Origin of the sequence: Pseudonocardia sp. (assembly GCF_050246655.1) — a bacterium.
Lineage (GTDB): Bacteria > Actinomycetota > Actinomycetes > Mycobacteriales > Pseudonocardiaceae > Pseudonocardia.
Window position 1 is genome coordinate 1 of the sequence record NZ_JBFWVQ010000035.1, and the last position, 50,923, is coordinate 50,923.

General features: G+C 74.7%; 45 protein-coding genes. 18 read left to right on the top strand and 27 right to left on the bottom strand.

Going from position 1 to position 50,923, the window contains the following annotated elements; translation table 11 throughout:
• The 5 genes from AB7J25_RS13625 to AB7J25_RS13645 all read left to right on the top strand — a co-directional run.
• Positions 1-541: chloride channel protein (locus AB7J25_RS13625; RefSeq protein WP_428508817.1), on the top strand; the 541-nt coding region annotated here is incomplete at its 5' end.
• Positions 542-662: 121 nt separating this feature from the next.
• Positions 663-1,250 carry a hypothetical protein gene (locus AB7J25_RS13630; RefSeq protein WP_428508819.1) on the top strand — a complete coding sequence of 196 codons (588 nt, stop codon included), beginning with the start codon at positions 663-665 and terminating at the stop codon, positions 1,248-1,250.
• 491 nt (positions 1,251-1,741) lie between these two features.
• Positions 1,742-3,316 carry an FAD-dependent oxidoreductase gene (locus AB7J25_RS13635; protein WP_428508821.1) on the top strand — a complete coding sequence of 525 codons (1,575 nt, stop codon included), beginning with the start codon at positions 1,742-1,744 and terminating at the stop codon, positions 3,314-3,316.
• Positions 3,317-3,388: 72 nt separating this feature from the next.
• Complete coding sequence (locus AB7J25_RS13640) at positions 3,389-5,533, top strand: helix-turn-helix domain-containing protein (protein ID WP_428508823.1); 2,145 nt, start codon at positions 3,389-3,391, stop codon at positions 5,531-5,533.
• Positions 5,534-5,592: 59 nt separating this feature from the next.
• The gene (locus AB7J25_RS13645; protein WP_428508825.1) at positions 5,593-7,884 is read left to right on the top strand and encodes a molybdopterin-dependent oxidoreductase; all 2,292 of its coding nucleotides are present in this window, start codon (positions 5,593-5,595) and stop codon (positions 7,882-7,884) included.
• Positions 7,885-8,056: 172 nt separating this feature from the next.
• On the opposite strand, the gene AB7J25_RS13650 is transcribed toward AB7J25_RS13645, so the two are convergent.
• The 3 genes from AB7J25_RS13650 to AB7J25_RS13660 form a co-directional block, all read right to left on the bottom strand.
• Positions 8,057-9,229 (bottom strand): extracellular catalytic domain type 1 short-chain-length polyhydroxyalkanoate depolymerase, encoded by a 1,173-nt coding sequence (locus AB7J25_RS13650; protein ID WP_428508827.1) that lies wholly within the window; start codon positions 9,227-9,229, stop codon positions 8,057-8,059.
• A gap of 272 nt (positions 9,230-9,501) precedes the next feature.
• A complete protein-coding gene (locus AB7J25_RS13655) occupies positions 9,502-11,871 on the bottom strand; it encodes a xanthine dehydrogenase family protein molybdopterin-binding subunit (protein ID WP_428508898.1) in 2,370 nt (789 codons plus the stop codon).
• A 58-nt stretch (positions 11,872-11,929) separates the two neighbouring features.
• Entirely contained in the window at positions 11,930-13,039 is a 1,110-nt protein-coding gene (locus AB7J25_RS13660; RefSeq protein WP_428508899.1) for a metallophosphoesterase, read from the bottom strand.
• Between the two features lie 201 nt (positions 13,040-13,240).
• Here AB7J25_RS13660 and AB7J25_RS13665 point away from each other — a divergent pair, with 201 nt between their 5' ends.
• Complete coding sequence (locus AB7J25_RS13665; protein ID WP_428508829.1) at positions 13,241-13,726, top strand: pyridoxamine 5'-phosphate oxidase family protein; 486 nt, start codon at positions 13,241-13,243, stop codon at positions 13,724-13,726.
• Between the two features lie 16 nt (positions 13,727-13,742).
• Here AB7J25_RS13665 and AB7J25_RS13670 read toward each other — a convergent pair whose 3' ends face one another.
• Complete coding sequence (locus AB7J25_RS13670) at positions 13,743-14,381, bottom strand: hypothetical protein (protein WP_428508831.1); 639 nt, start codon at positions 14,379-14,381, stop codon at positions 13,743-13,745.
• 160 nt (positions 14,382-14,541) lie between these two features.
• Between AB7J25_RS13670 and AB7J25_RS13675 the strand changes: the two genes are divergently transcribed.
• From AB7J25_RS13675 to AB7J25_RS13685, 3 genes are all read left to right on the top strand, one after another.
• Entirely contained in the window at positions 14,542-14,811 is a 270-nt protein-coding gene (locus AB7J25_RS13675; RefSeq protein WP_428508901.1) for a GlsB/YeaQ/YmgE family stress response membrane protein, read from the top strand.
• Positions 14,812-15,308: 497 nt separating this feature from the next.
• Entirely contained in the window at positions 15,309-15,968 is a 660-nt protein-coding gene (locus tag AB7J25_RS13680; protein WP_428508832.1) for an HAD family hydrolase, read from the top strand.
• 95 nt (positions 15,969-16,063) lie between these two features.
• Positions 16,064-16,900 (top strand): alpha/beta hydrolase, encoded by an 837-nt coding sequence (locus tag AB7J25_RS13685; protein WP_428508834.1) that lies wholly within the window; start codon positions 16,064-16,066, stop codon positions 16,898-16,900.
• Between the two features lie 25 nt (positions 16,901-16,925).
• Here the strand turns inward: AB7J25_RS13685 and AB7J25_RS13690 are convergent, their stop codons facing one another.
• Positions 16,926-17,750 (bottom strand): hypothetical protein, encoded by an 825-nt coding sequence (locus tag AB7J25_RS13690; RefSeq protein WP_428508836.1) that lies wholly within the window; start codon positions 17,748-17,750, stop codon positions 16,926-16,928.
• Positions 17,751-17,899: 149 nt separating this feature from the next.
• Positions 17,900-18,655 (bottom strand): DUF4389 domain-containing protein, encoded by a 756-nt coding sequence (locus AB7J25_RS13695; protein WP_428508838.1) that lies wholly within the window; start codon positions 18,653-18,655, stop codon positions 17,900-17,902.
• A gap of 284 nt (positions 18,656-18,939) precedes the next feature.
• Here AB7J25_RS13695 and AB7J25_RS13700 point away from each other — a divergent pair, with 284 nt between their 5' ends.
• From AB7J25_RS13700 to AB7J25_RS13710, 3 genes are all read left to right on the top strand, one after another.
• Positions 18,940-19,356, top strand: coding sequence for a CBS domain-containing protein (locus AB7J25_RS13700; RefSeq protein ID WP_428508840.1), 417 nt, complete (start codon positions 18,940-18,942; stop codon positions 19,354-19,356).
• Positions 19,357-19,376: 20 nt separating this feature from the next.
• On the top strand, positions 19,377-19,862 hold the full coding sequence (locus AB7J25_RS13705) for a pyridoxamine 5'-phosphate oxidase family protein (protein ID WP_428508842.1): 486 nt from the start codon (positions 19,377-19,379) through the stop codon (positions 19,860-19,862).
• A gap of 122 nt (positions 19,863-19,984) precedes the next feature.
• Entirely contained in the window at positions 19,985-23,212 is a 3,228-nt protein-coding gene (locus tag AB7J25_RS13710; RefSeq protein ID WP_428508844.1) for a bifunctional cytochrome P450/NADPH--P450 reductase, read from the top strand.
• Between the two features lie 12 nt (positions 23,213-23,224).
• Here the strand turns inward: AB7J25_RS13710 and AB7J25_RS13715 are convergent, their stop codons facing one another.
• Together AB7J25_RS13715 and AB7J25_RS13720 are read right to left on the bottom strand one after the other, a co-directional pair.
• Positions 23,225-23,431 (bottom strand): hypothetical protein, encoded by a 207-nt coding sequence (locus AB7J25_RS13715; RefSeq protein ID WP_428508846.1) that lies wholly within the window; start codon positions 23,429-23,431, stop codon positions 23,225-23,227.
• A gap of 22 nt (positions 23,432-23,453) precedes the next feature.
• Positions 23,454-24,296, bottom strand: a complete 843-nt coding sequence (locus AB7J25_RS13720; RefSeq protein ID WP_428508848.1) for an LLM class flavin-dependent oxidoreductase — start codon at positions 24,294-24,296, stop codon at positions 23,454-23,456.
• A 187-nt stretch (positions 24,297-24,483) separates the two neighbouring features.
• Between AB7J25_RS13720 and AB7J25_RS13725 the strand changes: the two genes are divergently transcribed.
• Positions 24,484-24,966: a hypothetical protein gene (locus AB7J25_RS13725; RefSeq protein ID WP_428508850.1), complete on the top strand. Its 483-nt coding sequence runs from the start codon at positions 24,484-24,486 to the stop codon at positions 24,964-24,966.
• Positions 24,967-24,996: 30 nt separating this feature from the next.
• Here the strand turns inward: AB7J25_RS13725 and AB7J25_RS13730 are convergent, their stop codons facing one another.
• From AB7J25_RS13730 to AB7J25_RS13740, 3 genes are all read right to left on the bottom strand, one after another.
• Complete coding sequence (locus AB7J25_RS13730) at positions 24,997-26,418, bottom strand: selenium-binding protein SBP56-related protein (protein WP_428508852.1); 1,422 nt, start codon at positions 26,416-26,418, stop codon at positions 24,997-24,999.
• A gap of 151 nt (positions 26,419-26,569) precedes the next feature.
• Entirely contained in the window at positions 26,570-27,334 is a 765-nt protein-coding gene (locus AB7J25_RS13735) for an SDR family NAD(P)-dependent oxidoreductase (protein WP_428508854.1), read from the bottom strand.
• Positions 27,335-27,456: 122 nt separating this feature from the next.
• The gene (locus AB7J25_RS13740; protein WP_428508856.1) at positions 27,457-27,852 is read right to left on the bottom strand and encodes a nuclear transport factor 2 family protein; all 396 of its coding nucleotides are present in this window, start codon (positions 27,850-27,852) and stop codon (positions 27,457-27,459) included.
• A gap of 136 nt (positions 27,853-27,988) precedes the next feature.
• Between AB7J25_RS13740 and AB7J25_RS13745 the strand changes: the two genes are divergently transcribed.
• Complete coding sequence (locus AB7J25_RS13745) at positions 27,989-30,184, top strand: helix-turn-helix domain-containing protein (RefSeq protein ID WP_428508858.1); 2,196 nt, start codon at positions 27,989-27,991, stop codon at positions 30,182-30,184.
• A 14-nt stretch (positions 30,185-30,198) separates the two neighbouring features.
• Here AB7J25_RS13745 and AB7J25_RS13750 read toward each other — a convergent pair whose 3' ends face one another.
• Both AB7J25_RS13750 and AB7J25_RS13755 read right to left on the bottom strand, forming a co-directional pair.
• Positions 30,199-31,323: a cobalamin-independent methionine synthase II family protein gene (locus tag AB7J25_RS13750; protein ID WP_428508903.1), complete on the bottom strand. Its 1,125-nt coding sequence runs from the start codon at positions 31,321-31,323 to the stop codon at positions 30,199-30,201.
• A gap of 186 nt (positions 31,324-31,509) precedes the next feature.
• Positions 31,510-32,388 carry a phytanoyl-CoA dioxygenase family protein gene (locus tag AB7J25_RS13755; protein WP_428508860.1) on the bottom strand — a complete coding sequence of 293 codons (879 nt, stop codon included), beginning with the start codon at positions 32,386-32,388 and terminating at the stop codon, positions 31,510-31,512.
• Between the two features lie 192 nt (positions 32,389-32,580).
• Between AB7J25_RS13755 and AB7J25_RS13760 the strand changes: the two genes are divergently transcribed.
• Positions 32,581-34,098, top strand: a complete 1,518-nt coding sequence (locus AB7J25_RS13760) for a class I adenylate-forming enzyme family protein (RefSeq protein WP_428508862.1) — start codon at positions 32,581-32,583, stop codon at positions 34,096-34,098.
• A gap of 122 nt (positions 34,099-34,220) precedes the next feature.
• Here the strand turns inward: AB7J25_RS13760 and cobF are convergent, their stop codons facing one another.
• From cobF to AB7J25_RS13785, 5 genes are all read right to left on the bottom strand, one after another.
• Entirely contained in the window at positions 34,221-35,024 is an 804-nt protein-coding gene (gene cobF / locus AB7J25_RS13765) for a precorrin-6A synthase (deacetylating) (protein WP_428508864.1), read from the bottom strand.
• A complete protein-coding gene (locus tag AB7J25_RS13770) occupies positions 35,017-35,799 on the bottom strand; it encodes a GntR family transcriptional regulator (RefSeq protein ID WP_428508866.1) in 783 nt (260 codons plus the stop codon). The genes cobF and AB7J25_RS13770 overlap by 8 nt, the downstream gene beginning before the upstream one ends.
• Before the next feature lie 48 nt (positions 35,800-35,847).
• A complete protein-coding gene (gene trxA, locus AB7J25_RS13775; RefSeq protein WP_428508868.1) occupies positions 35,848-36,327 on the bottom strand; it encodes a thioredoxin in 480 nt (159 codons plus the stop codon).
• 46 nt (positions 36,328-36,373) lie between these two features.
• Positions 36,374-37,768: an MBL fold metallo-hydrolase gene (locus tag AB7J25_RS13780; protein WP_428508870.1), complete on the bottom strand. Its 1,395-nt coding sequence runs from the start codon at positions 37,766-37,768 to the stop codon at positions 36,374-36,376.
• 203 nt (positions 37,769-37,971) lie between these two features.
• Positions 37,972-38,814 (bottom strand): zf-HC2 domain-containing protein, encoded by an 843-nt coding sequence (locus tag AB7J25_RS13785; RefSeq protein ID WP_428508872.1) that lies wholly within the window; start codon positions 38,812-38,814, stop codon positions 37,972-37,974.
• A gap of 64 nt (positions 38,815-38,878) precedes the next feature.
• Here AB7J25_RS13785 and AB7J25_RS13790 point away from each other — a divergent pair, with 64 nt between their 5' ends.
• The gene (locus AB7J25_RS13790) at positions 38,879-39,448 is read left to right on the top strand and encodes a sigma-70 family RNA polymerase sigma factor (RefSeq protein ID WP_428508874.1); all 570 of its coding nucleotides are present in this window, start codon (positions 38,879-38,881) and stop codon (positions 39,446-39,448) included.
• A gap of 16 nt (positions 39,449-39,464) precedes the next feature.
• Entirely contained in the window at positions 39,465-41,129 is a 1,665-nt protein-coding gene (locus AB7J25_RS13795) for a phytoene desaturase family protein (protein ID WP_428508876.1), read from the top strand.
• Between the two features lie 56 nt (positions 41,130-41,185).
• Here AB7J25_RS13795 and AB7J25_RS13800 read toward each other — a convergent pair whose 3' ends face one another.
• The 9 genes from AB7J25_RS13800 to AB7J25_RS13840 all read right to left on the bottom strand — a co-directional run bounded on the left by AB7J25_RS13800 (position 41,186) and on the right by AB7J25_RS13840 (position 49,397).
• On the bottom strand, positions 41,186-41,725 hold the full coding sequence (locus AB7J25_RS13800) for a DUF6328 family protein (protein ID WP_428508878.1): 540 nt from the start codon (positions 41,723-41,725) through the stop codon (positions 41,186-41,188).
• Positions 41,726-41,848: 123 nt separating this feature from the next.
• Positions 41,849-42,469: an N-acetyltransferase family protein gene (locus AB7J25_RS13805; protein WP_428508880.1), complete on the bottom strand. Its 621-nt coding sequence runs from the start codon at positions 42,467-42,469 to the stop codon at positions 41,849-41,851.
• Entirely contained in the window at positions 42,466-43,329 is an 864-nt protein-coding gene (locus AB7J25_RS13810; RefSeq protein ID WP_428508882.1) for a sugar phosphate isomerase/epimerase family protein, read from the bottom strand. The genes AB7J25_RS13805 and AB7J25_RS13810 overlap by 4 nt, the downstream gene beginning before the upstream one ends.
• On the bottom strand, positions 43,322-43,708 hold the full coding sequence (locus AB7J25_RS13815) for a RidA family protein (RefSeq protein ID WP_428508884.1): 387 nt from the start codon (positions 43,706-43,708) through the stop codon (positions 43,322-43,324). The genes AB7J25_RS13810 and AB7J25_RS13815 overlap by 8 nt, the downstream gene beginning before the upstream one ends.
• Positions 43,705-44,013, bottom strand: a complete 309-nt coding sequence (locus tag AB7J25_RS13820; RefSeq protein ID WP_428508886.1) for a DUF2218 domain-containing protein — start codon at positions 44,011-44,013, stop codon at positions 43,705-43,707. The genes AB7J25_RS13815 and AB7J25_RS13820 overlap by 4 nt, the downstream gene beginning before the upstream one ends.
• Complete coding sequence (locus tag AB7J25_RS13825; RefSeq protein ID WP_428508888.1) at positions 44,010-44,786, bottom strand: 2-keto-4-pentenoate hydratase; 777 nt, start codon at positions 44,784-44,786, stop codon at positions 44,010-44,012. The genes AB7J25_RS13820 and AB7J25_RS13825 overlap by 4 nt, the downstream gene beginning before the upstream one ends.
• Positions 44,783-45,583, bottom strand: a complete 801-nt coding sequence (locus tag AB7J25_RS13830) for a 2-keto-4-pentenoate hydratase (protein ID WP_428508890.1) — start codon at positions 45,581-45,583, stop codon at positions 44,783-44,785. Before AB7J25_RS13830 ends, AB7J25_RS13825 begins: the two co-directional genes overlap by 4 nt.
• 84 nt (positions 45,584-45,667) lie before the next feature.
• The gene (locus tag AB7J25_RS13835) at positions 45,668-48,412 is read right to left on the bottom strand and encodes an ATP-binding protein (RefSeq protein ID WP_428508892.1); all 2,745 of its coding nucleotides are present in this window, start codon (positions 48,410-48,412) and stop codon (positions 45,668-45,670) included.
• Positions 48,413-48,485: 73 nt separating this feature from the next.
• Positions 48,486-49,397 carry a LysR family transcriptional regulator gene (locus AB7J25_RS13840; protein ID WP_428508894.1) on the bottom strand — a complete coding sequence of 304 codons (912 nt, stop codon included), beginning with the start codon at positions 49,395-49,397 and terminating at the stop codon, positions 48,486-48,488.
• Between the two features lie 237 nt (positions 49,398-49,634).
• On the opposite strand from AB7J25_RS13840, the gene AB7J25_RS13845 reads away from it, so the two are divergent.
• The gene (locus AB7J25_RS13845; RefSeq protein WP_428508896.1) at positions 49,635-50,471 is read left to right on the top strand and encodes an IclR family transcriptional regulator; all 837 of its coding nucleotides are present in this window, start codon (positions 49,635-49,637) and stop codon (positions 50,469-50,471) included.
• Positions 50,472-50,923: the final 452 nt, after the last annotated feature.

Here is a 50,923-nt window from a genome sequence, read left to right on the forward strand (position 1 = left end):
GGTGCTGGTCCTCCTCGGCGGCGGCGCCGTGGTGGGCCTGCTCGCGCTGCTCGTCCGGCTGCTGGGCGGGGACTCGCAGGCCCTGCTGTTCTCGGGCCAGGCGGCGGTGCCGGAGGTGGCTGCGGAGACCGCGGTGGGGCCGATCCTGCTGCTGGTGCTGGCCAAGGCCATCGGCTACGGGATCTGCCTCGGCTGCGGGTACCGCGGCGGACCGGTGTTCCCGCCGATCTTCCTCGGCATCGGGATCTGCGCGGTCGCCACGGTCGTCATCGGCGTCTCCCCCACCGCCGCCGTCGCGATCGGGACGGCAGCGGGGATGGCCGCGCAGACCAGGCTGCTGTTCGCCCCGGTGCTCTTCGCGGCACTGCTCGTGGGCACCGCGGGCTTCGACACCATCCCGGCCGCCGTGCTCGCGGCGGCGAGCGCGTGGCTCACGGGCGCCGTCCTCGACGACATCGGCAAGCGGCGGGCGGCGGCGGGCGAGCCCGCCGTCACCCCGGACCGGCCGGCGGCGAAGGGCTCGCCGGGCCACGACCGCTGAAACCCGGGACGCCCGCTGACGAGATGTCCAACTCGCGGTAACGAGAAGCGGAACTCGCGCTGACGAGATCGTCAACTCGCGCCGGCGAGACGCGCAACTCGCGGCGAGTCACCCCGGTCGGATGAGCGCGTCCGCCGGGCGGACGGCGACCCTGGGCGCCGCGACGAAAGGGGCGGACATGGCGGCCGAGAAGTCCGGTTCCGGCGGCTCATCGGGCGTCGACGACACGCGGGGCCGCGGTTCGGTCAGCGCGACGTCGCCGCAGTACATCGCCGCGATGGCGCTGGCCCTGATGACGGTGTCGTCGGTGGCGAGCCTGCGGCCCGCACCGACCATGGCCGTCTACGGCCTGGCGTGCGTCTTCCTCTACCTCCTGCCCGCGATCGTGTTCCTCGTCCCGACGGCCCTGGTCTCGGCCGAGCTCGCGTCCGGCTGGTCCGGCGGTGTCTACCGCTGGGTCACCGAGGGCATCTCGCCGAACATGGGCTTCGCCGCGGCCTGGCACCAGTTCGCGATGACGATCTTCTACTACCCGACGCCCCGCACACACCCGGCGGTGCTCGCACACACCCGCGAGCGTGTGCCACCGCTCGCACATATGTGCCACCAGCCCCGCCCGCGACCCGGAGGGACACGGTCGTCGCGGGCCTACCACCACGAGCACGGGAACGCGGCGGATCCGCCGGGGCGAGCCCGCCCGGCGGTGTGAGCCGGGTCGGCCTCCCCCGCCGCTCGCGCATGTGTGCCATTACCCCAACCGGGAGCCGGGGGCCCACACACACCCGGCGGTGCTCGCACACACCCGGCGGTGCTCGCACACCATGCTGGCGGTGTGTGCCACCACCCGCGAGTCGGTGTCACCGCTCGCACATATGTGCCACCACCCCCCAACCGCGACCCGGCGGGGCCCCGCACCCACCCGGCGGCACCCGCACACACCCGGCGGCGCTCGCACACCCTGCCGGCAGTGTGCGCCACCACCCACAAACGTGTGCCACCGCTCGCACATATGTGCCACCACGCACACAGGTGCCCCGATGCAAGCGTCTCCTCCGCCGGATCGCCCTGGTGATCATCAGACGGGCGCGCGGGTTATCCGGCAGCGACAACGAATCGGACGAACATCAGCCGTACGCGGGAAGCCAGGGCGAACGGTGCGCACCTACCGTCGGTCCACCAGACGCGACGGAGGGCGACGACGTGGACATCCGGAACCAGCATCTCAATCTCGGCGAGTGGATGGAGCTGATCGACCGAAGCCTGACAGAGCCGGATTCCGAGCCGCTGGTGAACCTGGTCGACGATCCCGAGCCCTACGACGCGATCTTCGTGGGCGGCGGCGCGGGTGGCCGGTTCGGCGCGGCCTACATGCGGGCGATGGGCGGGCGACCGCTGATCATCGACTCCTGGCCGTTCCTCGGCGGGTCGTGCCCGCACCAGGCGTGCGTGCCGCACCACCTGTTCTCCGAGGCCGCCGAGGAGCTCGACCGGATGCGCTGGTTCTCCGACGAGCTGTTCTTCCCGAAGTTCGACGCCTCGCGCGCGTCGATCCTGGACATGATCAAGCTGTTCCTGGACGGGCGCGGCAGCGCGCACGCGTTCATGAACTGGCAGACCAAGGAGCAGCTCGACGTCGAGTACGTCCTCAACGCCCGGGCGACCGTCATCGACAAGAACACCGTGCAGGCCGCCGGGCGCACGTTCACGACGCGCAACCTGATCCTCGCGATGGGGGCCCGGCCGGTCGACCCGGGCATCCCCGGCCTGGACCTGCGCGGGGTGTACGACTTCGTCAGCCTCGTCGAGGAGCTCGACTACGAGCCCACCCGCTGCGTGATCATCGGCGGCAGCAAGGTCGCGATGGAGTACGGCTCGTTCTTCCACGCCACCGGGTGCGAGACCACGATCGTGTCGCGCTCGCCGCTGATGCGGACCAAGGCGCTGCACCACGTCGACGAGGAACTGCGCCGCTACGTCGTCGACGGGATGCGCAAGCGCGGCATGACGATCCTGGAGGGCGCGCACCCGGTCTCGGTCAACGACAACGGCAGCGGTGCGGTGGCGAGCGTGACCGTCCGGCTGGCCTCGGGCGAGACCGTCGACCTGGAGACCGACTTCGTGTTCCTCGGCACCGGGGAACGTCCTCAGCTGCAGGGTACCCAGGAGACGCTGGGCTACGAGGTCAACGAGGCGGGCCGGATCGTGGTCAACAAGCGGATGCAGACGTCCGTGCCGGGCGTGTACGCGATCGGGGACATGATCGGTGGCCCGATGGAGATGTTCAAGGCGCGCAAGTCCGGGGTCTGCGCGTCGCGCAACATCATGGGCGAGGACCTGGAGTTCGACTACACCGAGTTCCCGGACTTCCTGCACACCACCTACGAGGTGACCTGGGTGGGGCTCACCGAGGAGGAGGCCAGGGAGCGCTTCGACGACGTGATCATCATCAGGATGCCCCCGTACGTCGAGGGGCTGGACACCGAGAACCTGCCCCTGCCGTGCGCGGAGGGCACCATGCTCTACGCGTTCTCGAAGCCCGAGCTGTCCGGGTTCCAGAAGCTCGTCGTCGACGGCGCCAGCCGCCGGATCGTGGGGGCGCACCACGTCGGCTACGGCGCCAAAGACGCCTTCCAGTACATCGACCACCTCATCCACCGGCCCGAGGGGCTCACCATCGACCAGCTCGGCTGGATGAACGAGCTCTTCCTCAACCCCGAACACTTCGTCCAGCTCTCCCGCCTGCGCGCGGGGAAGCCGAAGCTGACCCACCTCTGAGAGGTGCTGAGCCGGCAGGTCACCGTCGCGCCCGGGCTGTCCGGCCGGGGCGCGGCGGGCGAAGATGGCGCTGTGCCAGCCGACGGATCTGCCGACTGGGCGACAACCTGCCTGCAGGTCCTCGCGGCCGGGGCCGAGGGCACCGACCGGGTGTTCGCGGTCCTGGTCGGCGCCGCCCGCAGGCTCACCGGCGCGGGTGGTGCGAGCGTGGTCGGCTGGCAGCCGACCGGGCCGGTGCCGCTCGCGGCCAGCGGCCCGCCGCTGCCACTGCCGTCGCGCCGCCTCGCCGAGGGGACGACCACCGACCCGCAGCGGTCGGTGGTCTCCGTCACGGTCCACGGCGAGATCGACCTGATCACCTGGTGGCGTGCCGGCGGTGCCGGGCCGACCACGGAGGACGGCGAGCAGCTGCGGCTGCTCGCCGCGCTGGCCGCGACGGCGTCGCGCCGGGCGGGGGCGGCACTCTCCTCGCTCTACGCCGTCGCGCGCCGGCTGCTCGCCTCCAGCGACCCGGAGGAGATCCTGCTCGGCCTGGCCACGGCGACCGCGGACGTGCTGCGCGCCGAGATCGCCGGGGTGTTCCTCGCCACGGCGGACGGGGAGGCCGTCGAGGCCAAGGCGGTGGTCGGCCACCGCACGATCGACACCGCCCGGCTGCGGCTGGCCCGGGGCGAGAGCCTGATCGGCCACGTCTACGCCACCGGCGAGGTGTACCGCACCGACGACTGGACGACCGACCCCGTCGTGAGCAGGGCGCTCGTCCCGCTCGCCAGCATGGAGGGGACGCAGGCCGCGATCGGCGCGCCGATGCGGGTCGGGGGCACGACCGTCGGGGTGCTCGCCGCCTGGCGGCGCAGGCGCTCGCACTACACCGACGAGGACGTCGAGCAGATCGGCACCCTCGCCGACCTCGCCGCGCTGGGGGTGCAGCGCACGCTCGCCGAGGAGCGGCTGCGCGAGCTCTCCGGGCAGCTGATGACGGCCAACGAGGCCCTCTCCGAGCGCTACGAGGAGGCCCGCCAGACCCTCGAGATCCACCAGCGGCTGGTGCGGCTGGTCGCCGACGGTGCGGACCTCGAGTCGGTCGTGGGGGCGCTGGCCGCCATCACCGACCAGCCCGTCCGGTTCGTCGGGGTCGAGGGCACCTCGGCCGGCCGGGGCGGGTGGCTGGCCGACCTGCTGACCGCCGGCGACGGCGCCGACCTCCCCCGGCTCGGGACGGAGGCCGTCCTGCTCGGCCCGGACCGCGAGGGCAGGCACGCGATCGCGGTGACGGTGCGCTCGGCCGCCTTGCGCTGGGGTGAGCTGGCCGTCGCCACGCGGATGCCGGTCGCGACCCGGGACGTGATCGCGATCGAGCAGGCGGCCGTCGCCTGCGCGCTGCTGCTCTCGCGCCAGGACGCGGTGGCGGGGGCGGGGCGGCGCCTGGAGTCGGAGTTCGTGTGGGACCTCCTCGACGGCCGGATCGTCGACGGGGCGGACGCGCTCGTGCGGTCGCGCCAGCTGGCGCGCGAGCTGCCGGCCGCCGCGCGGGTGCTGCTGCTCTCGGCCCGCGGCACCGACCCCCGCGCGCGCCGGGGCACGAGCTCCCCGGAGGGCATCGAACACCTGCGCACCGAGCTCGCCCGCCGGACGTCCCGCCTGCTCGCCGGGCACGGGGTGCACGCGCCGATGGGCTGGCGCGGGGACACTCTGGCGATGATCGTCCCGGACCGCCCGCCCGAGGTGGTGCGGCGGATGGGCCACGAGCTCTGCGCCCTGGGCCCGGAGCTGGACCGGGAGCTCACGCTGGGCGTCAGCGCGGCGGTGCACGGCATCGCGCAGTACGGCGTCGCCGGCAGGCAGGCGACCTACGCGAAGGCGGCGACCCGCCCGCCGGAGGCGCCGGTGGTCGTCTTCGAGGATCTCGGCGCGGTGCAGTTCCTGCTCGAACCGGCACTCGGCGAGGACCTGGACCGCTACGCGGAGCAGCAGCTCGGGGTGCTGCTCGCCTACGACCGCGACCACGGCGCCGATCTCGTCGGGACGCTGCGTGCCTACCTGGACTGCGACGGGAGCGTCCAGCGGGCGGCGCGGTCGCTGTGCATCCACCCGAAGACGATGAGCTACCGGCTCGGCCGCATCGAGACCCTGGCCGGCATCGTCACCACCCGCCAGGAGGACCGCTTCAACGCCCAGCTGGCGCTCAAGATCCTCGACATGCGGGGGCGTCCGTGAAGGCCCGGTCGGACCGTCCGCCGGATGCGCGCGCCGCGCCGGGCAGGGACCATCGGACGGTGGCCGTACCGATCACGCGCAAGCACCTGTCCCACTGGGGCGCCTTCGCCGCCGACGTCGACGCCCGCGGCGAGATCACCGCCGTGCGGCCCGACCCGGCGGACCCCGACCCGTCCCCGCTGCTGGGGAACTTCGTCGGAGCGCTGCGCCACCCGCTGCGGGTCGCCTCGCCCATGGTGCGCCGCGGCTGGCTGGAGGACGGACCCGGGCCGGACGAGCGCCGCGGCAGCGACGGCCACGGGGGCGAGTTCGTCGCGCTGGGCTGGGACGAGGTCCTGGACCGGCTGGCCGCCGAGCTGCGCCGGGTCTACGACGGCCCGGGCCCGGAGGCCGTCTACGGCGGCTCCTACGGCTGGTCGAGCGCCGGGCGGTTCCACCACGCGCAGAGCCAGGTGCACCGCTTCCTCGCCTGCCTGGGCGGCTACGTCCGCTCGGTCAACACCTACAGCGTCGGCACGTCCGAGGTGCTGCTCCCGCACATCTTCGGCCGCCGCGCCGACGTGCTGCGCTCGCTCACGGCCTGGCCGCTGCTCGCGAAGCACACCGAGCTGCTGGTGTGCTTCGGTGGCATCCCCGCGAAGAACCTCGCGGTGGCGCCCGGCGGGGTCACGGCGCACCGCTCGGTGGGCCACCTCGCCGAGCTCGTGGACCGCGGCGCCGAGGTCGTGCTGGCCGGCCCGGACCGTTCGGACATGCCGCCCGACCTGCGCGCGCGCTGGCTGCCGGTGCGCCCGGGCACCGACCCCGCGCTGATCCTGGCGCTGTGCCGGGTCCTCGTCGCCGAGGGCCTGCACGACGCGGCCTTCCTGTCGACCCACTGCGCGGGCGGGCCGGAGGCGCTGGCCTACCTGGACGGGAGCGCCGACGGCGTCGAGAAGACCCCGGGGTGGGCGGAACAGATCTGCGGTGTCCCGGCGGACACGATCACCGCGCTGGCCCGCGAGATGGCGGCACGGCACACGATGGTGACGGTGGGCTGGTCGCTGCAGCGCGCCGAGCACGGTGAGCAGCCGGTGTGGGCGGCCGTGCTGCTGGCCGCGCTGCTGGGGCGCATCGGGCTGCCCGGCGCCGGGTTCGGGCACGGGTACGGGTCGATGGCCGACAGCGGCGCTCCACTGGCCGCGGTGTCGCCCCCGACCCTGTCCCGGCTGGCCAACCCCGTCCGTACGGCCGTGCCCGTCGCCCGCGTCGCCGACATGCTGCTGCGCCCCGGCGAGACCTACGACTACGACGGCGAACGCCGCCGCTACCCGCGGATCGAGCTCGTCTACTGGTGCGGCGGCAACCCGTTCCACCACCACCAGGACCTGGCCCGGCTGCAGCGGGCGTTCCGGGCCGCGGCCACCGTCGTCGTGCACGAGCCGTACCGGACCGCCACCGCCCGGCACGCGGACATCGTCCTGCCCTCGACGGTGACGCTGGAACGCGACGACATCGGGGCAGCGCGCACCGACCCGTACCTGACGGCGATGCACCGCCACGCCGCGCCGTACGCACTGGCCCGCGACGACTACGACATCTTCTCCGCGCTGGCCTGCCGGCTCGGCGTCGCGGAGCGGTTCACCGAAGGCCGCGACGCCGCGGGCTGGCTGCACCATCTCTACGAGGGCTGGCGGGGCCGCGTCGGGGCGGAACGGGTCCCGGACTTCGACGCGTTCTGGGCCGCCGGGCGGGTCGAGCTGGCTCCCCCGCCGGACGCCGTGCTGCTCGCGAGCTTCCGCTCGGACCCCGTGGCCCATCCGCTGGCCACGCCCAGCGGGCGCATCGAGCTGCACTCCGCGACCGTCGCGGGCTTCGGCCTGGCGGACTGCCCCGGCCACCCGGTGTGGCTCGAACCCGGCGAGTGGCACGGCGCCGCCCGGGCCGTGCGTTTCCCACTGGTACTGCTCGCGAACAACCCGGCGACCCGCCTGCACAGCCAGCTGGACTTCGGCCCGCACAGCGCGGCGGGCAAGGTCGCGGGCCGCGAGCCGCTGCGGATGCACCCCGACGACGCCGACGTCCGCGGGCTCGCCGACGGCGACCTCGTCCGGGTGTTCAACGAGCGCGGCGCGTGCCTCGCCGGCCTGCGGGTGGACGACGCCCTGCTCGCCGGCGTCGTCCAGATGTCCACGGGCGCCTGGTTCACCCCGGTCGAGGACCCGGGCGGCACGCCGGTGCTGTGCACCGCGGGCAACGTGAACGTGCTCACGCCGGACGTCGGCTCCTCGGGCCTGTCCCAAGGCTGCGCGGGCTCGCGCGCCCTCGTCGAGGTGCAGCGGGTCGACGGTCCGGTGCCGGGCGCGCCCTGACGGGCGGCTGCCGGCCCGACGATCCCGCAACTCGCCGCCACGGGATGCGCAACTCGCGGCGGCGAAACCCGCAACTCGCCGCCGCAGGATCCGCAACTCGCGGGCCGGGGCGCGAGTTGCGCATCCGATCCGCGCGAGTTGCGCATCCGATCAGGGCGAGTTGCGGATCCGATCAGGCCGTGAGCGCCTCCCGCACGGCGGATGCGCGGCGGGGCCGCGCGGCGAGCCGGTGGCGGCGGAAGAACTGCCACATCACCGTCGCCGCGCGGGGACCTCGCGGATCGGCGAACGACCCACCCGGCTGTCCACCCGACCACGCGTGCCCGAGGCCCTGTACGGACCAGTACTCCAGCGACACGCGGCCGCGCGCGGCGTACCAACGGCGGACCGTGTACCGGGTGCCGTCGGAGCTGCGTCCGCGGACCCGGCGCGACCGGACGGTGCGGGTGGCGCCGTGGTCGGCGGCCGCCCGGTGGGCGAGCCACTGCTCGACGACCTGGTCGCCGTTCGCCGGTCGCACGACGGTGTCCTCCGTGCCCTGGAGGCACACGACGGGTGCCATGCGCTCGCCGGCCGCCGGACGGGGCGCGCTTCCGCGCCCGGCCATCGCGCCGAGCGCCTCGGTGAGGCGGGTCGCGGCCCGGTACGGCGGCGCCGAGTGCACCCCGACGGCGGCGAACACGTCCGGGTACGCCGCGGCCAGGATCAGCGCCATCGCTCCCCCGGCCGAGATCCCGGCCGCGTAGACCCGCGCCGGGTCGGCCCGCCAGCGCTCACGCTCGTCGAGCACCTGCGCGACGATGCCGGCGAGGATGCCGGGCTCCCCGGCGTCCCGCTGCTGGTGTGCAGCCTCGTACCAGCGCCAACAGCGCCGGGCCTGGTGGCACGGCTCCTGGTGCGGGACGACCAGGAGCACCCCGTTGCGGTCCGCGACCTGCGGGAAGCGGCTGGCGTGCGCGAACTCGTCCGCAGTCTGGAGACAGCCGTGCAGCAGCACGACGACCGGCATCCGGCCGCGGCGGCGCACGGCGGGCACGTAGACGTCGAACACCCGCCTGCCCGCCGCGCCGACATGGACGTCGCGCAGCCAGCGGCCCGGTCGGGTCACCGCGGCGGACCGGGACGGCCGGCGCCGGTGTGGCAGGGACCGGGGCAGGGACCGGGGCAGCGTCCGCGGCAGGGTCCGCGGCGCGGGCCGCTTCGAGGAACGCGGCCGTGACACCGACGACCCGGCCGACCCGGCCGACTGTGCGGGGACGAACAGCTCCCGTACCCGCGCGACCGTGCGGGCCGGGCGCCCCCGGCCGCGGCGGGACAGGCGCGAGAGCAGGGACAGCGGGGACATGGTGGCGGCTCCAGTGATCGGGAATCCGGCGGCCGGTGCGTCGCCGGACCGCGGAGCGCGACACGCCGTGCCCGGGCGGATCGGGTGGCCCGGGCGGCGCGCTCCCCGTCGAGAGCGCCCCGCGACGAACCAGGGTAGTCACCCGGTGTCGCGACTGACCCCGGTTCCCGTCACACCGTGTCGCCGAACGGGCGCCTTCCCGCAGGCCACGCCGTCCTCGAAGGGCCTGCTGTGTCCTCGCACACCGCGGGCGTTGACCGGACGTGTCCCTGCTAGATCCCGCCGGTGTCCTCCTCCGCGGCGCTGCCCGCGCGCAGCGGGAGCGACCCGAACACGTCCGGTGGTTCGCGCCACACGTCGGCGAGCCGCCCGGCCCGGGCGTCCTGCACCGCCCGCCAGACCCGCTCCGGCGTGCAGGGCAGGTCGACGTGGCGCACGCCGAGCGGGCGCAGCGCGTCGACCACGGCGTTCTGCACCGCAGGCGTGGCGCCGACGGTGGCGGACTCGCCGATCCCCTTGGCCCCGAGCCGGTTGAGCGGGGTGGGGGTCTCGGTGTTCCAGGTCTCGCCGCCGATCAGGTCCGCGGCGCTGGGGGTCCGGTAGTCGGCGAGGGTCGCGGTGAGCGGCTGGCCGTCCGGGTCGAAGAGCACCTCCTCGTAGAGGGCCTGCGCGATGCCCTGCGCCAGGCCGCCGTGCTGCTGGCCCTCCACGAGGAGCGGGTTGAGCACGCGCCCGCAGTCGTCCACCGCGACGTGGCGCCGCGGCGTGACGCGGCCGGTCTCGATGTCGACCTCCACGACCGACACGTGCGCGCCGAAGGGGAAGCTCGGCCCGTCCTGGACCAGGTCGAGGCCCGCCGAGAGCTCCGCCCCCGCGGCGACCTGCTCCCACGTCACCGTCACGCCGGGCACACCGGTGACGCTGAACTCCCCGTCCGCGGTGAGCGCGACGTCGTCGGCCGCGGCCTCCAGCAGGGCCGCCGCGCGCGACCGGGCCTGCTCCAGGACCTCCTCCGCGGCCGCGGCGACGGCGCTGCCCCCCACCTGCAGCGACCGCGACCCGCTCGTGCCCCCGCCGCGCGGCACGGCCGCCGTGTCGGACTGCACGTAGGTGATCCGCTCCAGCGGGATGCCGAGTGCGTCCGACACGATCATCCCGAACGCGGTCGCGTGCCCCTGGCCGTGCGCGGACGTCCCTGCCGAGACGGTCGCCGTGCCGTCCGGGTGCACCGACACCGATCCGTACTCCCCGCCGCTCGCGCCCGCCGTGATCTCGACGTACACGCTCACGCCGATGCCCAGCCGGACGGGGTCGTCGCGCTCGCACCGGCGCGCCTGCTCCGCGCGCAGCTCGTCGTAGCCCGCGATCCGCAGCGCCTCCCGCAGCGGCAGGTCGTAGTCGCCCGAGTCGTAGGTCGAGCCGACGGCCGTGCGCACCGGGAAGGCGTCGGGAGCCAGGAGGTTGCGCCGCCGCAGCGCCACCGGGTCCATGCCCAGCTCGGCCGCGGCGAGGTCGACGATCCGCTCCAGGTGCGCGGCAGCCTCGGGCCGCCCGGCGCCGCGGAAGGCCCCCATCGGCGTCGTGTTCGTCATGACGCCCACGGCGGCGTAGCCGACCACCGGGATGTCGTAGACCCCGGGGACCATCTGGTAGGTCACGGCGACGGGCAGCAACCCGCCGAACCCGGCGTAGGCCCCGGCATCGCCGACCACCCGGGCCCGCAGGCCGGTCATCCGGCCGTCCCGGGTGAGCCCCAGCTCGTAGTAGCCGACCTGGCCACGCCCGTGCGGCATCGACACCATGTTCTCCGAGCGGGCCTCCACCCACCCGACCGGACGGCGGAGCGCCCGCGCCGCCGCCACGGTGGCCGTGTGCTCGGCCAGCACCCCCGCCTTGCCCCCGAACCCGCCGCCGACGTGCGGGGCGACCACCCGCACCCGCTCCGGGTCCAGCCCGAGGATCGTGCTGAGCTGGTCGCGGAAGCGGTGCGGCATCTGCGTGGAGACGTGTACGACGATGCCGTCCCCGCCGGGCTCCACGAGGATCGCGTTGCCCTCCATCGGCAGCACCGCGACGCGCTGGTTCACCATCCGCGCCCTGACGACCACCTCGGCCCCGGCGAGCGGGTCCGGGGTGGCGGGCGACCGCGAGCCGGTGGCGAGGTTCGTCCCCAGCTCGGGGAACTGCAGCGGCGCGTCCGGGGCGAGCGCGGCCTCGGGGTCGACGGCGGCGGGCAGCGGCTCGTAGTCTACCTCGACGAGCTCGGCGGCGTCCGCTGCGACCGACACCGACTCCGCGACGACCAGCGCCACCGCCTCACCGACGAACCGCACGCGGTCCGTCGCGAGCGGTGGGCGCAGCACGCGCGGGTTCGTGGGCAGGAAGGTGTGGTGGGCCGGCAGCGCGAGACCTGCCGCGGTGAACACGGCCACGACGCCGGGCTGCGACGACGCCGGGCCCGTGTCGATGCCGGTGATGCGCGCGTGCGCCATCGGGGAGCGGACGAACGTGGCGTGCAACAACCCGTCGGGGCGCAGGTTGCCGACGAACGTCGACGCCCCGGTGAGCAGGGCACGGTCCTCCACCCGCCGGACCCGCGTCCCCAGGATCGATCCGCGGGTCTGCGCTGCGGTGTGCGTCACCGTCTCCCCGTTCTCCGGCTCGGACCTCGCCGATGCCACGCTCCCACGCGGCCGCCCGTCACGCGCGGCGCAACGTCAGCACCGTGATCTCGCTCGGCGCGAACACGCGCAGCGGCGGGCCCCAGAACCCGGTGCCCCGACTCGTGTAGAGCTGCGTGCGCGGGCCGTGGCGGCTGAGCCCGGAGAGCACCGGCTGCTCGGTACGGACCAGGAGGTGGAACGGCCAGATCTGGCCGCCGTGGGTGTGGCCGGAGACCTGCAGGTCCACTCCGGCGGAGACGGCGTCGACCACCTGGCGGGGCTGGTGGGCGAGCAGCAGCACCGGCGACGCCGGATCGGCGCCGTCCAGCGCCGCGGGCAGGTCGGGACCGCCGCCCGGTTCCTTGCCCACGCCGGTCGGGTCGTCGATCCCCGCGAGCACGAGCCGATCCCCGCCGCGTTCGACCACCCGGTGGGTGTTGACCAGCGGCTGCCATCCCAGCCGCTGCAGGTACTCGATCCATTGCACCGCGCCGGAGAAGTGCTCGTGGTTGCCGGGGATGTAGAACCGGCCGAGCGGGGCCCGCACGTCACCCAGCGGGCGCACCTGGCCGTCCCGGGCGGCGACGGACCCGTCGGCGAGATCGCCCGCGTGCACCACGACGTCGGGGCGCAGCCCGTTGACCACCTCCACCACCCGCGCCGACCAACGGGAACGCTCGATCGGCCCGAAGTGGGTGTCGGCGAGCACGACGACCCGCAGCCCGTCCAGCCCCGGCCCGAGCCGCTCCAGCCGGACCTCCCGCTCCCGCACCCGCGGCACCCGCCGCGCCTCGATCACCCCGTGCACGAGCAGCACGGCGACGACGCCGAGCACGGCGGCGGTCACGTCCCGGGAGCGCAGCGGGTCCGCCACCCCGGCGGCAGCGAGCACGCTCTCGGCGAGCAGCCCCAGCACGCTCCAGGTGAACACCACCCAGACCACGCCGAGCAGGGTGACCCCGACCCGGGCCGCCGCGTCGCTGTGGCGGCGCCCGTGGCCGAGCGTCAGCAGCACCGGGAGCGCGACGGCGCCCGCCGCGCAGAGCACCGTCGCGGCCGCGAACACCGGTCCCGGCCAGCCCTGCCCACCGGCGACGAGCACCCACCAGGGCACCGCGAACAGCAACGCCGGGATCACCACCAGCATAAGCGCCGGCGGCCGCAGCCTGCCCGCCCGCGGGCGCCGCGGCGCCCGCTCGCCCGTCGTCGTCACGCCCGCTCCCCCGCCGGTCACCCCCGCGCGTCCGGTCCGGACGCCCACCGCCAGGATGCCAGCCCGGCGGCGGCGCCCGCCGGGATCGGCCGCCTGTGCCGATCAGATGAACGCCGCGGCGGTAGCGTCCGGCTCATGACCGCGCCGAAGACCCAGCGCCGGGGCCGGACCATCGCGATGACCCCCGAGGAGCTCGACACCTACCTCGCCGCGGAACGGACGTGCCGCGTCGCCACGGTCGGCCCGCACGGGCCGCACGCCACTCCGCTGTGGTTCCACTGGGACGGCGAGGCGATGTGGCTGACGTCGATCGTGCGGGCGCAGCGCTGGACGGACCTGCAGCGCGACCCGCGGATCGCTGCGGTCGTGGACTCGGGGGACTCCTACGCCGAGCTGCGCGGCATCGAGCTGCGCGGCCGGGTGGAGCCGGTCGGGGAAATCCCGCGCACCGGTGAGCCGGACCCCGTGCTGGAGCGGGTCGAGCAGGCGTTCGCCGACAAGTACACCGGCGGGCAGGTGCTGATCGACGGGCGGCACGCGTGGCTCCGGCTGGTTCCCGAGAAGATCACCAGCTGGGACTTCCGCAAGCTGCCCACCGCACGGCGCGAGCCCGGCGGCTGAGGGGCGGCTGGCCCCCTCAGTGGGCCTCGGCGTCGCGCTTCAGCGTGTCGACGGTCGCGCGCAGGATCGACCGGACGAACGGCCGCACGAGGACCCAGTAGCGCGCGAACCGCCGCCGCGAGCGCGGGTCGCCGGTCGCCGTGCGCGCCTCGTAGGAGATCAGCGTGCGGTGCCGGCCGTAGGGCCGCAGGGAGAACGACGCCGCGATCCGGCCCCAGCCGGGCTCGTCGAACGCGGCGAACCCGTCCGGCGTCATCGACGACACGTCGTACCACCGGATGTCGGGCTGCCAGAACCGCCCGACCGCGCCGAACGCGATCTCCTGCCCGTCGCGCTCGCCGAGCGACAGCCACCCCTCGAGCGCGAGCCCGCCGCCCAGCGTCAGGCGCGGCGGTGGCTCGGGCGGCGGGCGGCGGCCCAGGTGGGCCGCGAGCGCTGCGGGCAGCCGGCGGACGGACATCGCCGCGTCGGTGAGCGGCGAGTGCACGTCGAGCAGGTCGAACCGCCGCAGCGCCTCCCAGGTACGCGCGAGGTCGGCGTCGGCCACGGCGTGCTCGATCAGAGTGACGTCGAACCGTGGCAGGTACCGGTCCACGAGCAGCTCATCGGCCAGCTCGTCGGTCACGGCCGCGACGTCGGCGCGCCCCTCGCCCATGTCCCCCGTCCCTTCCGCTCGCCCGGGCTCCAGCCTGCGGCAGGAGCATGCGCCACCGGCAGGGGCCGAACGCCCCGGCCGGTAGGGCCGCTGAGCCCGGGTGGAACGGTGCGGGCCGGGCGATCGTTCACAGGACGGCGAGACTGTGGAGGTGGCTGCCATGCTGTGGACGATCATCGGCTGGATCGTGTTCGGCCTGATCGCGGGCTTCATCGCCCGCGCGCTCGTCCCGGGCCGCGACGACATCGGCCTGATGCGCACGATCCTGCTCGGGGTGGCCGGTTCGGTCGTCGGTGGATTGATCTTCGGCTTGCTGACGGTCGGCCTGCGCGGCTTCCACCCGGCGGGCCTGATCGGGTCGGTCATCGGCGCGATCCTCGTGCTCGTGATCTACAACCAGGTCACCGGGCGCAAGCGCAACCGGCTCTGACCGGTCACCGAGCCGATCACCGACGCGGGGTTCGCGGTGACCGCCACCGGCGACCTGAACGGCAGCGGGCGGTGGACGTTCGAGCAGGACGGTCCCGGGCACGAGGCACCACCGCGGCTCGGCCCGCCCCGGGAGTCCCGAACACATGTGCGAGCGCCCGACCCGACCTCGCACACACCGCACGGTGCTCGCACACACCGCCGACACCATGTGCGAGCACCACGGGACATGTGCCAGCGCCGAACACACGTGCGAGCGCCTACTCCCCGCACGCGAGCCCCGGCCACCGGGTGAGGCACGAGCCCCGGCCACCGGGCAAAGCACCGAACACACGTGCGAGCACCGGCCCGGACCTCAGCCCCGGCCACCCGACCCGACACCCCCGGCCACCGTGTGGCGCGAGCACCGAACACCTGTGCGAGCCCCACCCGGCGCCCCCGCCCGGCCGCACCCAGCCCCCGGCGGCGGTCGCCTGCCGCGTGCGGTAGACCGACCACGTGACCGTACGGGCCGTGGTGTTCGACCTCGACGGGGTTCTCGTCGACTCCGAGGGGCTCTGGGACGACGTACGCCGCGACCTCGCCGCGTCCGCCGGGCGCGGGTGGCCCGACGGCGCGACCCGGGCCATGCAGGGCATGAGCACGGCCGAGTGGTCGAGCTACCTGACCGGCACGGTCGGGGTGCCCGGCGCGCCCGAGGAGGTGGCGCGCGAGGTCGTCGGCCGGATGGCGGCTCGCTACCGGGAACGGCTGCCGCTGCTGCCCGGTGCGGTGGCGGCCGTGGACCGGCTGGCCGCGGACTTCGTCCTGGGGTTGGCCTCGTCCTCGCCCCGGGAGCTGATCGACACCGTCCTCGCCGCCGCCGGCGTCGCGGAGCGTTTCCGCGCCACGCTCTCCACCGAGCAGGTGTCCGCGGGCAAGCCGTCGCCCGAGGTCTACGAGCAGGTGGTGCGCCTGCTCGGCGTGGCGCCCGCGGACGCGGTGGCGATCGAGGACTCCAGCAACGGCCTGCGCTCCGCCGCCGGCGCCGGGCTGGGGCTCATCGCCGTCCCGCACGCGGCCTTCCCGCCGGCGCGGGACGCCCTCGCGCTCGCCGACGTCACGGTCGCGTCCCTCGACGACATCACCGCTGCACTCGTCCGCAGCGTGCAGGCCTGAGCAGCAGGGGCGTTCGGGGATGTACGGCGATCGCGGCGCCCCATAGGTTCGCATCGGTCGCCCGTGGGGGCGTTCCGGGTGGAGGAGACGCGACGATGATCACCGCGCACGAGGCGGAGCAGGTCGAGGCGGCGAACGCGAGCGGTCGGACGCCGGTGGTGTTCGTCCACGGGCTGTGGCTGCTGCCCAGCAGCTGGGACAGATGGGCGACGCTGTTCGAGGAGGCGGGCTTCACGGCGCTGACCCCCGGATGGCCCGACGATCCCGAGACCGTCGAGGAGGCCAACGCGAACCCCGAAGCGTTCGCGGGCAAGACGGTCGGCCAGGTCGCCGACCACTTCGAGGAGGTCATCCGGACGCTGGACCGCACGCCGGCCGTCGTCGGGCACTCGTTCGGCGGACTGCTCACGCAGATCCTGGCCGGTCGCGGCTGCTCGGCGGTCTCGGTCGCCATCGACCCCGCGCCGTTCCGCGGGGTGCTGCCGCTGCCGATCTCGGCGTTGAAGGCGTCCCTGCCCGTGCTCGGCAACCCGGCCAACCGGCACCGCGCCATCCCGCTGACCTACGACCAGTTCCGCTTCGCCTTCGCCAACGCCGTGTCGGAGGACGAGGCGAAGGAGCTCTACGAGACCTTCGCGGTCCCGGCGCCGGGCGCGCCGCTGTTCCAGGCGGCCACCTCGAACCTCAACCCCTGGACCGAGGCGAAGGTCGACACCGCCAACCCGGACCGCGGCCCCCTGCTGATCATCAGCGGGGAGAACGACAACACCGTGCCCTGGGCGATCGCGAACGCGTCGTTCAAGCGCCAGCAGGGCAACCCCGGCGTCACCGAGATCGTGGAGATCCCCGGGCGGGGCCACGCCCTCACGATCGACAGCGGGTGGCGCGAGGTCGCGACGACCGCTCTCGACTTCGTCCGCCGGTTCACCTGAGGGCTGGTCCTGGAACCCGTGTCGTCTAGGCGGGCCGGCTGTCCGTCGACTCGGCCGCGCCGGGGGCCATCCGGTGGGCCGGCGCGCGCCGCGCTGCCGCCGGCCTGCTCTCGAGGGTGAGGAGCAGCCGGGGCGGACCCCCGTTCGGGTGCGTCCCCGGAGCGTCGAAGGACATGGCGCTCACCTGTGCCCTCCGCCCCAGGACGGCCGCCGTGAGCAGCATCTGCTGCATGGCGAGCCCGATCCGCAGGTCGGCGGTGGCCGGTTCGCCCTCCGCGCCGAGGGTGACGTAGAGCGTCGGGCCGTCGTGCGGCCAGGGCATCTGGTCGCGCAGTCGCGACCCGACCACCTCGGCGGGTTCGCTGGTCGTGCGCGACCAGGTGCCCTCGGCCCCGGCTGCCCTGCGCAGCGCGTACAGCGCGGCCGCGTCGTCGACCTCCACGGCGCGGACGTCGGACGTGCCGAGCAGCGCGTAGAGCTGGCGATGGAACGGCGACGGCGTATCCGGCCTGCCGCGGCGCAGCACGGCGAGCACGCCCGGCCGGGTGGGATCGGGCTGGAGCGCGACGTGGGGCCGGTGCCCGCGCCGCGCGACCGTGAGCCGCATGCCGAACAGCGCCGCGCCCGCCGTGATGCGCGTCCTGCGCAGCAGCCCCGGCTTGCCGGCCCGGTCCGGCGTGAGGTCGGTCCGCAGCAGGATCGCCTGGTCCTCGCACTCGACCCACCACCCGCGGGAACTTGCGAGCCGGGGCGCCGCCTGCGCGGCGTTCAGCAGCGCCGAGATGTCGCTCTCCGGCCACCGTTCCTCGGCGTCCCGCCCGCCGCCCCCTCGCACGCGCCCTGCCCCCATTGCCGCCTCCACCGCCGCAGTCTCACCCCGCGCCGGGGCCGCGACGACGGCCGAAGGCCCTCCCCCCGCGTGCGGTGCAGGCCCGTGACGTGCGGGTCCGCCGTCTCGGCGCGGCAAGGCCCTTCGGCCGGTGCGGGGAACGTGGCCCGTCATGTGCCGGTCCGGCCGGACAGGGGCGCGTCTCCGCGGTCCCCGGACGGCGGCGGGGCGCCCTCGCCCGCGTCGACCGGCCGCGGTTCGGCACCGCCCTGGTCGAGTCGGAACGGCGGGTACGCGTCGGTCATCAGCGCGACGTAGGCGAACACCCGCATGGACCACCGGTCGATGCCGAGGACCAGGTTGTAGATCCCTCGCGGGTAGCGGGCGGTGAACAGCAGCGCCAGCGCGGCGAAGAACACGAGCAGCGTCAGGAGGCCGATGCTGTAGGTCACGATCGTGAGGCCGTTCTCCGTGGTGCTGGTGCTGGGGGTCCCACCGACGAGCACGGCCAGGATCATGTAGTGCGGGATGGCCAGCAGCCACCACTTGACCAGCGCGAGACCGCGGGAGAGCCGTTCGGGGTAGGCGACGTCGATCCGCGCCGGGTAGTCCGGCACGTCGCTCAGGGTGAACGGTGGATAGCGGTCGGTGCCCAGCCCTGCGTAGCCGTAGTACTGCACCCGCCAGGTCCAGCGCAGCACGCCGAGGGCGAAGTCGAACAGCGCACGCGGGTAGCGCGCGGTGACGAGGATCGCGACCCAGGCGACGAGGGTGACGAACCCGAACGCGATCCACAGGAACAGCAGCACGACGATGTGCGGGATCAGCAGCAGCCACTTGACCAGCCACAGCCAGCGTGACAGGCCCGGATCCAGCCGGGCGTCCACGCGGACCGGAGAGCTGGGGGTGGCCTCGGCCGTCGTCATCGGGCCAGGTTCCGCGCGCCACGGTCGGCCCGCCCAGGGTCACGCGCACCGCGTTCGAGGGGCCGAAGGGCCCCCTCCCGGTCCGCCTCGCCACGGCGTCAGCAGGATCGACGGCGCCACCGAGCGGATGGCGCGCGGGACTCTCGGTCCCTTCGGAGCGGGCACCTCGGTCCTCCCGGGCTCGCCCGCCCGGTGGCAGCGTCGCTCCTGGTCGCTCCTGGTCGTTCCTGCGGGCCGGGAGGACCCCCGGTGAGCGGGTCGAGAAGCTGTCGAGGAGGACCGCCATGCAGGCACGAGACGTCATGAGCCGCCCCGTGATCAGCGTCCGGCCGCACTGGCCCACCGGCGCCGCTGCAGCCCAGCTCGTCGCGTACGGGTTCGCGTCGATGCCCGTCACCGACGCCGAGGGCCGCGTGCACGGCGTCGTCACCGACGCCGACCTGCTGCGCGTGCACGCCGGGCAGGAGCAGCGCGAGATGGCGGTCCGCGACGCCATGCGCCCGGCGGGCAGCCTGCCCCCCGACACCGCTCTCACCGAGGTCGCCGCCTACCTCATCGACTCCGGCATGCCGTCGGTGCCCGTCGTGGACCGCGGGCGGCTCGTCGGCGTGGTCACCCGCCGCGACCTGCTGCGCGTCCTCGCCTGCCGGCCGGACACCGCGCAGAGGCCGCGGGACGACCTCGCGGCCACGACGAGCTGATCCGGTCGCAGGGGCGGACGATGACCGATCGCGGCCGGCTGGAGACCCTCGACCGGCAGGGCTGCCTGGACCTGCTGCGCACCGTGACCGTCGGCAGGCTGGCGTGGGCGGACCGCGACGAGCGGATCCAGGTACGGCCGGTCAACTTCACGCTCGACTCCACGCTCGGCACGGCCTGCGTCCTCGTCCGGTGTGGCGACGGGGAGATGCTCGCCGCCGCCCGCGACGGCAGGCCGTTCAGCTTCGAGGCCGACCAGATCGAACCCGCGCTGCGGGGTGGCTGGAGCGTGCTCGTCGTCACGGACGGCGTGGAGATCAGCACCACCATCAGCACCGCCGGCACGGGCGACACCGCCGATGCCGACCTTCCCGAGCCGTGGGCCGCGGGCGAACGTCCCCACGTCCTGCGGCTGGCCACCGGACACGGCGCGACGATCACCGGGAGGTGGCTGCGGCTGGCGGGCGGCGACATCAGCGTCGTGCGGGTGGAGCCGGAGCCGGACTGACACCGCCGCGACCGAGCGTGGATCACCCGATTGCCGCAGACGTCTGCAACCTTGCGTAACGAGCACGCCGGGCACCGCGAGTCCACCCCTGGCGCAGTGGCACGGGCAAGGGAGATCACACCATGGCGGATCCGAGGCCCCTCGACGACATCCCCAGCCCCAAGGGCGTCCCGCTGCTGGGCAACATGTTCGACATCAAGCAGGCGACGCTCGTCCAGGACCTCATGCGGCTCGCCCGCGAGCTCGGCCCGATCTTCCGGCTCGACACCCCCACCGGGCCGCGCTACGTCGCCCACGGCCTGGAGATGGTCGACGACCTCTGCGACGACGCCCGCTTCGACAAGCTCGTCGGGCTCAGCCAGCGCGAGTTCCGCAAGACGCACAAGAGCGCGGGGCTGTTCACCGCCGACACCGACGACCCGTTGTGGAAGTCGGCGCACGACATCCTGCTGCCCAGCTTCAGCACCTGGGCGATGAAGGGCTACCTCGATCCGATGATCGACATCGCCGAGCAGCTCTGCCTGAAGTGGGAGCGGCTGAACCCGGACGAGCCGGTCGACGTCGTCGCCGACATGACCCGGCTGACGCTGGACACGATCGCGCTCTGCGGGTTCAGCTACCGGTTCAACTCGTTCTACCGCGACTCCCAGCACCCCTTCGTCGCGGCCATGATGGGCGCGCTGCACGAGACGCAGGCCCGCCAGCGGCTGCTGCCGATCGCGGTCAAGATGCGCCGCGGGGCGCAGCGGCAGCTGCTCGCGAACGCGAAGTACATGGACGACACCGTCCAGACGATCCTCGACGAGCGCAAGGCGAGCGGCGACCCCGGGACGGACCTGCTCGGCCACATGCTCGTCGGCACCGACAAGCAGGGCAACCCGCTGCCCGACCACAACATCGTCGCCCAGTGCGCGACGTTCCTGGTCGCGGGCCACGAGACCACCAGTGGCCTGCTGTCGTTCACGATCAGCTTCCTGCTCAAGAGCCCCGACGTCGTCGCCCGCGCGCACGAGGAGATCGACCGGGTGCTGGGCACGGACCCGTCGGTGCCACCCACCGTCGCCCAGGTCCAGCAGCTGGCCTACGTCCGCCAGATCCTCGACGAGACGTTGCGGCTCTGGCCGACCGCACCGGCGTTCACCCGCCAGCCCCGCAAGCCCGACACGGTCGGCGGCTGGGGCCCGTTCCACCCCGGCGACTCGATCATCGCGCTGACGCCGATGCTGCACCGGCTGCCCGACATCTGGGGCTCCGACGCCGAGGACTTCAACCCCGACCACTTCGCACCGGAGCGCCGGGACACCCTGCCACCCAACGCGTTCCGGCCGTTCGGGTCCGGTCAACGCGCCTGCATCGGCCGCCAGTTCGCCCTGCAGGAGGCGACGCTGGTGCTCGGGATGCTCATGCAGCGCTTCGAGTTCGTCGATCACGCCAACTACCAGCTCAAGATCAAGGAGTCGCTGACCCTCAAGCCCGAAGGGTTGACGATCACCCTCCGCCCCCGGCCGGGGCGGACGGGGGGGACGGCGCAGCGCCCGGCCGCGGCGGCCACCGCGCCCCGGACGCCCTCGCTGGCCGTCGCCCCTGCCGACCGGCACGGCACGCCGCTGCTGGTGCTGTTCGGCTCGAACCTCGGCGCCTCGGAGGAGCTCGCCACCCGGATCACGCGCGAGGCCACCGACCGCGGCTACACCGCCCGCTCCGCCGCCCTGGACGACGCGGTGGGCGAGCTGCCGGCCGAGGGCGCCGTCGTGGTTGTCACCTCCTCCTACAACGGGGAGCCGCCGGACAACGCCGCGAGGTTCTGCGCCTGGATCGACGACCCGGAGAGCTCGGCGACCGGGGTGCGCTACACGGTCTTCGGCTGCGGCAACCGGGACTGGGCGGCGACCTACCAGGCCGTGCCGACCCGGGTGGACGCCGCGCTGGAGGCACGCGGAGCGACGCGCGTGTTCCCGCGCGGCGAGGGCGACGCCCGCGGCGACTTCGACGCCCAGTTCGAGGCCTGGTACGCGGGCCTCTTTGACGCGCTGGGGACCGCGCTGGGGCTGGCCGCGGACGCGACGGCCGCGGCGGGCGGCGGGCCACGGCTGGCCGTGGAGCTGGAGCAGCGCCGCACGACGAGCCCCATCCTGCAGTCCTACCGCGGCCAGGCCGCGACCGTGCGGGTCAACCGGGAGCTCACCGCGCGCGCCGGCAAGCCGGGCGGGCGCTCCGTGCGGCACGTGGAGATCACGCTGCCCACCGGGACGTCCTACGGCACGGGCGACCACCTCGGCGTGCTGCCGCGCAACGACGTGTCCCTGATCAACCGGGTGCTCGCCAGGTTCGGCCTGGATGCGGGCCACTACGTCACGCTGACCGCGACGGGTGGCGTGCCGACCCACCTGCCCGTCGGCGAGCCCTACCCGCTCCTCGCCATCCTCGGTGGCTGCGTCGAGCTGCAGGACGTCGCGAGCCGTGCGGGCCTCGCGGCGATGGCCGCGCACCTGCCCGAGGGTCCGGCGCGCGACGAGCTGGCGGGCCTCGCGGGTACCGACGACGAGTCGAAGGCCCGCTACCGGGAGCGGGTCGCGATCCCCCGGCGCACGCTGCTCGACATGCTCGAGCAGTACCCCGACTGCGAGCTGCCGTTCGCGGAGTTCCTCGACCTGCTGCCCCCGCTGCGCCCGCGCTTCTACTCGATCTCCTCCTCGCCCGCGGCGAGCGCCGACGTCGCGCTGACCGTCGGCGTGCTGGAGGGCCCGGCGCGCTCCGGGGACGGCACCTACCGGGGCGTGTGCTCGGGTCACCTGCGCGAGGTCCCCGACGGCGGCACGGTGTTCGTCTTCGTCCGCTCGCCGAGCATCGCGTTCCGCCCGCCGGAGAACCCGCACGTCCCGATGATCATGGTGGGTGCGGGGACCGGGATGGCCCCGTTCCGCGGTTTCCTCCAGGAGCGGGAGTCGCTGCGGGCCCGGGGCGTCCCGATCGCCACGTCGCTGCTGTTCCTCGGCTGCCGCGACCCCGAGGACGACCTGCTCTACGCCGACGAGCTGAAGGCCTTCGAGGCGAGCGGTGTCGCGACGCTGCTCCCGGCGTTCTCCCGGGTCGACGGCTACCCGCACCGCTACGTCCAGCACGCCATGGAGGCGGCGGCGGACCAGGTGTGGGCGACGCTGCAGGAGGGTGCGGTGGTCTACGTGTGCGGCAACGCCTCGACCATGGCCCCCGGGGTCCGGGCGGCCCTGGTCGCGGTGTTCCGCGCCAAGACCGGCGCCGGAGCGGCGGACGGCGAAGCGTGGCTCGCGGGCCTGCGCTCCACCGACCGCTACCTCGAGGACATCTGGGGCGAGAAGGCCGTCGTGTAGGCCCGCCCGCCGCTACCCGACGCGCGCGGCGAGCAGCTCGTCGAGCGCCCCGCCGCGGACATCCGCGACGAGATCGGCCAGCTGCTCCAGGCTCATCTGGATGCGCTGGCCGAAGTCGTCGGTGATCACGACCCGGCGCTGGGGCTCGGCGGCCTCGTCGACGTACAGCTCGGGGCAGCCGCAGCTGCACTGGCCGCAGAAGGTGGCGATGTGGCGCATGGGGGACTCCTCCGGTCGTCCGTCAGATGTGCTGCAGTGGTCGCCCGCCGCCATGCCTAGGTTCCCGGTCTCCCCCGAGGAGCCCGGAACGGGTGAGCGGCGCCAGTTCGTGCAGGGCGGCGAGATGGGCGTCGAACCCGGCCTCGGCGGGCTGGACCGAGACGACCAGCTCGGTCGACACACCGCGCACCGGGTCGTCGTGCCACCGGGCGGCGAGCCGGTCGACGGGCTCGCCCTCGCCGAGGATCCGGCACGCGGCCACCCGAGCCGTGCGCCCCGCCCGGATCCGGTAGCGCGCGAGATCGGCCGCCACGTCCGGTCCCTCGCGGCCGCTGAGGACGCCCGCGCCTGCTGCGGCGGCCCGGTCCACGCCTGCCGCGGAGCCGGTCGCCCACCACAGCCGCTCCCGCAGCCCCCTCGCGGTCCGCGCGAGCCCGGGCGCGACGAGCTCACGCACGAGCGCGTCGACGGCGGCGGCGCAGTCGGCGTGACGCCGGGCGTGGTCGCGACCGAACCGGGCCGACGCGTCGGCGTCCGCGCCGGCGCCGACGCCCAGCTCCAGGCGGCCGCCGCTCAGCGCGTCCAGCACCGCTGCGTCCTCGGCGAGCCGGACGGGGTCCTCCAGACCGGCGGTGACGACGGCCGTGCCGAGGCGGATGACCGACGTCCGCGCCGCGACGGCGGCGAGCAGGACGAGCGGCGACGGCAGCAGCCCACCGAGGGCTCCGCCGTGGTGCTGGGCGACCCAGAACGACGAGAAGCCGAGCTCCTCGGCCGCCACGGCGAGCGCGACGGTCTCGCGGAACGCACGGGCCGGCTCGGAGGGGCCGGTCACGTGCGTGAAGTAGCCCAGCGGGGTGCTCATACCGGGCACCGTCGTCGTCGCGGCCGTCGTGGTTCCCGCGTCCCCTGCGCGCGCGGTGACCGGCCGGTTGCGTGGGGCGACCGGCACCCGGGACGGTGACTCCGTCACGACCGGGCCCGGCCGAGGCGGGCTGAAGACCCGGAGTGAGGCAGTACATGAACATCTGAACAGATGAGAGAATAACCAGATGAGCAGCCGACGCCCGCCCCTCGACATCGTCCTGCTCGGCGACATCGGCATCGCCCTCGCCGGTGAGCCGGACCTGCCGTTCGTGGCCGGATCCTGGCTGGCCACGGCCTCGGTGCGGGGGGTGGGGATCGGGCACGCCCGTGCCGTACCGACGCCTGCGCCGTTCCCACCCGGCCATCCCACGGCCGCCGGGCGCACGCTCGGCCCGGACCGCTGCGACGAGTGGCTCGCCGGTGGCCTGGAGCTGGTCGAGCTGTCCGTCGCGACGGGGATGCGCCGGTGCGGGGTCGGCGCATCCCTGCTCGAGGCGGTGTGCACCCCGGCCCGCGCGGGCCGGGTGTGGGTCGCGCTCGACCCCGGCCGGCACGGGCACGTCGCCGACTTCCTGGCCGGTCGGGGCTGGACGTGCCCTGCGGACGGCGATCCCGTCGTCCTCCTCGGCCCGCGCCACCCGGCGGGCCGCAGGGCGGTGCGGGCCTGAGCGGGCTCCACGGACCCGCCGACGGCGGGGTCAGCGGTAGCAGTAGGAGTCCGACGAGGCGTCGCCGCCCTGCAGCCGGATCTGGTGGGGCCGCAGGCCGCGGAAGTCGTCGCCGTGCGGGAAGAACGACTCGTCGATCGAGAGCCCGCCGTTCGGGTCCGCGTCGAGCTTTGCCATCCAGGCGCCCACGCCGTCGGGGAAGAACTGGTCGTCCCACGCGCCGTAGAGGGAGTTGGTGAAGTAGACGCGGCGCCCGTCGCGGCTCACCTCGACCATCTGCGGACCGCCCGCGAGCGGCAGGTCCGGCCGCGCCGGGTGCGGTGTGCGCCCGACGATGCCGCCGAGCCGGACGGAGCCGACCTGCACCGGGTGCGCCGGGTCGGTCACGTCGAACTGCTTCATCTCGCCGGTGGCCCAGCAGGAGACGTAGAGGAACCGGTCGTCGACCGACAGGTCGATGTCGGTGATCACCGGCGGGACCGCGCCGAACCCCTTGAGCAGGGGCGGGAGCAGGTCCGGGTCGGCCGGCTCTGGCGGGATCGTGATGACCTTCTCCATCTTCCACTCCGCCGTCGACCCGGTGCCCTCGCGGAACCACCGCCACACCGAGCCGGTCAGGTCCTTGGTGGACACGACGACCCCGACGAACCCCCACGTCGCGTCGGGGTCGTGCGACGGCCGGACCTCCAGCGCCATCTGGTGCTCGGCCCCGAGGTCGATCCGCTGGACGTGACGGCCCTCCTCGAGGTCCCAGAAGTGCACGGCGTGGCCGTACTTCCCGCCCAGCAGCAGCTCGGGGACCAGCCCGTTCTCGATCATCGAGGGGCTGCCCCACTCGCTGGAGATCAGCACGTTCTGGTTGAGGTGCCACCACGCGTCGTAGTGGAAGTGCTGCGGGCCCCGGTCGGTCTCCCAGGCCCGGACGACGTCGAAGGTCGTGTGGTCGAGCAGCGCGATGCCGCCGGGACCGTCCTCGTCCCCCTCGGGCCCGCCGAGGCAGGTGAGGAACACCCCGTCCGGACCGCAGTGCAGCGTGTGCGGGCGGGAGTAGCCGGCCTTCGCCGAGAGCTCCTTGCCGTCGATGGTCTTGACCAGCCGGGGCGAGCGCGGGTCGTCGGCGGTGTCCAGGACGTAGATGTTCGACGAGCGCAGGCCCGGCACCAGCAGGTAGCGCCGCGCGAGGCCGGACATGTCGTGGCCCTCGTGCCTGAGCGCGCTGGAGCAGGCGTTCCAGCCGAAGTGGTGCAGCTCGTCGCCCAGCCCGGGCATGTCGGTCCAGCCGACGACCCGTCCGTAGTCGGCCGAGCCCCGCCCGACGTCGACGACGGTCATCGCGTCGTGCCGCTCGCCCGAGCGGTCGAACGCGACGACGTAGGCCAGCTCCTCCGCCGGGGCGGCGGCGGCATCGGCCGCTGAGCGGTAGAAGGTGGGGTCGAGCGCAGGTTCGGTCACGGCCGGCTCCTCGTGGTCCCGGCAGCCCGGCGGCCGCCGGGAGCGGGGGCCACGGTGCCACCAAATGATCGGACATTCCCACCGTGAGCCTAGTCACATCGGACAGCCGGAACAAGGCACGATCCCGGGCCGATGACCGGACACGGGTCGGTCAGAGCGCCGTCCAGCCGCCGTCGACGTTCAGGGCGTGGCCGGTCATGTACCGCATCCGGCCGGACGCCAGCACCGCGATCGCGTCGGCGATCTCGTCGGGTTGGGCGACCCGGTCCAGCGGGATGCGGGCCTCCACCTCCTTGCGCAGCTCCGGGATCTCCATCCGCCACCGCGTCATCGGTGTCTCGGTGTAGCCGGGGCACACGGCGTTGGACCGGATGCCGTGCGCCGCGTAGTCCACCGCGATCGACCTGGCCAGCATCAGCGCGGCGCCCTTGGACGCGTTGTAGGCGGCCTTGCCGGGGAACACGATCTGCGCGGCGACGGACGCGACCGTGATGATGTGCCCGCCGCCCTGGCGGATCATCGCCGGGATCACGGCCTTGCTGCAGAGGAACACACCGCGGCTGTTCACCGCGGCGATCCGGTCGTAGTCCTCGACCGAGGTGGTGTGCAGCAACGTCGCGGCCTGGCCGCCGTGGATGCCGGCGTTGTTCACCTGGACGTCGACGCGGCCGAAGCGGTCGAACACCGCCTCGTACGCGCGCTGCACGTCGGCCTCCTCGGCGACGTCCGCGGCGAGCCCGAGGCCGTCCGGCCCGGCCGCCTCTGCGGCCGCGTCACCGTCCAGGTCCAGCACCGCGAGGCGCATCCCGTCGGCGAGCAGCCGCGCGCAGGTAGCCCTGCCGATCCCGGATGCACCCCCGGTCACCACCGCAACCGGCGGCCGCCCGTCACCGTCCGCGACACCGTCGTCGACCACTCCCACCACCGCCCTTTCGGCCCGCTTGGGGATCGACGCTAGGTCCGGGCCCGCTCCCGGGTGAATGGCCCGGCGGGAAAACCGCGGCCCGTTCCTTGGTGTGCGGCAGACAACGGCAGCGATCAACGGGGGCTCGGGTACGGGCTGCGGTAGGCGCCGAAGAACCCGCGCACCTCACGCAGCCGCCCGTCCGGTCCGGCGATCACCACGTCGATGCCCTCGTGCACGGTCACGCCGTCCGGCCCGCACACCCGCCAGGTGAAGCACGCGCCGTCGCCGTGCACGTCGACGGCGCTGGTCCGTTCGATCACCGCGCCGGGCCACCGCGTCGCGAACCGCCGGGCGTGCCCGACCAGGGCCTCGCGCCCCTCGATCCGCGCGGTGGGATCGAGGTAGCGGCCGTCCGCGGCGAAGGAGCGCTCCAGCAACGCACGCCGGTCGGACTCGTCGGCGCTGTTCCACGCCGCGACGTAGTCCGCCACGACGGTGCCGAGAGCGTGGTCGGGATCGTCGGACATCAGGACCTCCGGGAGCCGGGCTTGTGCGTGCGGGAAACGACGGAGCCGATCTTTCGTGTACTCGCGCATGTCGCGCCGGACATCGCGGTGGTTCACTGGGCGTGTGACCGGCTCGACGCAGACCGTCGGCAGGACGGTGACGACCCCGCGATCGGGCGAGCCGAGACGCAGGCCGCGCTGGCCGCGGGTGATCGACGACTTCGCCGCCGCGGCGGCAGGCGGGCTTCCCGCCGTCGCGGAGACCGCCGTGCGCGCGGTGCGCCCGCTGGTCGGGGCGGACGCCGCCGCGGTCGTCCGCTGGCAGGACGGGCAGCCGGTGGTGCTGGCCGTGCGCGGCGACCTCGCAGGCGTCCTGGAGCGCCGGCCCGAGGAGGGGACGAGCGCGCACGCCGGACGGCCGGTCGCGGCGGTCACCGTGGACCCGCGCACCGACGTCGTGGTGACCCGGTCGGCGCTGGTCCCGTTCTCCGACGCCGACATGGAGGCGCTGCGCGCGGTCGGTGAGCTGGTCGACTGGGCCGGCGGCGGGCACCGCCCGGACCTCCTGGCGCGCGGGTTCGCGGGCCGGGTGGTCGGCTCGCTCGACCCGGACGAGGTGATGGTCTCGGTCGCCGACGGCATCGCGGCGCTGATGCGCGCCGAGATCGCCGGGGTGATGCTCTGCGACGCCTCCGGCGACTACGTCGAGATGCAGCGGGTGATCGGAGCGACCCGCCAGGAGGTCTCCCGGCTGCGGATCCGGACCGGTCAGGGCCTCGCCGGGCGCGTGATGGAGTCGGGCCGCCCGGAACGTCTCGACGACTACTCGACCGATCCGCGCTCGGCGCCGGAGTTCATGGCACTGTCCGACGTGGAGGGGACCTGCTCGGCGATCGCCGTGCCGCTGGTCTGGGACGGCGCGCTGACGGGCGTGCTGTGCGGCTGGCGCCGCCGCCGCCAGCCCTTCACCGACGCCGACGAGGCGCTGTTCGCCGGGTTCGCCGAGCTGTGCGGCGCGGCGATCCACAACGCGCAGCGCCACCACGCGCAACGCGTCCGCGCGGACCGGCTGGAGGCGGCCCACCGCACCCTGGAGGAACGCCACCAGGCCGCACAGCGCGACCTGCAGGTCTACGGCGAGCTCACCCGCGTCGCCGTGGAGGGCGGGGACGTCGGTGCGCTGGTGCGCGCGGTCGGCACGCTCACCGGCGGCACCGCGGTCGTCGTCACCGAGGACGGCCGGGTGCTGGGTTCCCCGGCGCGGGGGCCGGACCCGGTGACCCGGGCCGTGCAGCGGGCCGCGACGGACGCGGGCGAGCTCGACGACAACGGCGCCCCGCTCTGCCTGCGCCAGGACGACGGGTCGTGGCTGCTGGTCGTCCCGGTCCGGGCGGCCGGGGTGACGTTCGGGCGGCTGGGCCTGGCGCTCCCGGCAGCGCCGACGGCGGGCGACCGGCTCGCCGCCACCCAGGCGGCGGTGGTCAGCGCCCTGCTGCTGGCCCGCGAGGAGGCCGCGGTCGCCGCCGCCCGACGGCTGCAGGCCGAGTTCGTCTGGGACCTGCTCGACGGGCGGCTGCCGGACTCGGTGGAGGCCGGGGTGCGGGCGCGCCACCTCGGCGCCGCCTTCGCGCTGCCCGCCCGCGTGGTGGCGATCACCCTGCGCGGCCTGGCGTGCGGTGCTGCGGCCGACGGGTGGAGCCCGGAGCTGCTCGAACGCGCCCGCGGCACCTGCGCGAGGTTGATCACCCAGGCGCTGGACGCGGCCAGGGCCGGTGCCGTCCTGGCGCGGCGGGCCAACACGTTCGCCCTGGTGGTCCCCTGCGGGCCGGGCGACTCGCTCGACAACGCGCGGCGGCTGGGCGCCGCGCTGGCGACGATCCGCTGGCCCGAGGGGATGACCGCGGCGATCGGCGTCGGCGGCGCCGTCGGCGAGGTCGCCGGGTTCCCACAGGGTTGGCGGCAGGCGCAGCTCGCCCGCTCCGCGGTGGCGGAGTCGGGCGAGCCCGCGGTCTTCGAGGACCTGGGTGTGCTGCAGTTCCTGCTCTCCCCGAGCTCGCGCGACGACCTCGACGGCTTCGCCCATCGCCAGCTGGGGCCCGTGCTCGCCTACGACGCCCGGCGCGGCACCGAGCTGACCCGCACCCTCGGCGTCTACATCTCGGCGGGGTGCAGCACGCGACGCACCGCGGAGCTGATGTGCATCCACCACCGCACCGTGTCGTACCGGCTCAAGCGCGTGTGCGACCTGACGGGGTTCTCCCTCGACGACCAGGAGGACCTGTTCCGGATCCAGCTGGCCTGCAAGATCCTGGCCCTGTCGGCACCGGGAGTGTCGACAGGGCCGGGCGGCTGAGGAACCGGCGGCGATCAGCTCACCGCGACCGGCTCCGGAGCCACCTGCGCGGCCTGCGCGGCGTACTCCGTCCTGATGATCTCGGCTGCCTCCACCATCGCGGTGAGCTTGCACTGCGCGATCCACCGCTTGAGGTTGGGCAGGCCGCAGTCCGGCATGATCCCGAGGCGCTCGATCGGCACGTAGTTCAGCACGCCGCGGATCCGCTCGGCGATCTCCTCCGCGGTCTCCACGGTGACCTGCTTGACGTCGACCACACCGGCGACGAACGGCTTGTCCCAGCCGTTCTCGGCGAGCGGCGCGAGATCGTGCACCCCGACCCGGCCGACCTCGTAGTTCAGCACGTCGATGTCGGCACCGAACACCTTCGGGAAGATGTTGCGCGCCCGCTGCGTCGCGTCGGTCGCCCCGCGCGGGCGGCGGGCCACGTCGTACACGCCGAGCTCGCTGCGGTGTTCGTCGTCGCCCTCGTAGGGCAGATAGGACGGCGACGAGCCCAGGTTGCCCCAGCACACGTGCAGCCAGATCTGCGCGTCGACGTCCTTGACCGCCATGTTCAGGCAGTCGATCTCCCAGTCGCCCATGCCGTAGGGCCAGACGAACTCGTCGAGCTGGATGATGTCCACGCCCAGCCCTGCGAGCGCCTTGAGATCCTCGTTGACCGCCTTGGCGATGGCGGCGCCGAGCGCCTTGATGTCGTTGTAGTAGGTGTCGTTCGTCGCCGCGGTCATCGCGCCGACCCCCGTGTAGGAGACCTTGATGGGCCGGTCGGTCACCCGACGCATCGCCTTGAGCGTGTCGAGGTGGAACGGGTAGCGGCGGCGCACCTCGCCGACGCACGTCGGCGCGTAGAGCATGCTGTAGATCGGTACGCCGATGTTGGGGCCGTCGAGCTCCATCCCGGTCATCCGCTCCATGTAGTGATAGAGCAGCTGCCCGTAGGAGTCCTCGCCGTCGAAGACGCGCCCGTCGGCGACGATGTCCAGGCCGGCGCGTTCCTGGTCACCGACGATGCATTCGATGCAGTCCTGGTAGGCCTCCTCGGAGATCGAGTCGAAGGCGATTCTCCCGGGCCGGCCGGGGTAGCGCGCGAACGCGTGCCCCTTCCACCATCGCGGCTCCGGGTACTTACCCACCATCGTCACAGGGAGCAAGATCTCCTGATTTCCGACCCGCATTCCTGGCCTCCTCGCCGACAAACGCGTCCACCCGGTGGTCCGACGATGAACTGAACCACCGGGCCGAGGACGTCCGACATGTCCGTTCGGGAAAAACCGCGGCGGTCCGGTTGCCCAGGGGTGATAGCCGCCACACCTGACCGTGGGTCAGGGCCAGACCTGCGGGAACATGTCGCACTCGATGGAGCCGCCCACCTCCAGATCGGGCGCGGTGACGTGCCCGGTCAGGTTCTTGTTGCGGAACATGTTCGCGGCGTGCGGGTTCCAGGTCGCCCCGTCGCCGACGTAGAAACTGGTGATCGCACGGCGGTAGCGCTCGGTCCGGTTGCCCCGCGAGCCGTGCACCGTCCGCGGGTCGTGCAGCAGCAGGTCGCCCGGCTCGGCCTCGGCCACCAGCCAGTCGTAGGAGTCGTACTCGGCCTCGAAGTCGGGCATGTCCTCGTAGGGCGAGTTCTTGTAGGTCTCGACGATCTCCGGCAGCGGCTTGAAGCCGATCGGATGGTAGATCTTCCCCCACAGGTGCGATCCCCGCAGGTAGTGGACGGCGCCGCCATCGGCGGTCGCCGTGTCGAACGGCACCCAGATGCGGACCTGCTGCTCCCCCTTCACCGGCAGGAACGGCAGGTCCTGGTGCCACGGGGTGGCCTTGGTGGCTCCCGGCTCCTTCGCGAAGATCTGGTCGTAGAAGAAGATGATCTTATTGGCGTCGGTGAGCACCTGCCGCGCCACCTCGGCCAGTGGGCCGTGGATCGCCCAGGCCTTGAACGCGTCGTCGAACATCCACGGGAATGTCAGCGAGAAGAACCGAGGATCGCCGTCGTCGGCGTAGTTCTGCGACGAGGGGTCGGATTCCTCGATCAGCCGGGTCACGGCCTCCCGCATGAACTCCACCCAGTCCTGCGGGATGACCCCCCGGACGACCGCCGCGCCGTCGCGGGCGTAGGCGGCCCGCTCCTCGTCGGACACCGGGCGAATCAGTCCGGATCGCGGATAATCGATTCCGATGTCGGCGATTGCGGTGCTCATGAAGATCTCCTTCGCTCGGTGCGCCGACGACCGGCGCCGCTCGGCAGCCGCCATGCAACCAGCGCCGTCCGGAAAGGCACATGTACGTGGGGGAAAACCTGCCGCCGTCGATTTGCCTTTCCGGCGGGCGTGCGCCGGATCCGGGCGCGATTACGCTGCGCCGGAAGGCGGAGGGCGGGAAGGCGGGAGCCGATGAACGTCGCAGGGTTGCTCGCACAGGGCGCGATCCGGAAGCCGGGACGGCCAGCCTGGACCTTCGGCGACCGTTCGGCGAGCTACGCCGCGTTCGGCGACCGGGTCGCCGGGCTCGCCGCCGGGCTGGTCCGGACGGGCCTGAAGCCGGGCGACCGGCTGGTGCTCCTGCTGCCGAACACCCCCGAGCTGGTGGAGGCGCTGTTCGCGGCGATGTGGGCGGGGCTGGTCGCGGTCCCGCTCAACTGGCACCTGCACCCGCGGGAGGTCTCCTACGTCGTCGAACACTGCGCGGCCGCGGCCATCCTGGTGGCGCCCGAGACCGCGGCCGCCGCCGAGGACCTGCCGGCCGGCACGCACGTCTTCCACGCCGGTGGCGGGCCCGGCACCGACCTCGCGGACGTCTCGGACCCGCCGATCGCGCTCGCCGAGACCGCACCCGACGACCCGGCGTGGCTGTTTTACACCTCCGGCACGACGGGGCGGCCCAAGGGCGCGACGCTGACGCACCGCAACCTGCTCGGCATGACGCTGCGCTACTACGCCGACATCGACCAGGTCGCGGCCGGCAGCGTGTTCGTGCACGCGGCACCGCTCACCCACGGCAGCGGCCTGTACCTGCTGCCGGCGGTCGGCCGGGCCGCGCACAACGTGATCTCGACGCACCGCAGCTTCGACCCCGGCGACTACCTCGCGCTGCTCGCCCGCCACCGGGCGAGCCACGCGGCGTTCGTCGCGCCGACCATGCTCAAGCGGCTGCTCCTGGCGGGCGATCCGACGGGCCACGACCTGTCCGCGCTACGCAGCATCGTCGTCGGCGGGGCCCCGCTCTACCTGGCCGACCTGCGCGCGGCGACCGCGGCGTTCGGCCCGGTCGTCACCCAGATCTACGGGCAGGGCGAGTCGCCCATGACGATCACCGTGATGCCGCCCGCGACGACGGCCGAGCTCGACGCCGACCCGGACCGGGCGCTGTCGTGCGGCCGGGCGTTCACCGGCCTCGAGGTGCGCGTGGTCGACCCGGACGGGCGGCCGGTCGCCACCGGCGTGGACGGCGAGGTGTGCGTGCGCGGCGACGTCGTCATGCGCGGGTACTGGGCGGACACCGCGGCGACCGACGGCGCCCTGCGCGACGGCTGGCTGCACACCGGCGACCTGGGCCACCTGGACGCGGGCGGCCACCTCTACCTCACCGACCGCGCCAAGGACGTGATCATCACGGGCGGGAGCAACGTGTACCCGCGCGAGGTGGAGGAGGTCCTGCTCACCCATGCCGACGTCCGCGAGGTCGCGGTGATCGGCCGGCCCGATCCCGACTGGGGCGAGTCGGTGTGCGCCTTCGTCGTCGCCGAGCCGGGCCGGCCGCAGCCGGACCCCGCGGTGCTGATCGCGCACTGCCGGGACCGGCTCGCGTCGTTCAAGAAGCCGAAGGAGATCGTCTTCATCGACGCGCTGCCGAAGAGCGCGGCCGGGAAGATCCTCAAACGGGAGCTGCGCGGGAGCCGGCCCGGGTCATGATCGCCGGATTCGGGACGTGGCGTGCACCGGCGCACCCCATGTCCCGAATCCGGCGATCTTCCGGCCGACCCGGACGAGGTCACCTGGGCCGTGCGGTCGGGAGCCGGCGCACCGCGGGCCCGTCAGCGGCGGCGCAGCAGGTAGGTGTCCATGATCCAGCCCTTGCGCGCCCGACACGCCGCGCGGACCCGGGCGATCTGCGGGCCGACCGTGCGCAGCTCTCCGCTCATCAGCACCTCGTCGGGCAGGCCCAGGTAGGCGCCCCAGTAGATGTCCAGCCCGGCGGTGACGGAGTCGGGCAGGCCGAGGAAGGCGTCGCCCCCGTCGAGCATGACCAGCACGTCCGGGACGTCGGCGGGCATGCCGCGCTCCGCGAGCCGCCGTCCCGTGGTGATGAGGACGGGCTCGCCGATCCGGTTCAGGATCAGCCGGTGGCGGGCCGCGAGCACCTGCACGGCGCTGATCCCCGGCACGGACACGACCTCGACGGGGCGACCGCCGGCCGCGACGGCGCGCTCGCCGATGCGCTGCAGGATGCGCAGCGTGCCGTCGTAGAGCGCCGGATCCCCCCAGACCAGGAACCCGCCCACCTCGCCCGGCGCGAGCGCGTCCAGCAGCTCCTCGTAGGCGGCCTCGCGGCGGCCCTGCCAGTCCGCGACGGTGCCGGGGTAGTCGGCGGGCCGCCGGTCCCGGGGCAGCTCCGGCGTCGTGGCGACGCGGTAGGGCCGGGTGACGTGGCGGGCCAGCAGCTCGGCGCGCAGCCCGGCGAGGTCGCTGGTCGCCTCGCCCTTGTCGACGGCGAGGAACACGTCCACCCGGTTCATCGCCTCGATCGCCTCGACCGTGATGTGCCGGGGATCGCCTGCGCCGATCCCGATGACGAGGACGAGGCGCGGGTCGGTGCCGGGATCGGTGCGGTCAGCCACGCTCGGACCCCGTCGCCACGTCCATCCGGTAGCCCTCCCGGTCCGACCAGTGCGCCGTGACGGTGAACCGGTCGCCCCGGACCACCGTCTCGCGCCACTCGACGGGCCGGTTGCGCAGGCAGCCCAACCGGTGGATCTCGAAAGCCGCCATGCCGGCGGGCATGCCGAGCAGGCGCCGGACCGCCGCGGGTGGCACGACGGCCCGGATCGTCTCGGTCCCGCCGGTCAGCCGGGTGCCGGTGAGCCGGGCCAGCTCGTCGTAGAGCCCGGAGCGGGTGAGGTCCGCCTCCAGCAGCGGCCCGGCCACCGACCGCGGCAGCCAGGCCCGGTCGACGGCGAGCGGCTCGCCGCCCGCAAGGCGCAGCCGTTCGAGATGGACGAGCTCGGTGCCAGCGGGCCGGTGCAGCCGGGCCGCGAGATCCGCGTCCACCCGCACGTCCAGCACGCGCACGACGCTGCGTTGCTCGACGCCCTGCGCCTCGACCGAGCGGAACAGCGAGTAGAGCGCGCCGAGCGGCTGCTCGATGCCGGGGCGGCGCAGCCGTGTCCCGCGCCCGCGGCCCGACTCGAGGATCCCGTCCGCCCGCAGGCGCCGCAGCGCCTCGCGGACGGTGTGCCTGCTCACCCCGTAGTCCGCGACGAGCTCCTGCTCACCGGGGAAGCGGTCCTCGAACGCCCCCGCCCGCAAGCGGCGCAGGACGTCCGCCTGCAGCTGTGCCCACAGCGGGAGCGGGTGGTCGCGGTCCAGCGGCCGCGACCGGGGGCTGCGCGCCATCACCACCCCGCAGGAAGTCCGTACCCACCGTCCGGTCGTCCGGCCAGGCTAGCGCGGTCCTCCCGGTGCGCCGGGCCGGCCGTCGATCACCCCGCCGACCCAGGCGCGCAGCTGCGCGGCCGGCACCGCCCCCACCTGCCTGCCGATCTCGCGCCCGTCGCGCAGCAGGAGCAGGGTCGGGATGCTGCGGGCCGCGTACCGGTTCGCCACGCCGGGCGCCCGGTCCACGTCGACCTTCACGACCTTGACCCGGCCGGCCAGCTCGCGCGCGACCTGCTCCACGGCCGGCGCGACGGCCCGGCACGGGCCGCACCAGTCGGCCCAGAGATCGACGAGGACCGGTAGCCGGGCGGCTCCGGCGATCTCGGCGAAGTCGGCGTCGTCCGCCGCGACGACCCACGGCAGCGGCGCCGAGCACGAACCGCAGCGGGGCGTGCCCGCCGCGGCCCGGGGCACGCGGTTGCGCCGGCCGCACGCCGGGCACGCGACCACGTCCGTCGCGGGGTTCGTGGTGGGTTGCGGGCTCATGACTCCATCGTCCCCGTCATCGTCCCCGTCATCGTCACCGCCGAGGTCAGGCGCTGGGCGCGGGGACGAGGGTGGCCCAGGCGGCGTAGCCGCCGAGGAGGTCGGACACATCGCGGAAGCCCTCGCGGCGCAGCAGGCTCGCCGCGACTCCGGAGCGGTAGCCGCCCGCGCAGTAGGTGACGACCGGCCGGTCGCGCGGGATCTCCGCGAGCCGGTGCGGCAGCTGCGCCAGCGGGACGGCGAGCGCCTCGGGGATCCGGCCCGCGGTCACCTCGCCGGGGTTGCGCACGTCCACGACGACCGGGGCGGCGGGCCCCGCGAGCACGGCCGCGAGCTCCGGTGCGGTGAGCCGGCTCGCCCGCGCGAGCCGGTCCGGCACGGCGAGGAAGGCCCCCTCCGGCTCGCGCAGGTACCCCGAGACCCGGTCGAACCCGATCCGCGCCAGGCGGATCACGATCTCCTCCTCGCGATCCTGCGGGGCGACGACCACGACCTCCTGCTCGGGGCGCACCACCGTGCCCGCGGTCTCGGCGAACCGGCCGTCGGCGGGCACGTTCAGCGAGCCCGGCAGGTGACCGGCGGCGAACTCCTGCGGCTCCCGGGCGTCCACCACGACCGCGCCGGCGGCCTGGCGGGCCAGCGCCTCGTCCAGCTCGAGCGGGACCGGCGCCGCCGTCGGGTCGAGGACGTCGTGCTGCTTGCGGTTCTGCACCGCGTCGTAGACGAAGTAGTCCGGCGCGGCCGGCTGGCCCTCGGTGACCACGGCGAGGAACTCCTCGCACGACATCGGCCGGCACGCGTAGTTGGTGCGGCGCTGGTCGCCGATCGTCGACCAGCGCTGCGTCGACAGGTTCTTGCCGCACGCCGAACCCGCCCCGTGCGCGGGGAACACCCGGACCTCGTCGGGCAGCTCCATCAGCCGCGCGATCGAGTGGTACAGCAGCCGGCCCAGCTCGTCCGCGGTGAACCCGATCGAGGCCAGCAGGTCGGGGCGGCCGACGTCGCCGATGAAGAGCGCGTCACCGGTCAGCACGCCGTACGGGACGGCGTCGTCCGCGTGCTCGTGGACCAGGACGCTGATCGACTCCGGGGTGTGGCCCGGGGTCTCCAGGACCTGCAGGACGACACCGTCGTCCGGGTCGCCGAGGACGATCCGCTCGCCGTCGGCGAGGTGGCGGACCGGGTACTCGGCCTGCGCGCGGGTGCCGTACCCGATCCAGGCGCCGGTCGCGGCCGCCAGTTCCAGGTGGCCCGCGAGGAAGTCGGCGTGGAAGTGCGTGTTGATGACGCCGACGATGGTGAGCCCGTGCGCGCGGGCGTCCGCGAGGTACTCGGCGACGTCGCGGCGGGGATCGACGACCACCGCCCGGCCGGTCGTCTCGTCCCCGACCAGGTAGGAGGCCTGCGACAGGCAGTCGAGGTAGTACTGCACGAACTTCACGGTGTCCTCCCGGGCGATCGGCGGTCCCGACGACCAGTTCAACCCGGAGCAGCACGACATCCATCCCGCCGAAGGTCCCGACCTCCCAGGGTCGGAATCCTGCACGTCGACGGCCTTGTGTCCGTGCATCACGACCGGGTGGAACGCGTCCGATTGTCCGGACATCAAGTCCGTACTCGTGCCCGAGACCTCCCGGGGAGCGGTCAGGCCACCCGTCGCCCGGCCGGGGCGACGCCGGGGCGGCGCCGCGCCCGCCGCCGCGCTCGGGCCCCGGGCACGCCCGTCGCCGCGCCGCGCACGCCTGCGGGGCGTGCCGCGTCCCCCCGCCCGTCCCGGTCGAGGCACCACAGCAGGAGCAGCAGCAGGAACCCGGCCAGGACGGGGACATGGCCGACGAGCCGTCCCGGATCGACCCGGTTGGAGAGCACGTCGAGCACCGAGAGCAGCCCGAGCAGGCCGAGGAACGCGCCGACCACCGGTACCAGGCCCGCCGGTCGGGTGCGCGACGCCGCGACGACGGCGAACGCGACTCCCAGCGCGAGGTTCCATGCGGAGCTCTCGTGGACCAGGTGCGCGGAGCTGGCCCCCGCGAGCTGGCCGCCGCCGTGCTGGGCCTGCCCGACCGCGACGACGCCGCTGACGACGAGCGCCACCTGCCCGGCGGCGACCCCGCCGAGCCCGAGCCGGACCAGGTCCGGGAGCCGCCGCCGCATCCGGTCGGCGCCCTGGGCCTCGCTGGTGCGGGGGCCGGGGGTGGGGCCCGCGGCGGCCGCCGCGGAACCCGCGGAGGGACCGGCCGCAGAACCGGCGGCGTCGAGGGCCGCCGCGACGGCGTCCGTGAGATCGGGGCCGGGCACGACCGGCGCCATCCGCGCGAGCCTGGTGATCCGGGCCGCCCGCTCGACGAACTCCCGGCACGGCGGGCACTGCGCGAGGTGCGCGTCGGCACCGCCCACCTCCTCCGGCCCCGCCTCGCCGTCCAGCCGGGCCGAGACGATCTCCCGGCACTCGCGACATTCGGGGCGGTCCCGCTGCTCGTCACCCATGCCCTCATGGTCGCCGCGGCGCACCTCGCGGTTCCGGCGGGAGTCGGGCGGTTACGCTGCCCGCATGGCCGGTCGCCCCGACGACGCGATGCTCACCGAGTGGGCGCTCGCCGCCGGGCGCGGGGACCGCACCGCGCTCGCCGCGTTCGTCCGGGCCACCCAGCGCGACGTGCTGCGGTTCGTCACCCACCTCGCCGGGGCCGCCGACGCCGAGGACCTCGCCCAGGAGACCTACGTCCGCGCCCTGCGGTCGATCGCCACGTTCACCGGCCGGTCGGGGGCGCGCAGCTGGCTGCTGTCGGTCGCCCGGCACACCTGCGCCGACGCGGTGCGCACCGCCCGGCGGCGCCCGCGGTGCAACCCCGTCGCGGACTGGGAGGCCCACACCGCGTCCGCCGTCACGGCCCGGTCCGGCGCGGAGGAGGCCGTGGCGCTGCGGGCGCTGGTCGCCGCGCTGGACCCGGCGCGGCGGGAGGCGTTCGTCCTCACCCAGGTGCTGGGGCTGGGCTACGCCGAGGCCGCCGAGGTCTGCGGCTGCCCCATCGGGACGATCCGGTCGCGGGTGGCCCGGGCCCGCGAGGACCTCGTCGCGGCGCTCGACGGTCGCGCCGGTGCGCGCACCGCCAAGGGCTGAGCCCGCGCGGGCAGGCATGGCCGCACGTATCGACGTCGACGCCGTCGTCGTCGGTGCCGGGCATCACGGGCTGGTCGCCGCGGCGATCCTCGCCGACGCCGGGTGGGACGTCCTGGTGCTGGAGGCGCAGGACGAGATCGGCGGCGCGGTCCGGTCGACGCTTCTGTGCCCCGGGTTCGTCGCGGACCGGTTCAGCTCCTTCCACCCGCTCGCCGTGGCGTCACCGGTGCTGCGCGCGCTGGAGCTGCAGGCCCACGGGCTGCGCTGGGCGCACGCGCCCGTGGTGCTCGCCCACCCGCTGGGCGAGCACGCCGCCGTGCTCCACCGCGACCCCGAGCGCACGGCCGCGGGCCTCGCCGCCATGCACCCGCGCGACGGCGACACGTGGCTCGCGCTCGTGCGCAGGTGGGAGCGGATCGAGGAGCCGCTGCTGCAGACGCTCTTCGCGGCGTTCCCGCCGGTGCGGGGGCCGGCGGGGCTGCTGCGCCGCGTCGGCACCCCCGAGGCGCTGCGGATCGCGCGGTTCGCGGCCCTGCCCGCGACCCGGATGGTCCGCGAGCTGTTCGACGGGGAGCCCGCACGGATGCTGCTGCTCGGCAACGCCGCGCACGGCGACGCCCCGCCGGTCGCGCCGGTCAGCGGGGCGCTGGGCTGGCTGCTCGCGATGCTCGGCCAGCGCCACGGCTTCCCCGCTCCGGTCGGCGGCGCGGGTCGCCTCGCGGCGGCGCTGCGGCGCCGGGCGGAGACCGCGGGGGCGCAGATCCGCACCGGCGAGCGCGTCGAGCGGGTCGTCGTGCGCGCCGGTCGGGCCGTCGGGGTGCGGACGGCGACCGGGCTCACCGTGCGGGCCCGCCGCGCCGTCGTCGCGGACGTGTCGGCGCCCGCGCTGTTCGGGCGCCTCCTGCCGCCGGACGCCGTCCCCGCCCGGCTGCGCGACGACCTGCGCCGGTTCGAGTGGGACGGCCCGACCGTGAAGATCGACTGGGCACTGGACGGCCCGATCCCGTGGCGCTCACCCGGCGTCGCCGGCGCCGGGACGGTGCACCTGTGCGGCGGCGCGGACGGCGACGACCACCGTGCCGGCCACAGTGCCGACCACAGTGCCGACCACAGTGCCGAGCACCGCCTCGTCCGGTGGTCGGCCGATCTCGAGACCGGGCGGCTGCCGCGGGAACCGTTCGTGCTGCTCGGCCAGATGACCACGACGGACCCCGGCCGCTCCCCCGCGGGCACCGAGTGCGCGTGGGCGTACTCGCACCTGCCGCCGGGGCGCACCGGCGCCGCGGACGCCGACGAGCTCGCCCGCCGGATCGTCGCCACCGTGGAGGCGCACGCGCCGGGCTTCGGCGACCTGATCCGCCACCAGGCCGTCCGCGGGCCCGCCGAGCTGGAGGCGGCCGACGCGAACCTCGTGGGCGGCGCGGTGAACGGCGGCACCGCGCAGCTGCACCAGCAGCTGCTGTTCCGGCCGGTCCCCGGCCTCGGGCGGGCCGAGACGCCCGTCGCGCACCTCTTCCTGGCGAGCGCCTCGGCGCATCCCGGCGGCGGGGTGCACGGGGTCTGCGGGCAGCTCGCCGCCCGTGCGGCGCTCGCCGAGCACGGGGGGCTCGGGGCCGCGCGCCGGGCGCTGCGCTCCGCCGCGATGCGCCACCTGTTCCGGGACACCCCCGCGCGACCATGATCGCCGAAATCGGGACACCAGCTGCATATCCGCAGCTCATGTCCCCATTACGACGATCATGGTCCAGGCCCGGCGTCCCGGGCGGCGCCCGCGCGGGCGGCCCGGCGCGCCGGCAGCGGCAGCACGAACCACAGCAGCACGAGCAGCACCAGCACCGGCGCGGCGACGGCGATCGCCATCCCCCGGCCCAGCGTCACGTCCAGGACCAGCAGGACGGCGGCGGCGAGGGCGAGCGCGAGCGCGACGAGGCCGACCTGGAAGAGCCGGTGGCCCAGCCGCACGACCTCCGCCTTCACCCCCAGCGAGAACGTCATGCGATGGGCCGCGGCCGGCGCGATGAGCAGGCCGACGCTCACCACGGTCAGGATCACGGCGATGGTGTAGGTCCAGCGCTGCAACTGGTCCGCGCGGGCGAACCGCTCCGAGAACGCGAGCGAGATCAGGCCGGCGAACAGGATCGTCACGCCGATCTGGGCGACGCGCAGCTCCTGCAGGAGCTCGGCGAGGTTGCGGTCGGCACGCTCCGCATCGGTCTCCGAGCGGCGAGCGGTGGCGTCCGCCTGCCACGGGGGACTTCCCGCGATCGGGCTGGACATGACGCGGAGTACCCGGTCGCGCTCCAGACCACACTCGTTGGAGTGATCAGGTCGGCGACGTCGAGCCGGAGCGTCACCTCCTGGCCTGCGACCCGGCGTCCGGACACGCCCCGCGCGGACCGATCAGCCCGCACCCGGGGCCGCGGCGCGCATCGCTTCCGCGCGGCGGACGTGCCCGAGTGCCCGGGCCCGGCGCTGCGCGTCGAGCTGCAGCCCGCGCAGGTCCAGGGTGAGCACGCGCGTCGACTCGTCGCCGGTCCGGGACCCGAACGGGATCCCGAGCCGGTGCAGCAGGCCGAGCATGGCCTTGTTCTCGACGAGGACCTCGGCCACGAGCTCGTCCAGCCCGCGGACGACGGCCACGTCGACCAGGCGCAGCAGCAGGGCCCGTCCGACGCCCTGGTGCTGCAGCGCGTCGTCCACCACGACGGCCAGCTCGGCGTCGGTGGCCCCGGGGCTGCCCTCGTAGCGGGCCACGGCGACGAGGTCGGCGGGCTCACGCACCGCGACCAGCGCGAACCGCCACTCCTCCGGCACCTGGGTGAACCGCTCGACGACGGACGGCGCGAGCGCCGGGCGGGCCCCGAAGTAGCGCCGGTAGATCGTGTCGCCCGACAGCCGCGCGTGCAGCTCGACGAGCCCGTCGGCGTCGCCGGGGGCGATGGGGCGCACGGTCAGCGCGGTGCTGTCGCGGGTGACGACGGTGTCGGGGTCGGGCGCGGGTCCCGGCAGCGGCGGCATCATGCCCCGACCCCGGCGGCGGCGAGCACGGCGGTCGCGGCCGCCGCTGCACGGGCCGCCGCCTCGCCGACGGGCAGCGCCCGGAACTGCGGAGTGTTCACCTCGACGCAGTACGGGCCGCGGAACCCGGTGGCGTCGACGGCGCGCACGAGCCCGACGACGTCCAGCTCGCCCTCGCCGGGCAGCCGGCGTGCGGTGCGGGCGTGGTGCAGGAAGTCCGCGTGGACGCGGGGGCCGTCGTTGAGCTGCACAGCGGCGATCCCGCAGCCCGGGAGGTCCGCGAGCAGCGACGGGTCGGCGCCGCCGTTGGCGAAGTGCCAGACGTCGACGAGCAGGCCGGCGTTGGGTGCCCCGGCCCGGCGCAGCACCTCGACGGCCGTACCAGCATCGCGCAGGGCCGACCACGGGAACGCCTCGACCGCGACGAGCAGGCCGCGGCGGCGCAGCCGCAGGGCGAGGGCCCGCAACCGGTCCGCCGCGGCGTCGAGGTCCGGGTCGGTGTCGAGCGCGCCGTCGCGGAACTCCCCGGCGCTCACGTGGCGCCCGCCGAAGGCGTCCGCGACGGCCTCGATCCCGGCCACGGTGTGTTCGAGGACCACCTCGTCGGGCTCGACCACCCACCCGCCGAGGAACTCGATCTCCACCAGCCGCAGGCCGGTGTCGGCGAGCACCGCGCACATCTGCGCGGCGTCCAGGCCCTGGGCCCGGGTGCGCGGCAGGTCCTCGGCGTGCATCCCGACGCCTGCGAATCCGGCCTCGGCCGCCGCGACGCAGCGCTGCACGAACCCGTGGCGCGGCTCCTCGGCGAACCCGGCCCCGGTGAGCGTGAAGAAGCTCGCAACCAGCTCCGGCCGGTCAGCCACGGTAGGCCGCCACCTCCACCATGAACCGGGCGTTCTCGCCCGCCCGGCCGAAGTCGGGGGCCTCGATCGCCGAGCGCGCGGGGCGGTGGTCGCCGAACCGTTCGGCCCAGACCGCGTTGAAGACCGGCCGGTCGCGCTGCAGGTCGCGCATGACGATGCCGACGTGCACCACGTCGGTCAGCCGCGCGTCCGCGGCGGCGAGGATCGCCTCCAGGTTGTCGAAGAGCTGCTCGGCCTCCGCCCGGGCCTGCGCGGGGATCGCGTGGTCGGTGGGCGCGGCCCCGAACAGGGCCGACACGTGGATCCAGCCGCCCGCCTCCACGGCCTGCGGGACAGGTCCGGTGTGCGCCGGGGCGTGGTCGGTCCGGACGGTCCTCATCCACGGCCCCATTCGACGGTCAGCTCGCGCCGGGCACCGAAGCGCTCCAGGTGCCTGCCGACGACGTCCTGCACCCGGGCCAGCGCCTCGGCGTCGGCCGCCTCGGCGATCAGCTCCAGGCCGTCCGGGCCGGGTCGCACCGTCGCCGTCCCGTAGGCGAACCGCAGCCGCCCGCCGTCGGGAGCGCCGTCGAGCGGCTCCACCGCCGTCTTGCGCCCGAGGTGGGCGAGCAGCTGCTTGGCGTACCGCGCGGCCGCGTCGGTCGCGACGACGGCCCGCGCGCTCTGCGGCCCGTCGCCGGTCACGTGCCCTGCACCTCGATGACGCCGAGGCCGTCGAACTCGAAGGTGACGCTGCCGCCCGCGACGACCGGCACCGGTGCGGTCACCCCGCCGGAGAACACGAGCTGGCCCGCCTTGAGCTGCTCGCCCTGCAGCGCGAGCCGGCCGGCGAGCCAGGCGACCGATGCGGCCGGATGCCCCATGACCGCGGCCCCGGCCGCCGTCATCACCACCTCGCCGTCGACGCGCACGACGCAGCCGAGCAGCCGCAGGTCGACCAGCTCAGCTGGCCGCCGGGCGACCGGCCCGAGGTAGAACGCGCCCGCGCTGGCGTTGTCGGCGACCACGTCCTCCAGGGTGAACCGGAATCCCTCGTAGCGCGAGTCCAGCACGTCCACTGCGCCGAAGACGGCCTCGGTCGCGGCGAGCACGGAGGTGACCGTCGCAGGCGCGGGGACGTCGCGGGCGAGCAGGAAGGCGATCTCGGACTCCACCCGCGGGTGGATGAACGAGTCCAGGCGCACCGGCTCGCCGTAGGGGGCGAGCATGCCACTGGTGACCCGGCCGAACAGGGGCGCGTCCACGCCCATCGCCTGTTGCTTGTTGCGGCTGGTGAGGCCCAGCTTGTAGCCGACGAACCGCTCCCCGTCGGCCAGCTTCGACGCGACGAACAGCCGCTGGGCCTCGTAGGCGGTGTCCAGATCGAGGTCGGGATGGTGGTCGCTGAACTGCGGGATGGTCTTGCGCTCCCGCTCGGCGGCGATGAGGTCGTTCGCGACGGCCTGGGCGTCGATCATGCCGCGGACTCCTTCGAGAAGCGCACGGTCACCGCGCCCAGGTGGGCGAACTCCGCGCGGAACGTGTCGCCGGGGACGACCGTGACCATGGCGTGCGGCGAGCCCGGCAGCACGACGTCCCCGGCGCGCAGCCCGGAGCCGAACGCGCCGAGCTTGTTCGCGAGCCAGGCCACGCAGCGGGCGGGGTTGCCCAGCACGGCCGCACCCGCGCCGGTGTGCAGGACCTCGCCGCCCCGGCTCACGACGACGCCGACCAGCCGCAGGTCCACCCGGTCCACCGGGGTCAGCTTCCCGCCCATGACGAGCAGCCCGGACGAGGCGTTGTCGGCCACCGTGTCGACCAGCTTGATCTTCCAGTCCGCGACGCGGCTGTCCACGATCTCGATGGCGGGCAGGACGCCCGCGATCGCCGCGAGCGCGGTGGCGGTGGAGACCCCGGGCCCGGCGAGGTCACGGCCGAGGACGAAGGCCATCTCGGCCTCGACGCGGGGCTGCACCAGGCGCGCCAGGTCGACCTCGTCGCCGTCCTCGACGATCATGTCCTCGGTGAGCACGCCGAAGTCCGGCTCGTCCACCCCGAGGAGCTGCTGCATCGGCCGCGAGGTGAGGCCGACCTTGCGGCCCACGATCCGTCGCCCGTCGGCCACCCGGCGCTCGACGTTGACGGTCTGGATCGCGTAGGCGTCCTCCAGGCCGAGGTCGGGATGGCGATCGGTCAGCGGCGGGATCGGCACCGCGGTGCGGTCGGCGTCCCAGAGCTCGCCTGCCAGGTCGCGGTGCAACTGTGTGGGTGGCACCAGGGCAGGCTCGCCGCCCGCGCCCCGGCCGGGCAACGGCCCGGCCACCCCCTTCCACGCAGTGGGAAGGCAACCGGGGGCCGGTCAGGACACGGGCTCGGCGAGGCGCGCGGCGAGCTGGCGGCGCCGGTTCACCCCGAGCTTCTGGTAGGCGTTGCGCAGGTGGAACTCGACCGTCTTCACGCTCACCACGAGCTCGGCGGCGATCTCCCGGTTCGTCCGCCCCACGGCCGCGAGCCGCGCCACGACCAGCTCCTGGGAGGTGAGGGCCGTCCCGTCGCGGCCGGTGCGCTTCGCCGGGTGCAGCCCCGACGCGGCCATCTCCGTGCGGCACCGCCGCGCGTAGGGCTCGGCGCCGAGGGCATCGAAGGCCTCCAGGGCCGCGGCGAGCAGCTCCGCACCCCGGCGGCGCTGCCCGCTGCGGCGGGCGAACTCGCCGGCGGCGAGCTGCACCTTGGCCCGCTCCAGCGGCAGCCCCACCCGGCCCGACGCGTCCAGCGCGAGCGCGAACGCCTCGTCCGCGCGCTCCGGGCGCCCGCAGGCCGCCTCGACGCGGCCGCGGGCCCGCGCGATGCGCGCGATCGACGAGAACCGCCCCCGGTCCGCCGCGGCCTCCTCGTGCGGGTGCAGCAGCGCGTCCGCCTCCTGCGCGCGACCGACGCCGACGAGGCCCTCGGCGTAGAGGTCCTGCCAGGCCCAGAACCCCGGCTCGTCCGTCGCGTCCCGGACCGGGAACGAGCGCACCGGCTCCAGCGCGGCGACCACGGCGGCGGGATCACCGCGGGCCTCGGCGAGCCGGGCCGTGCTCATCGCGATCGCGACCACGGACCGCTCGTAGTCGCCCGGGTACCGCGTCGCCGACTCGGCGATCGCGGCTTCGGCGACCGTCCACTCACCGCGCGCCGCCGGGACGAGAGCGGCGATACCCAACGCCATCGCGCGCGTGAAGCCCCAGTCCGACTCGGAGTTGATCGCGACGGCGCGCTCGGCGTGCACGACCGCGTCGTCCCAGGCCCCGGCCAGGTACTCGGCGCGGGCCAGCGTCGCGAACGCGAACGCCGCGGTGTTGAGCACGCCCAGCCGGTACGCGGTGGTGGCGACTGCGGCGAGGTCGCTGCGCGCCCCGTCGAGGTCGTCCTCGACAAGGCGCAGGTGGCCGCGTGCCGAGCGCGGCTGCAACCAGGCCACCTCGGGGTCGTCCGGATCCCCATCGGCACCCGCGATGGCACCGAACGCCTCAGCGCGATGCCCGCTGTAGCCGAGCGCGTGGGCCAGGTACGTCTGCGCGGTGCGGCGGACCTCGGTGCCCGCGGCGGCGTGCTCCAGGGCACGCCGGCACCACTCGACGGTGCCCGCGCCGTCGAGGCGGCCGTAGCGGTGGATCGCGGTCTGCAGCGCGATCGCCGCCACCACCTCGCGGGCCGTCCCGCTGTCGCAGCGCTTCCAGGCCCCGTCGAGCAGCTCCTCCGCGGCGGCGGGGTCCTCACGCGCCATCGCGAGGCCCGCGAGGACGCTGTCGCGCCGCGCGCTGCCGGGCATCTCGACGACCTCGGCCGCATGTGCCGCCGCGCTCGCGGCGTCCCCGGTCTGGATCATCCACATGAGCGCGCCGAGCAGCCGGTCCCGACCCTCCTCGCGGTCCGAACAGAGCCGTCCGGACTCGACGAGATGGCGTGCCGCGCTCGGCCACGCCTGGCGCGACGCCGCGCGCCGGGCGAAGGACAGCAGGTCCGCGGAGAGGTCCGCATCCGGTGCGGGCGCCGCGGCGACGCGGTGCGCGAGCACCGTCGCCTCGTCCTCGACGAGCGTGGCGGCCCGGGTGTGCAGGGCGCTGCGCCGCGCCGGGCCGAGCGCGTCGTACACGGCCGAGCGCACCAGCGGGTGCGGGAACGACAGCATCCACGGGTGCCGGGCCGCCGAGGTGACGAGGAGGTTGCGCGCCACCGCCTCGTCCGCGGCCGCGACCGGGTCGGCGACCTCGCCGAGCTCGGCCGCCAACGGCAGCGACGAGCGGCTGCCCAGCACGGCGGCGGCGTCGACCAGGCGGCGGGCGCCCTCACCGCAGGACGCGTAGCGCCCCCGCACCACCAGCCGGAACGAGCGCGGGGACGGCAGCGGGCGCCCCTCGGTCCAGCCCCACTCCTCGGTCGGCACCTCCTCGAGCACCGCGCGGGCGTGCAGCGGGTTGCCCCGCGTGTGGCTGCGCAGCCGGTGGGCGGCCTGGGCCGGGAACCTCGCGATGCCGAGGACGGTGGCGAGGTCGGTGATGTCGCGCTCGTCGAGGCCCGCCAGCCGCAGGGTGACGCCACGGCGGCCGGAGAGCAGCCTGCGCAGGCTCCCGGGCAGCGCCGCGACGTCCTCCTCGCGCACCGTGAGGAGGGCGAGGACCTGGTCGGCGATCAGCCGACGGAGGGCGAAGACCAGCGCACGCACGGAGAGCTGGTCGGCCCACTGCAGGTCGTCGACCACGAGGACGACCGGACCCGCCGTCTCCATCTCGCCGATCAGCTCGAGCAGGCGCGTGCCGACCGCGACGGGATCGGCAGCGTCCCCGGGACGGGTCGCCGCGCGCAGCGGGTCGCCCCGCACGCCCGCGGACCGGGCGAGCTGGTCGATCACCCCGCAGGCGAGCAGCGTCTCCCCCTCCTCGCCGCTGGCACGCACGACGGTGACACCCTCCGCGCCGTCGAGGAAGCGCTCGACGAGGGCGGTCTTCCCGATCCCGGGCGGGCCCTGGATCTGTACGATCCGCGGCCGTCCGGCCCGCACGTCGGCGAGGCGCTCCTGCAGGAGCGACAGCTCGGGCCGACGGCCGACGAAGGGGTCCACTGCGCGCTCTTCTCGGGACGGCGTGCGCCGCGGCGCGGGCCACGGCGCCCGTGTGGGGCAGAGCGCCTCGACCCTAGCGGACCGGCAGGGCCCCCGGGGGCATCGCGGCGAGGACCGCCGCGTGCAGCGTGCGCCCGACCCGGGTGGCGAGCAGGACGTCGTACCAGTAGGCCGCGACCTCACGGCCGAGCCGGGCGTCGTCGATCTCCAGCACGGTGAGGCCGTCCGACTCCGCCTTGCCGGCCGCGACGGCGTTGACGACGCCGATCCCCAGGCCGGCCTTCACGAGCCCCACCAGCGTCCCGATGGTGTCGGTGGTCGCGCGGGGCCGGATCGCCGCGCCGTGCTCGGCGAGCAGCCGCACGACCTCGGGCCCGCCCTCGGAGGAGGTCCCGCAGAGCAGCAGCGGCGAGCACAGCACGCGATCGAAGGTGACCGGCCCGTCCGCTCGGGCCAGCGGGTCGTCGGCACGGACGAGGGCACGGAACGGCTCCCGCCACAGCACGCGCTCGCGCAGCCCGGCCGGGAGCGGGTGCGGCAGCCGCGGGAGCAGCGCGAGCGCCACCCCCTCCCCGAGGCTGCGGCTGTCGGCGTCGTGACGGGCGTGCTCGGCGAGGCCGAAGCGGACGCGGGGCAGTTCAGGGGCGATCGTCGCGAGCAGGTCGGGGAACACGGTCGTGCCGATGGACGGGGTGGTGAGCAGCGTGACCGCGCCCTGGTCCAGGCCGCGCAGGGCGCTCACCGCGGAGCGCGCCGTACCGACCCCGCTGACGATCTCGCGCGCGTGCCGGGCGAACACCTCGCCCGCCGGGGTGAGCGTGGCGGGGCGGTGCGTCCGGTCGATCAGGCGCACGCCCAGATCGCGTTCCAGCGCCGCGATGTGCGCGCTCACCCGCGACTGCGAGCGGTGCAGCTGCTCCGACGCAGCGGTGAAGCCCCCGCGGTCGACGACCGCGAGGAAGGTCTCGAGCCAGTCCAGTTCCATCGCATCCGGGATGGTGCTCCCCGCGCCGCAGCTTCGCCCCCGGGAGCGACCCCAGGATTTCACCGGCCGCAACCCCAGGAACAGATCCGACGATCCGGGTTCCGGATGGTGTCCTCCGGATCACGCGCTGGTCACCTCGCCGTAGTGCGAGGTTTGCTTTCCGTGAACCGATCGCGGCTGCCGGTGATCCGACCGATCCCGCACGCGGCGGCGCCGACACAGGGAGGTGTCCTCGACGTGGCAGGGAACTCCGCCGAGGCCGGCAGATCGGTCACGAGCAAGATCACCGCGATCCTCATGACCTTCACCGAGGGCAGCGAGCACACCCTCACCGAGATCGCCCGCCTCGCGGGGCTGCCCATCTCCACGGCCCACCGGCTGACCTCCGAGCTGGCGTCCTGGCGGCTGCTGGAGCGCACCGAGAACGGCAACTACCGGGCGGGACTCCCGCTGCGGGTGATCGGCGGTTCCGACGCGGACCCGCCCACGGTCGCCGACCGCGCCCCGCACGTCCTCGAGGACCTCGTGCAGTCCACCGGCTGCCGGGGGCGCGTCGGCGTGCTCCAGGAGCTGGAGGTCTCCTACATCGAGAAGCAGCCAGGGCTGCGCCCGGTGACCACCTTCCATCCGGCGGCCACGCTGCCCGCCCACCCGACCGCACTGGGACGGGCGCTGCTGGCGTTCGCCCCGGCCAGCACCGTGGAGCTGACGATCCTTCGGGGGCTGCGCCCGTACACCCCGTACACGGTCACCGCACCGGACCGCTTCCGGCGCGCGCTGGCCGTCGCCCGGCTCACCCGCGTGGCCGTGGCACGCCGGGAGCTCGAGGCGGACGTGTGCGGCGTCGCGATGCCGGTCTTCGGGCCCGGAGGCGAGATCGTCGCCGCCATCGAGCTGAGCGCCCGCGACCTCAGCCACCCGCTCCAGCCCGTGGTCGCGGCGCTGTCCATCGCCGCACGCAGCCTCTCGCGCGAGCTCGCGGGCGGCGGGCGCCCGGCCACCGCCTTCGCGGACGTCGCGGATACGCCGGCCCGGCTGGCCGACGCGGTCGGGCGGGCCCTCCAGCACGCCTGATCGGGCACCCGCGCTCTTCTGGCGGGGCGGGAGCTCTGGCGATGTGGCGCGGACCCCCGCCCCTCACGAGCCCCACCCCCGCGAGCCCCCGCGAGCCCCACCCCTGGCCGCGCGAACGGCACGTACGGGAAGACCTATTTCCCGTACGTGCCGTTCGCGGCTGACGAGCCGCCCGGGCACCGCGACCTCGCAGAGGCCGGACACACTTCGCAGAGGCCGGACGCACTTCGCAGAGGCCGGACGCACCCCGCAGAGGCTGCAGCCCGTGCGAGGCGTGTGCTGTCCCTGCGAGGACCGCCCGTCACTGCGTGCCGTTCGCGGCTGCCGAGCCGCCCGGGCACCGCGACCTCGCAGAGGCCGGACACACTTCGCAGAGGCCGGACGCACTTCGCAGAGGCCGGACGCACCCCGCAGAGGCTGCAGCCCGTGCGAGGCGTGTGCTGTCCCTGCGA

Coding starts and splice junctions, on each gene's coding strand:
- AB7J25_RS13790 (WP_428508874.1), top strand. CDS start 38,879: ATGGCCGGTCGCCCCGACGACGCGATGCTCACCGAGTGGGCGCTCGCC.
- AB7J25_RS13670 (WP_428508831.1), bottom strand. CDS start 14,381: ATGGGCGAGGGGCGCGCCGACGTCGCGGCCGTGACCGACGAGCTGGCC.
- AB7J25_RS13675 (WP_428508901.1), top strand. CDS start 14,542: ATGCTGTGGACGATCATCGGCTGGATCGTGTTCGGCCTGATCGCGGGC.
- AB7J25_RS13760 (WP_428508862.1), top strand. CDS start 32,581: ATGAACGTCGCAGGGTTGCTCGCACAGGGCGCGATCCGGAAGCCGGGA.
- AB7J25_RS13840 (WP_428508894.1), bottom strand. CDS start 49,397: ATGGAACTGGACTGGCTCGAGACCTTCCTCGCGGTCGTCGACCGCGGG.
- AB7J25_RS13710 (WP_428508844.1), top strand. CDS start 19,985: ATGGCGGATCCGAGGCCCCTCGACGACATCCCCAGCCCCAAGGGCGTC.
- AB7J25_RS13795 (WP_428508876.1), top strand. CDS start 39,465: ATGGCCGCACGTATCGACGTCGACGCCGTCGTCGTCGGTGCCGGGCAT.
- AB7J25_RS13755 (WP_428508860.1), bottom strand. CDS start 32,388: ATGAGCACCGCAATCGCCGACATCGGAATCGATTATCCGCGATCCGGA.
- AB7J25_RS13815 (WP_428508884.1), bottom strand. CDS start 43,708: ATGAGGACCGTCCGGACCGACCACGCCCCGGCGCACACCGGACCTGTC.
- AB7J25_RS13720 (WP_428508848.1), bottom strand. CDS start 24,296: ATGAGCACCCCGCTGGGCTACTTCACGCACGTGACCGGCCCCTCCGAG.
- AB7J25_RS13705 (WP_428508842.1), top strand. CDS start 19,377: ATGACCGATCGCGGCCGGCTGGAGACCCTCGACCGGCAGGGCTGCCTG.
- AB7J25_RS13660 (WP_428508899.1), bottom strand. CDS start 13,039: ATGCTGGTGGTGATCCCGGCGTTGCTGTTCGCGGTGCCCTGGTGGGTG.
- AB7J25_RS13785 (WP_428508872.1), bottom strand. CDS start 38,814: ATGGGTGACGAGCAGCGGGACCGCCCCGAATGTCGCGAGTGCCGGGAG.
- AB7J25_RS13630 (WP_428508819.1), top strand. CDS start 663: ATGAGCGCGTCCGCCGGGCGGACGGCGACCCTGGGCGCCGCGACGAAA.
- AB7J25_RS13695 (WP_428508838.1), bottom strand. CDS start 18,655: ATGACGACGGCCGAGGCCACCCCCAGCTCTCCGGTCCGCGTGGACGCC.
- AB7J25_RS13805 (WP_428508880.1), bottom strand. CDS start 42,469: ATGATGCCGCCGCTGCCGGGACCCGCGCCCGACCCCGACACCGTCGTC.
- AB7J25_RS13685 (WP_428508834.1), top strand. CDS start 16,064: ATGATCACCGCGCACGAGGCGGAGCAGGTCGAGGCGGCGAACGCGAGC.
- AB7J25_RS13825 (WP_428508888.1), bottom strand. CDS start 44,786: ATGATCGACGCCCAGGCCGTCGCGAACGACCTCATCGCCGCCGAGCGG.
- trxA (WP_428508868.1), bottom strand. CDS start 36,327: ATGAGCCCGCAACCCACCACGAACCCCGCGACGGACGTGGTCGCGTGC.
- AB7J25_RS13770 (WP_428508866.1), bottom strand. CDS start 35,799: ATGGCGCGCAGCCCCCGGTCGCGGCCGCTGGACCGCGACCACCCGCTC.
- AB7J25_RS13800 (WP_428508878.1), bottom strand. CDS start 41,725: ATGTCCAGCCCGATCGCGGGAAGTCCCCCGTGGCAGGCGGACGCCACC.
- AB7J25_RS13740 (WP_428508856.1), bottom strand. CDS start 27,852: ATGTCCGACGATCCCGACCACGCTCTCGGCACCGTCGTGGCGGACTAC.
- AB7J25_RS13700 (WP_428508840.1), top strand. CDS start 18,940: ATGCAGGCACGAGACGTCATGAGCCGCCCCGTGATCAGCGTCCGGCCG.
- AB7J25_RS13690 (WP_428508836.1), bottom strand. CDS start 17,750: ATGGGGGCAGGGCGCGTGCGAGGGGGCGGCGGGCGGGACGCCGAGGAA.
- AB7J25_RS13725 (WP_428508850.1), top strand. CDS start 24,484: ATGAGCAGCCGACGCCCGCCCCTCGACATCGTCCTGCTCGGCGACATC.
- AB7J25_RS13715 (WP_428508846.1), bottom strand. CDS start 23,431: ATGCGCCACATCGCCACCTTCTGCGGCCAGTGCAGCTGCGGCTGCCCC.
- AB7J25_RS13650 (WP_428508827.1), bottom strand. CDS start 9,229: ATGTCCCCGCTGTCCCTGCTCTCGCGCCTGTCCCGCCGCGGCCGGGGG.
- AB7J25_RS13665 (WP_428508829.1), top strand. CDS start 13,241: ATGACCGCGCCGAAGACCCAGCGCCGGGGCCGGACCATCGCGATGACC.
- AB7J25_RS13750 (WP_428508903.1), bottom strand. CDS start 31,323: ATGGTGGGTAAGTACCCGGAGCCGCGATGGTGGAAGGGGCACGCGTTC.